Source organism: Pannonibacter phragmitetus DSM 14782 (genome assembly GCF_000382365.1).
Classification (GTDB): Bacteria; Pseudomonadota; Alphaproteobacteria; order Rhizobiales; family Stappiaceae; genus Pannonibacter; species Pannonibacter phragmitetus.
In genome coordinates this window covers 56,696-108,679 of sequence record NZ_KB908230.1, presented here as the reverse complement: position 1 = coordinate 108,679, position 51,984 = coordinate 56,696, and the positions used below count along the sequence as shown (strand labels likewise).

Sequence of the window (51,984 nt, the reverse complement as noted above, 5' to 3'; positions counted from 1 at the left end):
TTACTCACCCGTCTGCCACTCCCCTTGCGGGGCGTTCGACTTGCATGTGTTAAGCCTGCCGCCAGCGTTCGTTCTGAGCCAGGATCAAACTCTCAGGTTAAACAAAAGTTCAATCACAGGCACCAATTCTCAATCGCTGCATAAAGCACTCAAAGTTCTCACACACTTCTCAGCGCATGAAACTCGACAGAGACCATTTCAATCTCACGACCAAAATGTGTCTTCCTTGCTTCTTTCCGAAAAAGAAACGTACCTGTCCGTAACCCTTGCTTCTTAGCAAATCCGTCTCCAGATCCGCCGAAGCGCAAAGTCAACGCCGGCCGCGTTTCCCTTCCTTCAATTCCAAATTGTCAAAGAACTGAACGATCAAACGTTCACCCCGTTACCGGGAACCGGAGACAACAGAACCTTTTCGCTCTTGCGAGCTCCAAGCGGCTCAGTCGTTTTCGGCTGACCCGACAGCGTCTGGCGCCGTGTTTCCGTGGCGCCGCCGTCGATGGAGCGGTTTATAGCCAGACCCCTCAGAGGAGTCAACACAGATTGTCAAAAAAGATTCACAAGGTTGGAACCCCGCAGAAACGCTGGGGTTTGCGTGCCCTCCCCCTGTGATTTCTGCCTCTTTACACACAAGCCGGCTTAAAAAAATTCACACCAGGCCGAAAAAGGCCTTCACATCCGGCGGCACCCCTCGCTGCTGCTCATGAAAAGAGACGCAACAAAGACCTGCACACAGGCACTGCCGCCCATCCTATATATGGGCCAGCCATATTCATGCCTGAAACCGCGCTTATCGACCGCTTCATTCTCCGGCAGGGGAACAACGTTTCCTGGCAGAGTGCCTGCGCCGTTGACCTTTGCGGCGGCAGGCTGCATTTTCCGTCAGGTTCCGGATCGTTCCGGCAGGCGGAGGTTTCCGTGCAATGCATGGCCTTGCCAGAACAAGGCAGGGCAGGACGGCATGAACAGACAAGGCAACTGATGCATCTGGGCCCCTTTCAGTCTCACGCTCTTCCGGCGGTCGAACTTGGCACCATGCCGCCGCTCGTTGTCTATGACGAGCGGAACGCATTGCCGGACCGCCGCAAGGTGAGCCTGCGCTGGCTGACCGGAACTGTTCTGACGGGCGTGACGTCGATCGTCCTGATGGGCGGCGCATTGATTGCCGCACTTGACGGGCAGTACCGTGTCGCCGCTGCGACGGCTCACACGCCGAATCCGGAAGTGCTCAGCACGGCTGGCGCCAGCACCAAAGGAGACCGGGTCAGCAAGGCCGCTGCCCAGTTCACCAGCAAACGCGTCATCCCTTTGAATGTCGTGACACGCAGCGGTGATCAGGAACACATCAAGGCCAAACCTTATACGTTTGTGAACACGACCCTGACGACACGGCGCCTCACCGATGTTGAGGGCCGCATTCCGGCCTTCAATCCGCTGCAGATGTTCGCCGATCAGAAGCCGCTGGATGAGCGCACTGTCAGCGATGCGGTCTATTCCGCCAAGTCAGAGGGTGAGTTCACGCTGGCGCAGAGTGATTTTCCGGTCAACAGCCCCTTGATCGACACGGCCCTGACGCCTTCCGAGACGGAAGTGGAGCGGCAGGTCCGGGCTTCAGCCCAGTTTCTGAGCGAGAGCGGCGTTCAGATTGCCTCACGGACTATCGTTGATCCGGACCGTTTCGACTTTGACCTTGCCCGTCAGCCCGACTTCGCCCGGCTCTCCGTCCGTATCACCCAGGAAAACGTCTCCTTTGTTTCCAAGCAGGCGGGCACGGCGCCTGTCGCCGGCTTTGACGAGCGGATCATTCCCGTCGAGCAGGATATGGCCTTCAAGGACATTCTCCTCGACAATCAGGCGTCGGACCCGGAAGCCGAAGCGATCCTGGCTGCCTTCCGCTTTGGCGCCGGCATTCTTGATGTCGCCCCCGGTGACCGGCTGCGCATTGCCCTTGGCGCAGATCCCGCCGATCCGACCATTCCCCGGGTCGAGCGGGTCAGCATCTACACAGAAACCCAGCACAAGGCGACTGTCGCCCGCTCCGACAACGGCATTTACGTGACCGCCAATGAGCCGGCCGGGGACCTGCTGGATGCCTTTGCCGAGGCGGACCGCGACACCTTTGGCAGCAGCGCCGGCGGCCCCTCCGTTTCGCTTTATGAGAGCGTCTATCAGACGGCGCTTGAACAACAGATCCCGGAGGACCTGATCAAGGAACTGATCGGTGCCTTCTCCTATGACGTGGATTTCAACGGCCGCGTCCAGCCGGGAGATTCGCTGGAAGTGTTCTATGGCGGCGGTGAAGACGAGAATGGCGGAGACGGCGAGATTCTCTATGCATCGCTGCACACGGGCTCTGCCGAGCGGCGGCTCTACCGCTTCCGCGCCCCGGACGACGGCTCGGTCGATTACTATGACGAGGAAGGCCGCAGCGCGAAGAAATTCCTGATGCGCAAGCCGCTCTCCGGCGGCACCTTCCGTTCGGGCTTCGGCGTGCGGCAGCATCCGATCTATGGCTTTGGCAAGATGCACACGGGCGTTGACTGGTCCGCCCCCCGCGGCACGCCGATCATGGCCTCGGGCAACGGCACCATCATCAAGGCCGGGTGGGAATCCGGCTATGGCAAGCGCGTGGAGCTGCGCCACGCCAATGGCTATGTCACCACCTACAATCACATGAACGACTTCGGCCCCGGCATCAAGGAAGGCGGGCGCGTCACACAGGGCCAGATCATCGGCTATGTGGGCTCCACCGGCCTCTCGACCGGACCGCACCTTCACTATGAGGTGCTGGTGAACAACAACTTCGTCGATCCGATGCGTATCCGCCTGCCGCGCGGCCGGGTGCTGGATGGCGGCATGCTGGCGAATTTCGAGCAGGAGCGCACCCGGATCGACGCCCTGCTGGAGCGCGGACAGAAGCCCTCGCGCTTTGCTGCTGCGTCCGCTTCAGAAACGGTGCGCTGACGCGGCGGCCTGCCAAAGCCAGACACTCATCAAGACACAAAAACCCGCCGGATCGCTCCGGCGGGTTTTTTCATGACCTGGCGTTTTCAAGACTGGTGGCGAATCAGGCCGCTGCAGATTCGCCAGCGGCCGGGCCAGTCGTGAAGATCAGCCGGTCCGTTCCGGCGCTGACCGCCACGTGGTCGCCGTCCTTCACCGTGCCGGAGAGGATCTTCTCTGCCAGCGGGTCCTGCACATCCTTCTGGATCACCCGCTTCAGCGGCCGGGCGCCATAGGCGGCGTCATAGCCCTTCTGCGACAGCCAGCCGATGGCGCTCTCGTCCAGATCCAGCGTGATCTTGCGGTCGGCAAGCAAGGCGCGCAGCCGCGCCAGCTGGATCGAAACGATGGAAGCCATCTGGTTGCGCTGCAGCCGGTGGAAGAGCACGATCTCGTCCAGACGGTTGAGGAATTCGGGCCGGAAGTGGCCGCGCACCACACCCATCACCTCATCGCGCACCTTGTCCGTATCCTCGCCTTCCGGCTGGTTGACCAGATATTCGGCGCCCAGATTCGAAGTCATGATGATCAGCGTGTTGCGGAAGTCGACGGTGCGGCCCTGACCATCGGTCAGACGGCCATCATCGAGCACCTGCAACAGCACGTTGAACACATCCGTATGAGCCTTCTCGATCTCGTCGAAGAGCACGACCTGATAGGGACGGCGGCGCACCGCCTCCGTCAGGGCCCCGCCCTCCTCGTAGCCGACATAACCCGGAGGCGCGCCGATGAGACGGGAAACCGAATGCTTCTCCATGTATTCCGACATGTCGAGGCGGACCATCGCCGTATCGTCATCGAAGAGGAACGAGGCCAGTGCCTTGGTCAGCTCCGTCTTGCCCACGCCCGTGGGCCCGAGGAACATGAAGGAGCCAATCGGCCGGTTCGGATCCTGCAGCCCGGCGCGGGCGCGGCGGACGGCAGTGGAAACCGCATGGATCGCCTCGGCCTGGCCGATCACCTGGCCTGCCAGCACGTCTTCCATGCGCAAGAGCTTGTCACGCTCGCCTTCCAGCATCTTGTCGACCGGAATGCCCGTCCACTTGGAGACGACCTGCGCGATGTGGCTGGAGGTCACCGCCTCATCCAGCATCGCGCCCTTGGCGCTGGCTCCGGCCATATCGGCGAGCTTGCGCTCCAGCTCCGGAATGACGCCATAGGCCAGCTCGCCGGCCCGGGCAAGATTGCCCTGCCGCTGTGCCTTTTCCAGCTCGCTGCGGGCGCCGTCCAGCTGTTCCTTCAGCTTCTGCTCAAGGTTCAGCTTGTCCTTCTCGCCCTGCCAGCGCTGGGTCAGCGCATCGGATTCCTCCTCAAGCGCGGTAAGCTCCTTCTCGAGCCGGACCAGACGGTCCTGCGCTGCCGGATCGCTCTCCTTCTTCAGCGCCTCACGCTCGATCTTGAGCTGGATGATGCGCCGGTCGAGCTCGTCAAGCTCCTCGGGCTTGGAGTCCACCTGCATCCTGAGGCGGCTGGCCGCTTCGTCCATCAGGTCGATGGCCTTGTCCGGCAGGAACCGGTCGGTGATGTAGCGGTTCGACAGGGTCGCGGCGGAGACGATGGCCGAATCGGTGATTCGCACCCCGTGATGCAGCTCGTATTTCTCCTTGATGCCGCGCAGGATGGAGATGGTGTCCTCCACCGTCGGCTCGCTGACAAACACAGGCTGGAACCGGCGGGCCAGTGCCGCATCCTTTTCCACGTGCTTGCGGTATTCGTCGAGCGTGGTTGCGCCGATGCAGTGCAGCTCGCCACGGGCAAGGGCCGGCTTCAGCAGGTTGGAGGCGTCCATCGCCCCGTCCGCCTTGCCTGCGCCGACCAGCGTGTGCATTTCGTCGATGAACAGAATGATGCCGCCCGCTGCCGTCTCGACTTCGGAGAGAATCGCCTTCAGGCGCTCCTCGAACTCGCCGCGGTATTTGGCACCGGCAATCAGCGCGCCCATGTCGAGAGCCAGAAGCTGCTTGTCCTTGAGGCTTTCCGGCACATCGCCGTTGACGATGCGCAGGGCGAGGCCCTCGGCAATCGCCGTCTTGCCGACGCCCGGCTCACCGATCAGAACCGGATTGTTCTTGGTTCGGCGGGAGAGAACCTGAATGGTGCGGCGGATTTCCTCGTCGCGGCCGATCACCGGATCAAGCTTGCCGTCCCGGGCCACCTGCGTCAGATCACGGGCATATTTCTTCAGCGCATCATACTGGTTTTCGGCACTGGCAGAGGTAGCCGTGCGGCCCTTGCGCAAGGCATTGATCGCCTGGTTGAGATTGGCCGGGGACACGCCCGCCTTGGCCAGCAGCTTGCCGGCCTCGCTGTCATTGTCCATGGCCAGAGCCAGCAGCATGCGCTCGACGGTGACGAAGCTGTCGCCCGCCTTGTCGGCCACCTTCTCGGCCTGCTCGAAGAAGCGCGCCATGGCGGGAGACAGATAAAGCTGCCCAGAGCCGCCGGAGACTTTCGGCAACCGGGCGATAGCCTGTTCGACGGCGATGCGGACATCCTGAGACGAGCCGCCAGCCCGGTCGATCAGCCCGGCAGCCATGCCCTCCGGATCATCGATCAGCACCTTGAGAAGATGTTCGGGGAGGAACTGCTGATGCCCCTGCCCCAGCGCAAAGGTCTGCGCAGACTGGATGAAGCCGCGCGCCCGTTCGGTGTATTTTTCCATATTCATTCGCAAGACTCCTTTCCGCCTGACCACCCGTAGCATGGCCGGCGTGCTGGACTGCAGGCCCCATTCGGCAGGCAGCCCCGGCCTAGCGGCCGCAAACTGCCCCGGCGGGCACCCGCGCCATCACCCGGATGGCAAGGCTCATATAGTGTTGCAAATTGACAACAAAAGGGGGTGTCCGGCAACTCCGGAAGGATCCTGATCCCCGGAGCTTTCGCGGGGCTCACCCTGCGCTGCCAGGCGCAAAAAGAAGATGGGCCGGCAGGCGCAAGGAGAAGATGGGCGCCAGCAGGCGCAAAGAGAAAGGGCGCCCCGCAGACCGGAGCGCCCTTTCGTATCTTTCTGTACCCTGCGGCCTGATCAGGCGTCGCTGGAGGTGGTTTCTTCCACATCCTTGGTGCGGCGCGGACGCGGTGTGCGGCGGGCGCGGGGCTTGGGCTCCTCACCAGCTTCCACCGGAGCAGCAGCCTCGGCCGGAGCCGGGGCGGGAGCGGCTGCGGCTTCCTCAGCCGGAGCATCTTCGCCCTCACGGCGCTGGCCACGGCCACGGGTGCCGCGCAGGCGGCGGCGCGGGCGGCCATCCTCACCGTCTTCACCTTCGGCTCCGGGATAGACCGCAGCTTCCGTCTGAACCGGCTCTTCGTGAACCGGACGGCTGATATGCACCGCGTTCAGGCCCGGAACAGGCATGTGCTCGATGAAGGGCTGCGGCTCGTCGGCCGCAACATATTCAACCGGGCGCGGTGCGCGTTCCTGGCGGTCGTCGCGGTCGCGGCGCTCATACCGGTCCTGCCGGTTGTTGCGCTCGGAACGCTCCTGACGCATCGGGCGGTCACCGCGTTCGGGGCGCTCACCACGCTCCTGACGCTCGCCCCTGTCCTGGCGCGCGGGACGGTCCTGCCGCTCCATGCGTTCAGACCGTTCGGGGCGTTCAGACCGCTCGGGGCGTTCAAAACGTTCGGGCCGCTCCGGCTGGTCCTGACGGTCAGAACGCTCGTTGATCTCGGCACCTTCGGCACCCTGATCCTCGCCATCCTCGTCGTCATAGCCGTTGTCGAACCGAAGGCCGCCGCTTGCCACCATGTTGGGCTGCGCCGCGGCAACGATGCGGTAATAGTGCTCGGCATGCTGGAAATAGTTTTCCGACATGATCCGGTCACCGGCTGCCTGTGCGTCGCGGGCCAGCTGCTGGTACTTCTCGGCGATGTGCAGAGCCGTACCCCTGATCTTCACGTCCGGGCCGTTCGATTCAAACGTCCGGGTCAGCGGATTCGGTCCCTTACGGCCCCGGTTGTTCCGCATACGCTGCTTATTTTGATTTCCTGGTCTCATCCTGCCGTTAACTCTTAAGGAACGGCGGCCGGCAAGGCCGGCCAATCAAAAGCGCGTCTGTATTCCCTGCGCTGGGGTTCCGGCTTTACCCGGCTCCAGTGAAGGGAGCATGACCGGCTGTGAACAATGAACCGCCACGACAGCTTCACCCCGCGAAGGGCAACGCAATCGTCATATTCTGCGACAGACCGACAGTCCGATTAATCAGAAAATGTTCGGTTTCCAAAACGCGTTGCGATCGTTCGGCCCATAATCCCTGCGTGGGCTGGATCGCCGATATGGCGAGAAACTCGCCCCGACCGCGTTATCCCGGCTTCGGCAAAGTGAAACTAGCCGGTTCGCGTCAGATTTCCAAGCCTTTTTTAAAGGCTGTCCGCAGTCAGCCCGAGACCGGTTTTATGCCCGTTACCACACGATCATTTCCGCCGAGATCCTGAATGATTTCAATATCCTTAAATCCGGCCTCGGCCATCAGGCCGCAAACGGCCCCGCCCTGGTCAAAGCCAATCTCGAGGCCGAGCCGCCCGCCGGGACGCAGCGCAGGCAGCGCTTGCGGCACGATTGCACGATAAGCAACAAGCCCGTCGTGCCCGCCATCAAGCGCCAGAACCGGGTCATGCTTGCGCACATCTTCATCGAGCCCGGCGATCACATCCGAGACGATATAGGGCGGATTGCTGACGATCCAGTCGAAGGTAGGCGCAAGACTTCCGGCATAACTTGCCTGAGCGAAGCAAAGCCTGTCTTCCAGCCCGTGGCGCCTTGCATTGGCCCGCGCCGTCTCCAATGCACCGCGTGACAGATCAATCGCCAGACCACGTGCCTGCGGCAGCTCACTAAGCAGGGCCAGAATGATGGCGCCCGTCCCCGTGCCGATGTCGGCAATCAGCGGACTGGAGAAGCCGCCCGCCCGCGCCAGCATCACCTCCACCAAAGTTTCCGTGTCGGGACGCGGCTCCAGAGTGTCCGGGGAGAGGGCCAGATCCAGGCCGAAGAACTGCCGCTCGCCCAGAATGCGGCCCACAGGCTCCCGCGCCTCGCGCCGCTGTGCATGGCGGCGGGCCAGCGCAGCCACGGCCCCGCTCACCGGATCATCCGTGCGCAGCACCACATCACCGGGAGACAGGACGGCAGCAGCGGCCACAAGCAGCCGGGCATCCAGCTCCGGCGAGGCAAGGCCTGCCTTGCGGAACCTGTCGCGCAGCTCGCGGTAAAGCGCCCCGAGAGTTGGCACCTCCCCTGCCTCAGACATGGGCTCAGCCCTCCTCGGCTGCCATCAGCGTTGCCTGATGATCCACGGTCAGCGCTTCCACCAGTTCGTTCAGCGCTTCGCCCGCCAGCACCTGCTCCAGCTTGTAGAGCGTCAGGCCGATTCTGTGGTCGGTGACCCGGCCTTGCGGGAAATTATAGGTGCGGATGCGCTCCGACCGGTCGCCGGAGCCCACCTGCAGGCGCCGCGCCTCGGAGCGCTCGTTCGCTGCCTTGTCGCGCTGCGCATCATAGATGCGGGCGCGCAGCAGCTGCAGGGCTCTCGCCCGGTTCTTGTGCTGGGAGCGTTCATCCTGCACCGCCACGACGATACCGGTGGGCAGATGGGTGATGCGCACAGCCGAATCGGTGGTGTTGACGTGCTGGCCGCCCGCGCCCGAGGCCCGGTAGGTGTCGATCTTCAGGTCTGATTCCTGCACATCCACATCCACCTCTTCGGCCTGTGGCAGCACGGCAACCGTGGCGGCAGAGGTGTGGATGCGCCCGCCCGATTCGGTTTCAGGCACGCGCTGCACCCGGTGCACGCCTGATTCGAACTTGAGCCGGGCGAACACATTCTCGCCCGTGACGGAGGCGATCACTTCCTTGAAGCCGCCCGCCTCGCCTTCGCTGGCCGAAAGCACTTCCACCTTCCAGCCCTGCAGTGCGGCATAGCGCTGATACATGCGGAAAAGGTCACCGGCAAAAAGCGCCGCTTCATCCCCGCCCGTGCCGGCCCGCACTTCCAGAATGGCGTCATTCTTGTCGGCGCTGTCCTTGGGCAGGAGGCCGATCCGCACGGCCTGCGTCAGCTCCTCCACCTTCTGCGTCAGCTCATCGCGCTCCAGCTCGGCGAGGTCCCGCATCTCCCGGTCGCTGCCCGCCTCCGCAATCAGCGCCTCTGCACCAGCGAGATCCTCTTCCGCCTTGCGCAGAGCCTGCACGGCGCGCACCAGCGGCTCCAGATCGGCATATTCACGCGAAAGACGCACATATTCCCCAGCATCCGGACCGGAGGACATGCGGTGTTCGAGTTCGGCAAAGCGGTTCAGCAGTGTGTCGAGTTTTGCTTGCGCCAGCATGAGCGCATGTCTCCAAAGCCACGGGAGAAAAATGCCTCCCGGCAGTAAACGGGATGAACGGCAGGCGCTGCGCTAGAGCGCCACGTCCTGCTCTTCGGCAAAGCGCCGCAGGAAGGCACGGATCTCGTGATCCGGGTGCCCGTGATCAAGGCGCGGCAGCAGGCGTGCCGACAGGCGCCCCGCATCAAGGCTGCGCAGCATTGCCTTCACCGGGCCCAGCGAGGCCGGCGACATGGACAGAGACCGGTAGCCGATCCCGATCAGAGCCATGGCCTCCAGAGGCTTGCCGGCGATTTCCCCGCAGAGCGTCACAGGCACATGGTGGCGCCCGGCCACATCCACGATCAGCTTCAGCGCCCGCAGGAAGCCGGGGCCGAGCGTGTCATAGCGGTCGGCAACACGGGTGTTGCCCCGGTCCACGGCGCAGAAGAACTGGAACAGGTCATTGGAGCCAATGGAGGCAAAGTCCACCACCTGGAACAGCTCTTCCAGCTGGAACAGCAGGGAGGGCACCTCGATCATCACGCCGAGGCGGATGGAATCGGGCACGTCATGGCCATGGCGGCGGGCATGTTTCAGCTCGCGCTCCACCAGTTCCTTCGCCCGGTGGAACTCGGAGACTTCCGAGACCATCGGGAACATGAGCTTGAGTTCGCGCCCGGCAGCCGCGCGCAGCAGCGCACGCACCTGGGTGCGCAGCAGGCCCGGCCGGTCCAGGCCAAGGCGCAGGGCGCGCCAGCCCATGGCCGGGTTTTCTTCCTGGATCGAGCGCAGATAGGGCAGCACCTTGTCGCCGCCGATATCCAGCGAGCGGAAGGTCACGGGCTTGCCATCCGCCGCATCCAGCACCTGAGTGTACTGAGCCTGCTGATCGGACAGGCGCGGGAAGGACGAAGCCACCATGAACTGCAGTTCGGTGCGGAACAGGCCAACGCCCACGGCCCCCGATTCGCTCAGATGCGGCAAATCCACCAGGAGGCCTGCATTCATCTGCAGCGCGATTTCCACCCCATCCTTGGTGACGGAGGGCTTGTTGCGCAACCGGCGGAACTGGGCCTGACGGCGGGCGCGGAAGCGCACCTTTTCCGCATAGGCATCCTGCACGTCAGAAGCGGGGCGCAGATGCACCTCACCCGTGCCGCCATCGACGATGATGGCATCACCCGCATCCGCGAGGCTGACGATATCCTGCACCTGCCCCACGGCGGGAATGCCGAGGGCCCTCGCCACGATGGTGACGTGGCTGGTCGGACCGCCCTCCTCCAGCACCAGGCCGCGAATCCGGTCGCGGTCATAGTCGAGAAGTTCGGCGGCGCCCATGTTGCGGGCAACGATGATGGCATCCTGCGGCAGGTTGCCGGCGCCACCGCTGTGCTGGCGGCCCATGAGTTCGCGGATCAGCCGGTGCGCCAGATCGTCGAGATCATGCAGGCGCTCGCGCAGGTAAGGGTCCGTCTGGCGCAGCATGCGGGCGCGCATGTCGCTCTGCACCTTTTCCACGGCGGCTTCCGCCGTCAGGCCGTTGCGGATCGCCTCTTCGATCTTGCGGATCCAGCCCCGGTCATAGGCGAACATGCGATAGGCTTCGAGCACATCCCTGTGCTCGCCCGACTGAGCAAAGTCACCGGAGGCCAGCAGGCTGTCGATGGACAGGCGCAGACGGTCGATCGCGCCTTCAAGGCGGCTCGTCTCGTGGTCGGTATCCTCGGCAATGAGGTTGGTGACGACGACGCGCGGCTCATGCAGAACCACGTGGCCCAGACCCACGCCCTCGGCCAGCCCGACGGCCGAGAAGCGGAAGGGACGGGAGAGATCCAGCCCCGTGCCCGGCTTGGCGATGGCTTCCAGTTCGCCGGCGGCGACCATTTCCGCGATGACCATCGCAGTGGTCTGCAGCGCCTCGACCTCGTCCTCGTAATAGGTGCGGTGCGACTTGTTCTGCACCACCAGAACGCCGAGCGTGCGCCCGGCGCGCAGGACCGGCACGCCCAGGAAGGAGTTATAAGCCTCTTCACCGGTTTCCGGCAGATAGGCGAAGGCGGGATGTGCCCGCGCATTGGGAAGATTGAGCGGCCGTGCTTCGGCGGCAATCAGGCCGACGAGGCCCTGCCCGACGCGCAGCGACGCCTGGTGCACGGCTTCGCGGTTGAGGCCTTCGGTGGCATAAAGCTCCAGAACGCCGTCAGCACGCAGAATATAGACGGAGCAGACCTCGGCGACCACATTCGCCGCGATCAGGACCACGATCTTGTCGAGCCGCTCCTGCGCGTTGATCGGCTCCGCCATGACTTCGCGAAGCCTGCGGAGCAACAGGCGCGGACCGGCCAGGTTGCTGCGCATGGGTCAGCTCCGTTCCGTCGGCGCGGGCTGGCAGGGGCGGTGTTCCACCTCTGCCCGGCCCAGGCTGGTTATTACCCGTCCAAACCGTATAGCGAATGGAGAGTCCGGACCGCAAGTTCCGTGTAGGCGGAATCGATCAGCACCGAGATCTTGATTTCGGAGGTGGTGATCGCACGGATGTTGATACCCTTCTCCGCAAGGCCGCGGAAACACTGGGCTGCAACGCCTGCGTGCGAGCGCATGCCGATGCCGATCACCGACACCTTCACCACATCGCGGGCGCCTTCCAGAGCACCGAAACCGAGATCGGCGCGCTTGGCTTCCAGCGTCTTCATGGCCCGGTCGTATTCTGATTCGGGCACCGTGAAGGTGATGTCCGTCGTCTTGCCGTCCGGCGAGATGTTCTGGACGATCATGTCCACGTTGATGTTGGCGTCGGCCAGCGGGCCGAACACGGCACCGGCAACACCCGGCTTGTCGGGCACGTTGCGGATGGAGATCTGGGCTTCGTCCTTGGCAAAGGCGATGCCGGTCACGACTTGCTGTTCCACGAGTTCGTCCTCGTCGCAGATGAGAGTTCCGGGGGGAAGACCGTCGTTGCCCTCCTGCGGGGCATCGGGATCGTCAAAGCTTGAACGCACGAAGGTGCGCACGCCATGCACCATGGCCATTTCGACCGAGCGCACCTGCAGCACCTTGGCGCCGAGCGAAGCCATTTCGAGCATTTCCTCGAAGGCGACGCGGTCAAGGCGCCGGGCTTTCGGCACGATGCGCGGATCGGTGGTGTAGACCCCGTCCACGTCCGTGTAGATGTCGCAGCGGTCGGCCTGAATGGCAGCGGCAATGGCCACGGCCGAAGTGTCGGAGCCGCCACGGCCGAGCGTTGAGATGCGGTTGTCCGGGGCAATGCCCTGGAAACCGGCAACCACGGCCACCTGGCCCTGTTTCAGCCGCTCCACCATGAAGGCGCCATCAATGCCCGCAATGCGGGCTGCGCCATGCGAGCCATCGGTCCGGATCGGGATCTGCCAGCCCTGCCAGGAACGGGCATTGACGCCCATTTCCTGCAGCACGATGGCCAGAAGCCCCGAGGTAACCTGCTCGCCGGAGGCGACAACGGCATCATATTCGCGCGCGTCATGCATGGGAGCGGCTTCACGGCACCAGGCGACCAGCTGATTGGTCTGCCCGGCCATGGCCGATACGACGACGGCAACTTCATGGCCGGCGTCAACTTCCCGTTTCACATGGCGGGCAACATTGCGAATGCGTTCGATATTCGCGACGGACGTGCCGCCGAACTTCATAACCAGTCGGGCCATCGTGGTTTTTGTCTTCCCGTCGAGAGCCATATGGGCGCGAGCGCGCCCGGCGGATCGGCCGCAATCCATACAGCCACAACGCCGCATCTGCAACAGGGAGCCTTGACAAAGCCGCCCTGACGCGAAAGGTCACACCTCAGAGCGCAAGCCCCGCGCAAGACCTCATCCGGGAAGGACAGTCATGAGCACCGAGACCACGAGGGACCAGGCCGCAACCGGCAGCACCGTCGATGAGCGGGAAGTGGCCCGTTTTTCCGCCATGGCCGCCGAATGGTGGGACCCGGCCGGCAAGTTCAAGCCGCTGCACAAGTTCAACCCGGTGCGCCTCGCCTACATCAAGGAACAGGTCTGCGCCCGCTTCGTCCGCGATCCCAAGGCCAGTGATGCCTTCAAGGGGCTGCGCTTCCTCGACATCGGCTGCGGCGGCGGGCTCTTGAGCGAGCCCATGGCCCGTCTTGGCGCCGAAGTGGTGGGCGCCGACCCCTCGACGGTCAATATCGAGATTGCGAAGCTCCACGCGGCCCAGTCCGGTCTTGCCATCGACTACCGCGCGACCACAGCCGAAGATCTGGCGGCAGCAGGCGAAACCTTTGACGTGGTGCTGAACATGGAAGTGGTGGAGCACGTAGCCGATGTGCCGCTGTTCCTCACCGAAGTGTCGCGCATGGTCCGCCCCGGCGGGCTGATGTTCGTGGCCACGATCAACCGCACCCTCAAGGCCTATGCGCTGGCCATCGTCGGCGCCGAATATGTGCTGCGCTGGCTGCCGAAGGGCACGCACAGCTTTGAAAAGCTGGTCCGCCCGGAGGAAATCGAGCGCCCGGTGACGGCCGCAGGCCTCACGGTAATCGACCGCAGCGGTGTCAGCTTCAATCCGCTCACCGACCGCTGGAACCGCTCGCGCGACATGGACGTGAACTACATGCTGCTCGCCAGCCGCTGAAGCAGCATCCCGGGGCAGAGAAACGGTAAGATCAGGAAACGGAATAGTGTCACGTGACGCTATTCCGTTTTCACCAAAAGCGTCACGCCTCTATTCTGCAGGCCAGCCAGACACTTACCCGAGCACAGCCTGTCATGACGCCCGACCTGATCGCCGCCTTTGTTCTTTACGCCTTCGTCTCCTCCATCACGCCGGGGCCGAACAACACCATGCTGCTGGCCTCGGGGGTGAACTTCGGCATCAAGGCCTCCCTGCCGCATATGCTGGGCATCAGCATCGGCTTCTCGATTCTGGTGCTCTCCTGCGGGCTGGGCATAGGCGCACTCTTCGAGCTGTGGCCCGCCCTGCATGACGTGCTGAAATATGCCGGGGCGCTTTACATGGCCTGGCTCGCCTGGAAAATTGCCCGCTCCGGTGCGCCGCAGACCGCAGGCGCCAAGCCGAAGCCTTTCACATTCCTGCAGGCAGCCGCCTTCCAGTGGGTCAACCCGAAGGCCTGGATCATGGCCATCGGCGCCATCGCCGCCTACACACCCGCAGACGGCTTTTTCACAAACGTGCTGATCATCACCCTGCTCTATGGTCTGACGGGTGCTCCCTGCTGCTTTTCCTGGGTGGCCGCAGGCAGGCTGTTGCGCGGCTTCCTGGCCAGCCCGGCACGGCTGCAGGTCTTCAACATCGCCATGGCCCTGCTGCTGCTGGCATCGCTTTATCCGGTCATCATGGACGCCGCGAAAGACATCGGCCTGATGCAGCACTGACATCCCGCGTGTTTCCGAAACAGGCTTCCCAAGCAGGAATTTTTCCGGCACGAGAAAGCCTTACGTTTCAGGAACACAGGGATACGCACGCATGACCGAGGCTGTCGTCTTCATTCCGGGCCTGCTCTGCACCGAGCTGCTGTTTGCCGCACAGATCGCCGCCTTTTCGGACCGGCCGATCCTCATCGGCAATCACCGGGATGCGGACAGCATCAGCGCCATCGCAGAAGGCATTCTGGCAGCGGCACCCGGGCGTTTTGCCCTCGCCGGGCTGTCCATGGGCGGCTACATCGCCATGGAGATCATGCGCAAGGCGCCGGAAAAGGTGACGCGGCTGGCCCTGCTGGACACCAGCGCCCGGCCCGACATGCCGGAGCAGGGCGAGCGCCGCCGCGTGCTGATGCAGATGGCGCAATCGGGCAAATTCGCCAAGGTGCCGCACTTGCTCTATCCCGGACTGGTGGATACTTCGCGGGCAGAGGACGAAACTCTCAAGGCCGTGGTGGTGGAAATGGCGGAAGAAACGGGGCCCGAGGCTTTCGTGCGCCAGCAGACCGCCATCATGGCCCGGATCGACTCCCGCCCCTTCCTCGGCCAGATCACCTGCCCCACGCTGGTGCTGGCAGGGGAAGGCGACACGCTGACGCCGCCTGCCATTGCCCGTGAGATCCACGAAGCCATCCCCGGCAGCCGCCTCAGCCTGATTGCCGGGGCCGGGCACCTCTCCACGCTGGAGGCCCCGGGCGCCGTGACCGCAGAGCTGCAGGCCTGGATGCGCGCCTGAGACCTTCCGGACTTCCGCGTCACACTGCCGCAGGATTTGAGGGCTAATGCCGCAATCCTGCCGCAGACCGCGCGCTCTCTCGTGAGGCAGATCAAAACGGTTGTCACATTCCCTTGCTAACCTAGCGGCACGTGTGCATGCTGAGGCCTTACCCGCGGTAATTGCCAGCAGCATGCAGGCCACGGCCTGACAGACCGCAAGCAGCGGCAAGGCAGGCGTCTCTCCTTCTGAAGACGCGCAATCGACATCTGTGGGAGGTCGACATGACAAAGAACCGGATTGAACATGACACCGCCGTTCACGGCGCCATGGGGCTCACCGCGCCGTGGATGAATGTGGCATCCAGCAAATGGGCCGATAACTGGGCATGGGCAGAACGCTCTGACAAGCTCGGTGAACACACGCTCAGCGCCCTGGAAACCGCCAGCCGCCAGATGCTGGAAGGCAGCGAGAGGGCTTTCACCGGCCACATGGACTTCGTGAACCAGCGGCTCAAGGCAGATCTCGCCTGCTTCCGCACGCTCGTGGCCTGCAAGGAACCGGCAGAAACCGCCAAGACCCTGCAGGGCTTCTTCCGCGACATGTGGCACGACTACGAGGCCCAGGCGCAGAAAACGCTGGAACTGCTCCAGACCAGCATCACGGAAACCTCGAAGGCCGGGGATCTGGTCGTCGATACTGCGGCTGAAGTGGTCGAGGATCTCGCCCAGCAGACACTGGAAGCTGCATCCAAAGCCATAGAACCGGCTGCCAATAGCAACGGCAGTGGCGAAACGGCAGCCCGCAAGGCCGCCCCGCGCGCAAAACCGGCTGCCAGCGCCTGATCAGGCTCCATCCAACAACAGCCGGGCCACCCGTTCAAGTTGGCCCGGCTGCTGGCGTGGACTGAGCGAAGGCAGAAATCAGTTGCGGTCTTCCGGCAGCACCGGAAGCGGAAGGATGCTGATGCCCTCTTCCAGCAGGGCCTGGGCATCATCCGGGCTGGTTTCGCCATAGATGCTGCGATGGTCCGCCTCGCCATAGTGCATCTTGCGCGCCTCATCGGCAAAGGACTGACCGACGTAATCCGCGTTGGAGACAATCTGCTGACGCAGCTCCCGGATCTTCTCAAGAAGCTCGGCGTGGCGCGAGTCCGAGGCGATCATGGCCGATGTTGCCGCTGCACCAGCGGCCGGAGCAGGCGCTTCAACGGGTCCGGCAGCTGCCGCATCAGCACCGGCTGGCGCAAGGCTCTCCCTGCGCTCCGAAGTGCTGACGGCAGGCGCCATCAAAGCCTTGGTGACGTCATCAGACCCGCAGGCCGGACAGCTCATCAGTCCCTGCGCCGTCTGGCGCTCGAAATCTCCGGAATTGCGGAACCAGCCCTCGAACTCATGGGCATTGTCGCAGCGGAGCGTGTAACGGATCACGCCTCAATCTCCTTGCCGGTCTGCGTCAGGGTGAAATCCCGCTCGTTGGCGATGGCGGGAATGCGCTGACGCGCCTTCAGCGTTTCTTCTGTGTCAATACGGGCGGTCACGAAGCCCGGTTCATCATGGTCAAGTTCCGCGATCACCGCACCCCAGGGGTTGACGATCAGGCTGTGGCCATAGGTCTCGCGCCCGTCCTCATGCTTGCCGCCCTGCGCGCTGGAGATGACGAAGGCGCCATTTTCGATCGCCCGCGCCCGCTGCAGCACATGCCAGTGCGCTTCGCCCGTCTGGCGGGTGAAGGCCGCCGGCATGGTCAGCACCTCGGCCCCGGCGCGCGCCTGTTCCCGGAACAGGGCTGGAAAGCGCACGTCATAGCACACAGCCATGCCAAGCCGTGCAAAGGGCAGGTCCGCCACAAGGCTCTCGCAGCCGGGCCGGTAGGTCGCAGACTCCCGCCAGCTTTCGCCGTTGGGCAGATCCACGTCAAACATGTGGATCTTGTCGTATCTCGCCTTCAGGCTGCCGTCGGGGCCGATGAGAAAGCCGCGGTTTGCCGCCTTGCCCGGCTCCAGCAGAATGGCGAGCGAGCCAATATGCAGCCAGATGCCAAGCTCTGCGGCCAGCGCCCGGAAACGGGTAAGCGAAGGGTCTTCCGCCTCCACCCGGATCTTGGCCATCAGATCCTCGCGGCTGCGCTCCAGCAGATTGGTCATCTCCGGCGTTTGCACATAGTCCGCCCCCGCTGCGGCCGCCTCCCGGATCAGCGCTTCGGCAGCGGCACTATTGGCAGCAACGTCCCGGCTGGAGCGAAGCTGCACGCAGGCGGCGGTGAAGATGGCCATGTGTCACAAGCTCCGGATCAGGCGGCGAGCATGGGATCGAGCTTGCCCGCGCGGTCAAGGTCATGCAGGTCATCGCAGCCACCTACATGCACGCCGCCGATGAAAATCTGCGGGAAGGTGCTGCGGCCATTGGCCTTGGCAATCATCTCGGACCGCAGACCAGGATCGAAGGTTGCGTCATGCTCGGTATAGGCAACGCCCTTGCTGTCCAGAAGGCGCTTGGCCGCAGAACAGTAGCCGCACATCTGCCGGGTGTAGATGATGACTTCAACCACGTTTCAACTCCTTATGGGCAGATCACCGCCCCTCACCGGCTTATATCTGCCGGAACTTGCGCCGGACAAGCCCCGAAAATGGCCGCGGCCGAAGGGAAACCACTCAGTCTGCAGTGAGCGAGGGATCGGCGATGGCGAAGGTGAGCACGTCCACCTGCCGCGCGCCGGCCCGCAGCAGCACCCGCGTGCAGGCCTCAACCGTTGATCCCGTTGTCAGAACATCATCCACGAGCACCACAGGCCGCCCGCTGATCTGCATCGCCGCCTCCGGCCGGAGAGCAAAGGCGCCGCGCACATTGCGGCCGCGCTCATCTGCATGCAGGCCCACCTGCTGGCGGGTGCGGCGGCGGCGCTCCAGCATCAGCGGTTCAAAGCCGGCGCCCTTGATGCGCGCCACCTCCTGCCCCAGCAGGGCCGCCTGATTGAACCGCCGCTGCCACAGGCGCGTGCGGTGCAGGGGCACAGGCAGAACGAGGGTATCAGGCTGGAACAATTCCCGCCCGGCTGCCGCCATCAGCCGCCCCATGGGGGCTGCCACCTCACGCCGCCCGCCGAATTTGAGCGCCAGCACCAGATCCCGCGCCGGGCCGCCATAGAGGGTGGCTGCACGGGCCCGGTTGAAGAGGGGCGGAGAGGCGATGGCGCGGGCACTCAGGCCTTCAGGCCCCAGATCAAACGAGAGCGGCGTGCCATAACGGGCGCACCAGGGCGCCTCGATGAAGGGCATCTGCCCCCAGCAGGAGGGGCAGACTGCATCGGGCTCGGCAGAAGGGGCATCGCAGGTCAGGCAGCGCGGCGGCAGCAGGAAGTCCAGCCCCGCGCGCCAGATCCGGCGCAATCCGCCGAGGGAGCGGCGGCGCCAGTCAAGGCTGTGAAGACCTGCATCCGGTTCCTGAAGCATCCGCCGCCTCTTGCAACCCGTGGTTCACGTCACCCTAGCAGCTTTTGACGGAAGCGGAAGGCTGGGCCTATAAGGCAGCATGCCCGGCACCCGGAAGGCACCCACATGACCCGCATCGACCTCATCGACCGTTCCCTCTTCGCCCAGCGGCGCAGCCGTGCCCTTGAGCGCCGTACGGAAGGTGCCGACTTCCTGCTGGCCGCTGTCGCCGAAGATCTGGCGGACAGGATTGCGGCGGTGACGCGCGAATTCGGCACGGCGGTGGATCTGGGCGGCCACACCGGGCGGATTGCTGAAATCCTGCGCCAAAGCGGCAAGGCGGAGACGGTGCTGCGTGGTGACCTGTTCCTGCGCGACCCTGCTCTGCCCGCCCCGGACTTTGTCTGCGATGACGCACTGTTGCCCTTGAGGGATGCGTCCGTGGGGCTGATCGTCTCGGCGCTCAGCCTGCAGCTTGTCAACGACCTGCCGGGCGCGCTGATCCAGATCCGCCGGGCATTGCGCCCGGACGGGCTGTTTCTGGGGGCCCTGCTAGGCGGGGATACCTTGAGCGAGCTGCGCGATTGCCTGATGCGGGCGGAGCTGGAAGTGACCGGCGGCGCCGCCCCCCGCGTCGTGCCCTTTGCCGATACGCGGGATCTTGGCGCCCTGCTTCAGCGCGCCGGTTTTGCCCTGCCGGTCACGGACACGGACAAGCTAACCGTGCGCTATGACAGCATCTTTGCGCTGATGCGGGATCTGAAGATGATGGGCGCCACATCGGCACTGAACGAGCGCAGCCGCAAACCCTTGTCACGGGCTGTGTTCCTGAAGGCTGCGGAACTCTATGCAGCGGATTACAGAGATCCGGATGGACGCATCCGTGCCACGTTTCAGGTCATGTATCTCTCCGGCTGGGCACCGCATGAGAGCCAGCAGAAGCCTCTGAAACCGGGTTCCGCCAAGGCAAGACTGGCCGATGCGCTGAAAGTGCCGGAGGATCGCGGGGGCGTTTGATCAGGAGCCCTTGAGGGCATCACTGATGATGGTGAAGGCTGTGCCAATGTCATGACCAATGGACAGCAGAGTCGCAGCAATGGCCAGTGAGATGAACCCGACCATCAGGCCATATTCAACGGCCGTCGCGCCTTTCACGTCTTCCTGGAAGCGGGCCGCCAGATCAAGGCCGATCTGAACGCGCTTCCTGGCGGGGGCACCAAACATGCCTGCCGGATTTTCGTCCAGTCGCATTGCAACTCCTAACCAGCCAGATACACGGCTGTTTGCCTGTCGGTCTACATCAGGCGCCGACCAACCCGATCAGATGGGGGATCAGCGGCTCATCGGCCGGTGGCATGGGGAAGTCCCTGAGCTTGCCTGCCCTGACCCATTTCAGGGTCTGCCCTTCCTGGGCTGCAGGAGTTCCTTGCCATCGCCGACAGACATACAATGGCATGAGGAGGTGAAAATCTTCATAAGCGTGGCTGGCGAAGGTCAGAGGGGCTAGGCACTCTTCCTTAACGCTGATTCCAAGTTCCTCGGAAAGCTCACGGATCAGGCAGGCTTCCGGCCGCTCTCCAGCTTCCACCTTGCCTCCAGGGAATTCCCAGAGCCCTGCCATGGACTTTCCCTCGGGCCGCTGCGCGATCAGGATACGCCCGTCCGCGTCAATGAGAGCACAGGCAACGACAAGAACCATCCGCATGGCATGTTCCAATTTTAGACAGTTTTGAGCGGGCTCTTAAAAAATCTCAGAGCCCGCCCTGAAGAAAGTTTGACGGTTCAGCTGCGGTAATCGCCGTTGATCTCGACATAGGCCTTGGTCAGATCGCAAGTCCAGACTGTCGCAGTCCCCTCGCCCAGACCAATCTCTGTGCGGATGACGATATGCTCGCGCTCCATCACGGCGGAAGCGGCCGCCTCCGAGTAATCCGGATCCCGTTCGCCATTGACGGCCACACGCACATCACCGAACCAGATGGCCAGACGGTCACGGTCCGCCGGCTCTCCGGCCTTGCCGACAGCCATGACGACACGGCCCCAGTTGGCATCCTCACCGGCAATGGCGGTCTTCACCAGCGGCGAGTTGGCGATGGACAGGGCAATGCGCTTGGCCGACGCATCGGACGAGGCACCCTCGACGCGCACTTCCACGAACTTGCGGGCGCCTTCGCCATCCCGGACGATCTGGTGGGCCAGATCCTGCATCACCTCGCCCAGCGCCTGACGGAAAGGCTCCAGACGCGGATCAGAGGCTTCGGTGACACGTACAGCACCGCGTTCGGCCGCCTTGCCGGTGGCAAACAGCAGGGCCGTGTCGGAGGTGGAGGTGTCGCTGTCCACGGTGATGGCATTGAAGCTGCCGCCAACGGCGCCGGAGATCAGCTCCTGCAGCACGGAAGCTGCAACCGGGGCATCGGTGAAGAGGAAGGACAGCATGGTCGCCATATCCGGGGCAATCATGCCCGCACCCTTGGCAATGCCGTTCAGCGTCACCGGCACACCGCCAAGATCCACCGTGCGGGTAGACACCTTCGGATAGGTGTCGGTGGTCATGATCGCCTTGGCCGTATCGAGCCAGGAACCGGCAACGGCATCAGACACCAGTCCGTCAACGACACCGGAGAACTTGTCCGCAGGCAGCGGTTCGCCGATCACGCCGGTGGAGGCGAGATAGATCTCGCCCTGAGCACAGCCGACCGCCTTGCTGACGATGTCCGCCGAAAGCTCGACCGCTTCCTTGCCCTTCTTGCCGGTGAAGGCATTGGCATTGCCGGAGTTGACCAGCAGCGCCCGGGCCTTGCCGGAAGGCAGATTGGCGCGGCACCAGTCCACCGGGGCGGAGGGGCAGAGCGAGCGGGTGAAGACACCGGCCACTTCCGTGCCCTCATCCATCAGCACAAGGAGCACATCCGTGCGGCCCTTGTACTTGATGCCGGCAGCCGCCGTGGCAAAACGCACGCCTTCGATGACGGGCATCTCAGGGTAGGACTTGGGGGCAAGCGGGGAAACTTCTGTCGACATGACGGCCTCTGGCACTCAAATGCAATGAGCCGCAGCCTTGCCCGATGGAAGGGGGGTGCGCAAGACCCATGACACCCCCTGAAACAGGAAATCCCCCGGCGGGGTGCCGGGGGATCCCTGTCAGATTGGAAGCGCTGTGCCTTCCGGACCTTCTGCCTTACTGCGCAGCAGGCTTTGCAGCCTCGCCAGCCGGGGCATCGGCAGCAGCATCCTGCTTGATGATTTCCACCGGATTTGCGGCCTTCAGCTCTTCGATCAGCGTTGCATAACGCTCACGCATCAGCATCTGGCGCAGGCCGTCGGAGACCTCTTCCAGCGACGGAGCACTCTGGATGCGCTTGTCTTCGGATTTGATGATGTGCCAGCCAAACTGGGTCTCAACCGGCTCCTTGGTGTATTCGCCCGGCTGCAGGGCAAAGGCAGCCGCCTCGAACTCCGGCACCATGCGGCCCTTGGTGAAGTAATCAAGGTCACCGCCATTGGCGGCCGAGCCGTCGCTGGAGTTGGCCTTGGCGAGCTCCGCAAAGTCGGCGCCGCCGTCCAGCTCCTTGATCAGCTTCTCGGCGTCTTCCTTGGAGGAGACAAGGATATGGCGGGCGCGGACTTCTTCTTCGCCCTGGAAGTCCTTGAACTCCTTGTCATAGGCCGCCTTGACGTCATCCTCGCTGATGGCCGCATCCAGCTTCTGCGCCACATAGGCATTGCGCAGGGCCTGCGTGGTCATGAAGCGGACCTGGCGCTGGAAGTCCTCGTCCTTCTCAAGGCCTTCCTTCTTCGCCGCATCGGACAGAAGCGTCATGTCGATCATCACATCCGTGAGAATCTGGCGCCACTGGGCCGGCGGGAAGCGCTGCAGCTGCGGGCCAAGGTCACGGGCGGCAAAGGCGATATCGGCTTCGGTGATTTCCGTGCTGCCGACCTTGGCAACAACGTCACCCGGTTCGGCCGCAGACAGGGCCGTGGCACCGAGGCTGATCGCCGTTGCGGCGATCAGGACTGAGCGCAGGGAGCGGCTCATGAAAGAACGGAACATGTGGAGTCCTTAGGGTCAGAATTTGAACAGCTCTGCACCGCATGAGCGCGAGCTGCCGCAACCTTGCTGAAAGCGGCGGCGTTGACAAGCATCCTACCCCCTCTTATCTGTCGAACGTCCCGTGCCACCTTCAAGGGCGGGGCATCCATGGAACGGCAGCTTCGCAGCCCGCGCGCGGGCAGGCAGGTGAACCGTGTACCGGAAATGAGATTTTTTTGAGGGCCGGCGACAGGGGCCTTGCACCTGATGCCGCCCGTCACTTGGAAGGACCGCCACATGGCCGGCCTTGGCGCATTAGCACGTAAGATTTTTGGCTCCCCGAGCGACCGCAAGATCAAGGCCATGAAGGCGAAAGTTGCGGCCATCAATGCTCTCGAAGCCGAAGTACAGGCATTGTCGGATGACGCGCTGCGCGCGCGCACCCAGACCTTCCGCGAGCAGCTGGCCAAAGGCGCCACGCTGGACGACATTCTGGCCCCTGCCTTCGCCACCGTGCGCGAGGCGGCCCGCCGCGCCCTCGGGCAGCGGCACTATGACGTCCAGCTGATCGGCGGCCTTGTCCTCAACTCCGGACAGATCTCCGAGATGCGCACCGGTGAAGGCAAGACGCTTGTCGCCACCGCGCCGGTCTACCTCAACGCCCTCGCAGGCAAGGGCGTCCACGTGGTCACCGTGAACGACTATCTGGCCCAGCGCGACGCCCAGATGATGGGCAAGGTCTACGGCTTCCTTGGCCTCAGCACCGGCGTCATCGTGCATGGCCTGTCCGACGAGGAGCGCCGCGCCGCCTATGCCGCCGACGTGACCTACGGCACCAACAACGAATTCGGCTTCGACTATCTGCGCGACAACATGAAGTATGAGCGCGCTTCGATGGTTCAGCGCGGCCACAACTTCGCCATCGTCGATGAAGTGGACTCGATCCTCATCGACGAGGCGCGCACGCCGCTGATCATCTCCGGCCCGCTGGAAGACCGCTCGGACTTCTACAACACGGTCGATGCCTTCATTCCGGCCCTGACGCCGGAAGACTACGAGATCGACGAGAAGCAGCGCTCGGCCACCTTCACCGAAAGCGGCAACGAAAAGCTGGAGAGCCTGCTGGGTGCAGCCAACCTGCTGCGCAGCGAGTCGCTTTATGACGTGGAAAACGTCAGCGCCGTGCACCACCTGCAGCAGGCGCTGAAGGCCCACAAGCTGTTCCAGCGCGACAAGGACTACATCGTCCGTAACGGCGAAGTGGTGATCATCGACGAGTTCACCGGCCGCATGATGCCGGGCCGCCGCTATTCGGAAGGCCTGCACCAGGCGCTGGAAGCGAAGGAAAAGGTCCGCATCCAGCCGGAGAACCAGACCCTCGCCTCGATCACCTTCCAGAACTATTTCCGCATGTACGGCAAGCTGGCCGGCATGACCGGTACGGCTGCGACGGAAGCGGACGAGTTCCAGGACATCTACGGCCTCGAAGTGGTCGAAATCCCGACCAACATGCCGGTCAAGCGCGTCGATGATGACGACGAGGTCTACCGGACTGCGGACGAAAAGTTCAACGCCATCGTGGCGCTGATCGACGACTGCAAGTCCCGCCAGCAGCCGGTTCTGGTCGGCACCACCTCGATCGAAAAGTCGGAAATGCTGGCCGAGCGCCTGCGCAAGCACGGCTACCGTCAGGTGGACGTGACCGACCCCAACGCCTTTGCCCCGTTGCAGAACGGTGATCAGGGCGGCAAGGAAGACAAGGTCTTCGCGGTGCTGAACGCCCGCTACCACGAGCAGGAAGCCTTCATCATCTCCCAGGCCGGTCTGCCCGGTGCCGTGACCATCGCCACCAACATGGCCGGCCGCGGCACGGACATCCAGCTGGGCGGCAACCCGGACATGCGCATCGAGCGCGAACTGGCGGATATGGAAGCAGGCCCCGAGCGTGATGCACGCGTGGCCGCGATCCGTGCCGAAATCGAGGCGCTGAAGCAGAAGGCCCTGACGGCCGGCGGTCTTTACGTGATCGGCACCGAGCGCCACGAGAGCCGGCGCATCGACAACCAGCTGCGCGGCCGTTCGGGCCGTCAGGGCGATCCCGGCCATTCCAAGTTCTTCCTGTCGCTGCAGGACGACCTGATGCGCATCTTCGGTTCCGACCGGATGGATTCCATGCTGCAGAAGCTGGGCCTGAAGGACGGTGAAGCCATCATCCACCCCTGGATCAACCGGGCTCTGGCCAAGGCCCAGCAAAAGGTGGAAGCGCGCAACTTCGACATCCGCAAGAACCTGCTGAAGTTCGATGACGTGATGAACGACCAGCGCAAGGTGGTGTTCGAACAGCGCATCGACCTGATGGATGGCGAGGATCTCGGCCAGACCGTGACCGACATGCGTCACGAGATGATCGACAATCTCGTCTCGCGGCATATCCCCGAGCGCGCCTATCCCGAACAGTGGGATACGGAAGGCCTGGCAAAGGAAGTGCAGACCCTCCTCAACCTTGACCTGCCGATCGTCGACTGGGCAAAGGAAGAGGGCATTGCCGACGAGGAAGTGCGCGAGCGCCTCATGAAAGCCGCCGACGCCGTCATGGAAGACAAGCTCGGCCGTTTCGGCCAGCAGATCATGAGCCAGGTGGAAAAGGCGATCCTGCTGCAGACGCTGGACAATCTCTGGCGCGAGCATCTGGCGAACCTCGATCATCTGCGTTCGGTCATCGGCTTCCGCGGCTATGCCCAGCGTGACCCGCTGCAGGAATACAAGACCGAAGCCTTCAACCTGTTCGAAACCATGCTGACCCAGCTGCGCCAGATCACCACCTCCCAGCTGATGCGGGTGGAACTGGTGACCCAGCAGGCGCCGCAGATGCCGGAAGAGCCGCGTGAGATGCATCCCCATCACCTCAACCCGCTGACGGGTGAGGACGAGATGGCCGATGACCTTCCCGCTGGCGGCTTTGCGGCAACCGGCGTTGCCCGTGATCCGAACGACCCCTCGAGCTGGGGCAAGGTCGGACGCAACGAGGTCTGCCCCTGCGGCTCGGGCAAGAAGTACAAGCACTGCCACGGCGTGCTGAGCTGACAAGAAGCAAATGCCTCCGGCCCGGCCGGGGGCATTTTTCCTGAGACGGCGGCAAGACCCCGCCCGCGGCAACGCAAGACGCTCGCAGTCCTCCGGCCTCGATTGCCACGGAAGGGACAGAGCGCAAAGTCCGGAACCGGAGCACGGCATGAAGCTGAGCAGCAAACAGCAGCGGCTTGTGCGGGAGTTCGCCACCATTGCCCGTTTCGGCATCGTCGGCGTGTCGGCCGCCGTTGTTCATGCCTCCGTGGCCGTCGGCCTTCTGGAACTCGCCCATGTGCCGCCCATGCTCTCCAATATCGGCGGATTTCTGGTGGCCTTCATAGTCTCGTTCACCGGCCATCATGTCTGGAGCTTCCGCTCTGCGGATGACGTTCAGACCGGTCAGCGCATGCGCCGCTTCTTCGTGCTGGCTGCCGCCGGTTTCGTGCTGAACAACGGCGCCCTGGCGGCCCTGCTGAAGTTCACCCAGCTGCCCGGCGCGGTGGGCATCATCATTGCGATCTTCGTGGTTCCGCCGCTCACCTTCCTCGGCGCCCGGCTCTGGGCCTTTGCCGAACCGTCAAATCCTGCCTCCCGATGACCGGACGACCGATGATGTCAGCCGCCCGCGCAACCCTTTTCTACTGCCTTGCCATCTGCCTGCTCTGGGCCCTGGTGCCAAGTGTGCTGTTTCCCAATCCGCCGCTGGATGTGGTGGAGGGCTTTGCCTGGGGCCGGGATCTGGCGCTTGGCTACACCAAGCACCCGCCGCTGCAGGCCTGGCTGCTGGAGGCCAGCTATCATCTGACCGGCGGCCATGCTTTTGGCGCCTACTGGCTGAGCCAGATCTGCTATGCCCTCACCTATCTGGCGATCTGGCTGCTGGGGCGGGATATGGGCCTCGCACCCTGGCAGCGGTTCTGGGCCATTGCGGCCACCAGCTGCGCCTTCTACTTCACCCTGCCCGCGCCGGAGTTCAATCCGAACATCCTGCAGATCCCCGTCTGGGCCGGAATGCTGCTGTTCTTCCACCGGGGCCTTGCCCATGGCCGGCTGGCTGACTGGCTGCTGCTCGGCCTGACTGCGGCGCTCGGGCTCTATGCCAAATATTTCGCAGGCCTGCTCATCGGCTGCATCGGCCTCTATGCGCTGACCTTCCGCGATGCGCGCCGCTGCCTTGCAACGCCCGGCCCCTATCTGGCCATGGTGCTGGCGCTGGCGCTTTTTGTCTCGCATGTCTGGTGGCTGAAGGAAACAGACTTTCTGACCTTCACCTATGCCGCGAGCCGCAGCGTTCCGGCGGAAGGCATCGCAGACCACATTCTCAACCCGGTCAATTTCCTGCTCGGCCAGTTTGGCAGCATGGCGCCGGTGCTGATCCCCATTTTCGCCGGGATCGGTCTGGCGGGCCTGCGCGGCACGGCACCACAAGGTGAGCCGCCCCGCGCCAGTTCGGCGGATCTGCGGTTCCTGCTGTGGTTCACCCTGCTGCCCGCCCTTGTCGTGATGCTGGTCTCCGGCATCACCGGCAATGCCTTCAAACAGATGTGGGGCGCGTCCATGTTCACGCTGGCGGGGCTTCTGCTGGTGCGCTTCGCCTCGGCCCGCAACGGCAACTGGTCCATCCGCCGCGCCCTCATGGCTGCCGCAGCGGTGCAGATGATCTTCCTCAGCGTGGCCGCCGGGCAGGCACTGGTGGAGCCGCTGATCAAGAAAAAGCCGACGCGCATTCACTTTCCCGGAGCGGAAGTGGCGGCACAAGCTGAAGCGGCCTGGCGCGAGGCAACCGGCACGCCGCTCACCTATGTGGCGGGCGACATGTGGCCGGCGGCCCATGTCACCCTGTTCTCTGCGGACAGGCCGCATCTCTTCACCGATCACATCCCCGCCATCGCCCCATGGATCAGCCTGGAGGACGTGAAGAAGACCGGCGTTCTGGTGATCTGGACGGGTGACAGCGAAACGCCCACAGGCTCGCTGGCCGCGCTCTATCCGGGCCGCCTGCGCGATGGCTTTGCCGACATCCCTTACGCCGCCCCCGCCAAATGGCCCCCGCTGCGCCTCAACTGGCTGATCGTCCGGCCCGGCGAGGTTGCCGGCGGGTAAGACACCGCCTGTTGTTCGCCCCGGCCATCTCCCCTCTCTCCGTCCTGCCATGACCTGATCATGGCATCCATGCCGTTTCGCCCCGGCAAGGAGAGAAGCCAGACATGGGTGCAGAGAGATGCCCAGAACGCGCGGACAGGTTACGAAGTGGATGCCATGGTCAAGCCATGGCATGACGAAACCTATTGAGTTTTCTCGTATTTTTCTCGCAAGACGCCGCCTGTTGTTTGCTCCAGCCATCTCCCCTCTCTCCGTCATGCCATGACTTGATCATGGCATCCATGCCGCTTCGGTCCTTCAAGCGGAGAAGATAAACATGGGTGCAGAGAGATGCTCCGAACGCGCGGAAAGGACACGGGGTGGATGCCATGGTCAAGCCATGGCATGACGAAACCTATTGAGTTTTCTCGTATTTTTCTCGCAAAACGCCGGGTTTTGTTTGCTCCGGCCATCTCCCTTCTCTCCGTCCTGCCATGACCTGATCATGGCATCCATGCCGCTTCGCCCCGGCAAGGAGAGAAGCCAGACATGGATGCAGAGAGATGCCCCACACCGGGAGACGACACGGGGTGGATGCCATGGTCAAAGCCATGGCATGACGAAACCTATTGAGTGTTCTCGTATTTTTCGCTCGGAAGCCTCAGCGGATCACCACCTTGGCACCCACGGAAACCTCGCTGTAGAGGTGCTCCACGTCATCGTTCCACATGCGGAAGCAGCCGGAGGAGACGGCCTGACCGATGCTCCAGTCCTCGTTGGTGCCGTGGATGCGGTAGACCGTGTTGCCCAGATAGAGCGCGCGGGCACCCATCGGGTTCTCCGGACCGCCTGCCATGAAGGCGGGCAGCTTGCGGCCCTTCTTGCGCTCGCGGGCGATCATTTCCGGCGGCGGCGTCCAGCCCGGCCACTCGGCCTTGCGGGTCACCTTTTCCTCGCCCTTCCAGGTGAAGCCGTCCCGGCCGACGCCGATACCATAGCGCATGGCCTTGCCGTTCCCCAGCACGTGGTAAAGGCGGCGCTCCGTGGTGTCGACGATGATCGTGCCGGCTGCCTCCGGGCCGTTGTAGTCCACCGTCTTGCGCTTATATTCCCGGCGGGCGATCTTCGCCGCCACTTCCGGGGTCAGCTTCATTTCCAGCCACTGGCGCGTGACCGGATCGAAATAGGTGTTGTCATAGGCCGATGCGGGCACGGCAGAAAATGCGCTCAAGGCGATGCCGGCAGCAGCAGCCATGAAAGTCAGGCGGGACAGACGGTGCATGGGAAGGCTCGCTGGAAGGTTTCGGTTGGATCAAACACAGGAACGCAACGGGAGTGCCCGCACAGTGACGGGCTGAAACTCCAGTATTTCTAGCGTTTTCGTGGTGAAGAAACCGTTACATGTCCAGGCGGAAAGCCTCAGCCTGCCTTCTCTGCCAGAAATGCTTCCACATCCGCCCGGCGCGGCAGCGGTGCGACCGCGCCATAGCCGGTGACGGAAAGCGCTGCCGCCGCATTGGCATGGGCCGCAGCCGCAAACGCATCGCCGCTGCGCAGATATTCGGCCAGGAATGCACCATCGAAGGCATCGCCTGCACCCGTCGCGTCCACGGCCTTCACCTTGTGGGCCGCCAGCGTCTCGCGGCGCTCTGCCGTGGCAATCAGCACGCCATCGCCGCCCATGGTCAGGGCAACCACCTTGGCACCCAGGGCCAGCAGCTCATCGGCAATGCCCTCGGCATCCTGCGCATGGCAGATCTGGCGGGCGTCATCGAGGCCCGGCAGAACGATATCCGTCATGCCGATGGTGGAGCGGATCACCGCACGGGCACGGGCCAGCGGCCACAGCGCAAGGCGCAGGTTGGTGTCATAGGAGATCAGACCACCCGCAGCGCGCACCTGCTCGACAGCAGCAAAGCAGGCGTCGCAAGCAGACGCCGAAATCGCCTGGCTGATCGCAGAGAAATGCAGCACACGGGTCTTGGCCAGCATGTCCTGCGGCAGATCGCGCGGCTGGTAGAGGCTGGCAGCAGATCCTGCCCGGCGGTAGGAGAAGCGGTGGCCATCGGCGCCGTGGGTGACGAAATAGATGCCCGTCGGCGCGTCCGGGTTGGCCTTGACTTCGCTGTCGTCAACACCTTCGGCCTTCCACATGGCGCGCAGGCTGTCGCCGAAGACATCGGTGCCAAGGGCGGTGGCCAGCGCCACACGGGCGCCCTGACGGGCCGCAGCCACGGCGGCGTTGGACACATCGCCGCCAAAACCGGGGTGATAGGCACCGCCGGCCTCATGCTGGTTCAGCTCTACCATGGGCTCGCCAAGGCAAACGATATCCACCGCGCTCGTCATCTGAAAATCACCCTGAAACAAAGAGGTTTGCCGCTTCTAGACCAGCCGGAGAGCGATGAGAAGCATCTTTCAATCGATTTAATGCCCCGGCAGGTGCAAAGTCCATCCCCTTGAGCGGCCATTGCCGCCCGCCATTCGGGCGGCTAGGCAGAGCGGAACCGGGACGTTATCTAGAGGCAAACGCCTCAAGATCCGGAAAGCCGCCATGTCCATCAGCCTGAAGCCCGATGTCCCCGCCCACCTGCCTTACGCCGAGCAGGGCACGGACCAGACCGGTATACCTCTGGTGCTGCTGCATGGCTTTGGCGGCGACCGGCAGGGCTGGCTGAACATCCAGACCGGTCTTTCCACCCGCCTGCGCAGTATCGCATTTGATCTGCCCGGTCACGGCACGGCCGTGGGCTGGCCGCGCATCGGCAATGCCGGCATCTCGGCCAAGGCGGTCGGCCAGTCGCTGGACGCGCTGGAACTGGAAAAGGTGCATCTGGCGGGCCATTCCATGGGCGGCGCCGTTGCGGCGCTCATCGCGCTGCGCATGCCGCAGCGGATCGCCAGCCTGACGCTGGTCGGCCCCGGCGGCTTCGGCCCGCAGATCAATGCGGATCTTTTGCGCCGATACGCATCAGCTTCGGAAGAAGAGAACCTTGCCGCCCTCCTGCCGGAGTTCTTCGCTCCCTCTTTCCGCATGCCGCGCCAGCTCGCCCGCCACGCCTCGGAAGCAAGGTCACGCCCGGGCGCTGTCGAAGCGCTCCGGGAGATCGTGGAAGAGATCCTTGACGGTGACGGGCAGAAGACCCTGCCGCTTGGAGATGTCGCCGCACTGCCCCTGCCGGTTCAGGTGATCTGGGGCCTTGAGGACGGCGTGCTGCCCGTCAGCCAGAGCGCGGGCCTGCCGGACAGCATCGCCGTGCACCGCCTCGCAGACACCGGCCATATGCCGCATCTGGAGCAGCCACGCGAGGTTATCCGTCTTCTCGCGGAGATCACCAGCGGGCGCTGACGCCCGCAGGCGGGACAAACAGAAGGCGTCTCAAGCAGGGGGCAGAAGATCTTCGCGCCAGGCTTCACCGATGGTCCGGCGGGCCATCATGTGCGAGCGGGGCGCGTTGATGCTGTCCACGGCAATCAGGCGGCCGTCCTTCAGATAGGCAACGTAGAACTTCGCCTCGGCAGGCTCGCCCACCGTGATGGTCTGGTCATAGCCTTCGGACAGACCCGCGATCTGCAGCTTGACGTGATACTGATCCGACCAGAACCAGGGCAGCGGATCATAGTCCACCGGCTGGCCCAGAATGGCCTGCGCCACCACCTTGGCCTGATCAATGGCGTTCTGCACGCTTTCCAGCCGCACATCGCGGCCATAGCGGGCGGAGCGGAAACGGGTGCAGTCGCCGCAGGCATAGACGTCCAGATCGCTGGTGCGGCCGGAAGCATCGACGAGAATGCCGCCATCCACATCCAGCCCGGCAGCTGCCGCCAGCTCCGCATTGGGCAAGGCGCCAACGGCAATCAGCACCAGATCCGCCTCCACGAGGCTGCCATCGGCAAGCCTTACGCCGGTCACCGCCGCTTCGCCCTCGATCCCGGCAACGCCTGCATTGAGGCGCAGATCGACGCCCTGCTCCCGGTGAAGCCCTTCGTAAAAGGCCGAGATGACCGGCGATACAACGCGCTTCAGCACCCGGTCCTGCGCCTCGATCACGGTCACCGCCTTGCCCATGGCGCGGGCAACGGCAGCCACTTCAAGGCCGATGTAACCGGCGCCGATGACAGCCAGACGGGAATGGGCGGAGAGCGCCTTGCGGATGTGGTCCACATCGGCGATCGACCGCAGGCTCAGGACACCCGGCAGATTGCTGCCCGGCAGCGGCACGGCGCGGGCGCGGGTGCCGGTGGCGATGATCAGCTTGCTGTAGGCCAGCTCCTCACCGCTCGACAGAACCACGGTCTTGCCTGTGCGGTCGATGGCGGTCGCCTCAACACCGGTCCTCAGGCCGATGCCCTGCGTTTCATAGAAGGCCACCGGGCGCAGCCACAGGCCCTCGGCATCGGTCTCGCCGGAGAGGAATTTCTTGGACAGCGGCGGGCGCTGATAGGGGGGATGCGGCTCCTCACCCAGAAGATGGATGGCTCCTGCAAATCCGCCCTGGCGAAGGGACTGCGCCACCTGCGCGCCAGCCTGGCCCGCACCGATGATGACGATACTCTCCTGCATGACAACTCCCGGCCCGCGGCCCGATATATTCTGTTGGGCCTATCGATAGCGGGAAAAGCCCGGCAAGGCAAAGGCCCTTGCCGGACAAGCTTCACACAAGGTTCACATGGAAAGATTTGTCCGTAAAAAGAAAAACATGGGCGGGAAACCCACCCATGTTGAAAGACCGGCTCAGCCCCATCGCTCTGGCCCCATCGCTCTGGAGCAATCAACCCGGACGCATTGTTCCGGCCACTCAGGTCAGGCCGCCCGCACGCCTTCAAGGAAGCTGCGGATTTCCTTGCGCAGAACACCGGCCTGCTCGGACAGAAGCTGCGACAGGCGGTCAACCTCGTCTCCGCTGGAACGTGCGTGCTGCGTGGCATTGACAACGGCAGACATACGCTCGGCCCCCTCTTCCGACCGGCTGGACGCATCGGCAACATTCGCCGCAATGCCGCTGACGGCCGCTTCCTGCTGCTCGACAGCAGCAGCGACAGCCACAGCCAGATTGTCCATGTCGGAAATGATATCCCGCACTTCCGAAATGGCTGTCACGGCACCGGCAGACGCATTCTGGATTGCCTCCACCTGCGCGGCGATATCCTCGGTCGCCTTGGACGTCTGGTTGGCAAGCGCCTTGACCTCAGCTGCGACAACCGCAAAGCCCTTGCCCGCCTCCCCGGCGCGGGCCGCTTCGATGGTGGCGTTGAGGGCGAGAAGATTGGTCTGGTTGGCGATGTCGCGGATCAGGCTCATCACAGCGCCGATCCGGTCCGCCGCGCTCGAAAGCGCCTGCATGGTGGAGAAGGTGGATTCGGCCCCGGCCACAGCCTGCTTGGCGACCTTCGTCGACCGGTCAGCCTGATTGGCAATCTCCTTGATGGAGGCCGCCAGCTCTTCCGTTGCCCCTGCCGCCGACGTCACGTTCTGGGCTGCGATGCGCACGCTCTGGCCGGCATTGCCTGCCTGCGCCGCGACCTCATCGGAGGCATCTTCCACAGCGGACGAAGCCTGGCCCAGATCCCTTGATGCGGCATCGAGACTGTCGAGCGCGCGCTGAACGGTCTGCTCGAAGGTGCCGATGATGGCTTCCAGCCGGCGCACACGCTCATCACGTGCCGCATTCTCTTCGGCCTGCGCGGCCTCGAGGCGGATACGCTCGGCCGCATTGTCACGGAACACCCGGACCGTGCGCACCATGGCCGCAATCTCATCGCGGGAATTGCTCTGCGGCAGCTCCACATCCGTCTGGCCACTGGCAAGACGCTCCATGGATTTCTGCAGCCGCGTCAGGGGACCGGACACCGAGCGGCCAATGGCAAAGGCAAGCGCCGGCAGCCCCAGCAGCATGGCCAGAATGATACCGTAGACCACAAGCGAGGACAGCTGACGCACATCAGCCAGTTGCGCAGCCGCCTCAGCATCCCCTTGGCGTGCTGCACTGATCAGCGCTTCGATATGCGGCGGCAGCAGCATGAAAAGGTCTTCAACCAGGGTGATCTTGTCTGAGCGCACCACCAGCGCATCCGCATAGGCATCGAACGCGGCCTTGTAGGCCGTCATGCTGGTCTCGATCTCGGCCTTCACCTCATTGGGAATATAGGCCCGGCCCAGCATCTTGGTGAACATGGCAAAGGCCGTGTCGAACTCCTCACGCGGACCACCGCCCGAAAGGGTGAACTTGCGCTCGGCAAGCTGCACTTCCATGACCGTACGGACGAGCTTTTCGAAGTCGGAAGCACCGCCGAACTTGAGCTCGTCATTGATCCGGTTCTTCGCCTTGTCAGCGAAGGCCGTCAGATCCGCCCGGAGGCCCGAACTGCCATCAAAGCCGATTTTCTCCTGAATGGCATGCAGCTCACCGAAAGCACCGCCAATGGCAGAGACCGTATCCTTCACATCCGCCGTTTCGTTGGCGAGCGGCTGAGCGGAAGGCATAGCAGAAATCGAAGAAATGCCGGCGTCTGCCTTGGCGGCCTCGGCCTTGAACCTGTCAAAGACGGCAGTGGACGGAGCAGAGAGATAGAGTTTTTCCTCGATCTGCATCCGGTTGGCAATTCCGGCAAAATCATAGGCCGCGCGTGCCAGGTTGGTGTTCGCCTCGGAAGCCCGGAAAGCGTCTTCCACCTTGGACTGACTCCACCAGAAGGCTGCGCCCACCACCAGCAGACCCACGGCCGTAATCAGACTGATGGACAAGATCCGCGCACGTACTGTAAGCCCGTTTGCGGAAGGGGCTCCGCCTCCGGTCCGCGCAGAAAGGCCCTGGTCTGGAAGGGTGTGTGTGTTCCGGGTCATTCAGACTTTTCCCATCAGGTGACAGCCAATACACGCTGGCTCAGTATTCTTAACAGCAAGAGCCGTTAATGCAGGCTGAATACACCACTAGGAATAGGCCCCTTTGCTGATTAAATTTTCACCACGCATGCTCTTATCGGCATCACACACCGCAACCCGGCAGACATATGTCTATACAAGCACAAAAACTCGCCCCAATTGCATTCATTTCACTTTGGTCGACCGGATTTATCGGCTCCAAACTTGGAGCACCGTACATTGAGCCCTTTGTTTTTCTGGCTCTGAGATACGCTTTCGCCGTTCCGTTGCTGATTGGCATTGGTGTTTTGCTGGGCTCCGGCCGGAGCCTGCCGGTGAAGACCTCGATTCACTGCATGGTCACCGGCATTCTTGTGCATGGCATCTATCTGGGCGGTGTGTTCTGGGCCATCCGGCAGGGGCTGCCCGCAGGTGCAGCGGCGCTGATGGTCGGCGTGCAGCCGGTTGTGACCGCATTGGCGGCCGGCTGGCTTTTGAAAGAACAGATCACCTGGCGCCACTGGCTGGGCTTTGCCGGTGGCTCTGCCGGCCTTCTCCTGGTGCTGCTGCCCAAGCTGGGCGAGGCTGCCTCCGGCATCACATCCATCACCGTCGCCGTCATGCTGGTATCCGTGATCGCCATCAGCCTGGGCACGGTCTACCAGAAGCGCTTCGTGCAGGGCGCAGATCACGTGACCGGCACCACCTGGCAATATGCCGGTGCATTGCTCTTCACGGTGCCGCTGACCTTCACCGAAACCTGGGAGATCACCTGGTCGCCCCAGCTCATCTTCGCCATGGCCTGGCTTGTTCTGGTGCTGTCCATCGGCGCCATCCTGTTGCTGATGTACATGATCCGCACAGGATCAGCCGCAGAAGTCGGCTCCCTGTTCTATCTGGTGCCCGCCGCTACGACGCTGGAAAGCTATTTCCTGTTTGGCGAAACGCTCACCCTTGTCCAGATCGCAGGCATGGTGCTGATCATGGCGGCGATCCTGTTCATCCGCCGGAAGCCCCGTCCGGCGTAACCTGACGTGCGGCCCTGCGCTGCGCCAGCATCCGCTGGCGCAGGATGGCAGCGTTCAGCTCTCCGCCGATCAGCAGCAGCACGGCAAGAATGTAGAGAAAGACCAGCGCCGACATGACACCGGCCAGCCCGGCATAGGTGGAGACGTAATCCGCGTAGCCCGCCAGATACCAGCCGAAGACAGTGCCGGACGCCACCCAGAGCACCAGCGTCAGCACCACGCCCGGCAAGGCATCCATCATGCTGCGGTGCCCGGCCGGAAGCAGCCAGTGAATGGCATAAAGGCCGGCAAAGCCCAGGAAACCGGCGATGACATAGCGGGTCACGTGCATTTCCTGAAAGACTTCCGCCAGCCCCGGAAGCCACTTGAGGGCCGCCGACAGCACCAGAGGTGCCAGCACCACAAGAAAGGTGAAGGCAATCAGCGCCACCGAACCCAGGATCACGATCAGGATCGCCTGCAGCCGCAGCCAGATGAAGGACCGCGTCTCCCGCACCCGGTAGGCCCGGTTGAGCGCCAGCCGAACCGCGCTGACGCCGTTGGAGGCAAACCACAGGGCTGCCACGGCGCCAAAGGTCAACAGGTCACCACGGCGGACCGTCAGTACCTTGTTGATCTCTTCGGCGACAGGGGCCGCTACCACCGGAGGCCAGGCATCGAAAATCAGCGCCGAGACCTGATCGGCCACGCCCGAGAGCCCCAGAAAACCGGTGAGCGCGGCGATGAAGATCAGGAACGGAAACAACGCCAGCAGCGTCGACAGCGCCACGTGGCTGGCCATGGCCCAGCCATCATCCGTATTGAAGTGGCTGACCGCATCCCACAGGACGCGGAAGCTGGCGGGCAGAGACTTTATCAGCTTCATATCCCCGATGTGGCCCGTTTGGCGTGCAGGCGTCAAGCCCATGTTGCCTTTGCGGCGCTGCATGCTTGGCCGAAAGGCGTAGAGCTGCGGCCTCGACAAAGCCGCAGGTGCAGCGCAACATGCTTTCCAGAATGCGACGCAACAAACAACAAATGCAAAGGGACGGACGGATGGGCATGGCTCTGGGACACAAGACAGCCAGTAGGGCAGCCGGGAAGGACAGCGCAGTGGAACATCTGTTTGCGCAAACGGGAGAGGCCGTAGCCGCGCTGGACACCCTGCTGGATGCCGCCACCCGCGCCGTGCGGGCGAAGGTGACGGACGGCAAGGGCCTGTCTGCGGAGGCCATGGACCGGCACCAGCATGCCACCCACGGTCTCGCCTGGCTCGCGACCTATGTGGAAGCCCTGCGGCAGATGGATGCCTATGGCCAGCGCCTGCTGACGGAAGGGCGCCTCGGACGCCTTGAGGAACTGACCCTGCGCCTCGGCTTCAGCGAATATCTGGCGCAGGTCCTCGGCGGCATTCCCATGAACCAGGGCGAGTTCATCCGCCTTGCCAGCCTCGGCCTTGGAGAGGCGGACACCGCTGCCCTGCAGTCCTGTTCTGCTGACCTGATGGCACAGGGCTCCAGCCCGGAGCTGCGGACAGAGCTGGCAGACCTCATCCGCCATCAGGAGGGCCATTCTGTCTTTGGCGACAGCGGCCTTGATGAAACGCTGGAGCAGATCCGTACCGAAATGCGCCGCTTTGCCGAGGACAAGGTGAGCCCCCATGCGCATCAGTGGCACCTCGACAATGACTATATCCCGCTCGACGTCATCAACCAGATGGCGGAACTCGGCGTCTTCGGCCTGACCATTCCGGAGGAATACGGCGGGATGGGCCTCGGCAAGCAGAGCATGGTTGTCGTCTCGGAAGAGCTGTCCCGCGCCTATATCGGCGTCGGTTCGCTTGGCACCCGCTCGGAAATTGCGGCAGAGCTGATCCTGTGCGGCGGCACCGAAGAGCAGAAGGCCCACTGGCTGCCGAAGATCGCCTCGGGCGAGATCCTGCCCACCGCCGTCTTCACCGAGCCCAACACCGGCTCCGACCTTGCCTCGCTGCGCACCCGTGCCGTGAAGGAAGGGGACGTGTGGAAGATTTCCGGCAACAAGACCTGGATCACCCATCCGGTGCGTGCCGACATCATGACGCTGCTGGCCCGCACCAACCCGGACGAGCCGGGCTACAAGGGCCTGTCCATGTTCATCGCCGAGAAGCCGCGCGGCACGGATGAGGAGCCCTTCCCTGCGCCCGGCATGTCCGGCGGCGAAATCGAGGTGCTCGGCTACCGGGGCATGAAGGAATACGAGATCGCCTTCGACGGCTTCGAGGTGAAGGCGGAAAACCTGCTCGGCGGCGAGACCGGTCAGGGCTTCAAGCAGCTGATGCAGACCTTCGAGGGCGCCCGCATCCAGACCGCCGCCCGCGCGCTGGGGGTTGCGCAGGCCGCGCTCGACCTCGGGCTTCGCTATGCGCAGGAGCGCATCCAGTTCGGCAAGCCACTGATCAGCTTTCCGCGCGTTTCCGACAAGCTGGCGCTGATGGCAGCAGAACTGATGCTGGCCCGCCAGCTGACCTATTTCTCAGCCGCCGAAAAGGACTCCGGCCGCCGCTGCGATCTGGAGGCGGGCATGGCCAAGCTGCTGGGCGCACGCGTGGCCTGGTCCGCGGCGGACAATGCCCTGCAGATCCACGGCGGCAATGGCTTTGCGCTGGAGTATCAGATTTCCCGCGTGCTCTGCGACGCCCGTATTCTCAACATCTTCGAGGGTGCGGCGGAAATTCAGGCTCAGGTCATCGCCCGGCGCGTGCTGGAAACCCGGGCGCTCTGACGGGCGTCCGGCGGCCATCCCTTGAGGCTGCAACGCGGCGCCACCATATTCTGTCCGTAGCCGGCAAGCACAAGAAGCACCGGCTGCGGAGAGGATGGCCATGACGCATCATACCGAAGCACCCGGCTTTGATCCGGAAATCCTTGGGCCGGAGCTGGGCACAGACGAGCAGAAGTCCCGCCGCATCCGGGAAAAACTACTGGAGACGCTGCGCAAGGCGGCCCGGCAGGTCCCCTTCATGGAAGATGTGGTGGCCGCCTATTTCTGCGCGCTTGATCCGGCAACCCCGCGCAAGGTGCGCGCCACGCTGCTGGCGGCGCTGGCCTATTTCGTACTGCCCCTGGACGTGGTGCCGGATTTCATTCTCGGCATCGGCTTTGGCGACGATGCCACGCTGCTGATGGGCGCCATCGCCATGGTACGTGCCCATATGCGCCCGGAACATACCGAGGCTGCGAAAGACGTGCTGGACGGCAAGACATCACTCTGACCCGGACGGAGGCCTCAATCAGGCCTGTCGGCCGCGCCTCTCCAGCAGCCGGATGTGCGCCCGGCAATCACCCAGTAGATGATCCCGCCGGTAAAGCCGGAGGCCAGCGCCACCGTGGTGCCCGGCAGCCACCCGCTGCGGCCATTCGCGATGATGCTGCTGTCCCCCATGATCCAGAGCCCGGCCGCGATCAGCCCCGCCAGCCCCACATGATAGACGATGCTGCGCAGCCGCAGCACTTCGGCAAGAGCGATGGCGATGAAAGAGGGTGCGAAGGCAAGAGCCCCCAGAAAGGCAGCAGAAACGAGCGACGTGCCGGTGACCGCACCGGCCATCACCGGGTCCTGCTGCGCAAACACGTCCCGGAAAAAGCCGAAGGCCAGAAAGCCCGCCGCCCCCAGCAGCCCCAGAATGAAACCGGTCACTGCCTTGACCACCTGCAGCACCAGCAAACCTCCGTCAATCATGCCTTCTGTCCCTGCCTGAAACCGGTCCCAGCCTGCCGCGCCAACTGGCCCGTTTCAAGGCAGGCCAGTTGCACACCCCTTTACGCGGCTAGCGGAAAGGCTTCTTCCACCAGATAGGGTCCGCCACCGATGCTGGCACGGGAGGAGAACAGGACAAAGCGCCCGGCAAGGAAAGTTGGCGCCTGAAAACTGCCGCGCTCCGTCAGCCAGCGGGCAACGTCAGCGTTGCTGGCCGTCTTGCAGCGGGCAATCGTGACATGCGGCATGTATTTGCGCCGCTCCGGCGGCAGCCCCAGCCGCTGCAGGATGCGCTCCTGCTCGGCCTGCAGTTCGGCCAGCTGGGCGGAAGGCTCCACCCGCGCCCAGATGGAATGCGGCTTGCCATTGCCGAAGGAGCCAAGGCCGTTGAGCCGGATGTCGATCGGGTCCCGCCGGATGCGCGACAGGGCATCAGCCACCTCGTCGGCCGTGCGGTCATCGATGTCACCGATGAAGCGCAGGGTGATGTGATAGTTTTCAGGATCAATCCAGCGGGCGCCCCGGAGGCCTCCGCGGAGCATGGACAGGTGCAGGCCGGTTTGGGCCGGAATTTCGAGACCTGTAAACAATCGCGGCATCGGGCAACCCTCCGCTGTCGCTGGTCTCTCCATCAGGGGGCATCTTGCCGCACTGCGCAAGGAAATTCGCAAAGGCCTTGAAAAGACGGGGCTTTGCTCCCCTGAAATGATGCGCGGCGCAAAACGCGCCGCACAAATTGTTGATTCGCAGGCAATCCTGCCCTTGCGGCAGCCACCACACAAATCAGGGCGACGTGTTGCCATGCATCTGGTGCAGCAGGTCGATCTTGCCGATCAGCTCCGGCGAAAGCTTCACATCCGCCGCGCCGATGGCCACCTGCAACTGCGCCATGGAGGTGGCACCGATGATCACCGAGGTCATGAAGCTGCGGGTCAGCGGGAAGGCGATGGCGAGCTGCGCCGGATCCATGCCGGCCGACCGGGCCAGTTCCACATAGGCAAGGATCGCCTCTTCCGCGCCCGGCTTCTCATAGCGCTGCAGACGGTTGTAGAGCTGCTTGCGCGATCCGGCCGGCAGCGCACCATCCAGATACTTGCCCGTCAGCGTGCCTTGTGCCAGCGGCGAATAACCGAGCAGACCGACGTCCTCGCGCAAGGAAACTTCCGCCAGCCCCGTCTCGAAGGTGCGGTTCAGCATGTTGTAGGCATTCTGGATCGACACCGGCCGGGCAAGGCCTTCGGTCTCCGCCAGCTTCAGATAGGTCATCGTGCCCCAGGCGCTTTCGTTCGACAGGCCGATGTGCCGAACCTTGCCTTCCTTGACGAGTTCAGTCAGCGCCGCCAGCGTTTCGGCAATCGGCGTCTCGTCCGCAGCAGGCGCCGGATCATTCCAGCGGGTGGGGTTGGAGCCGAAGCCGGGGACCGTGCGGTCGGGCCAGTGCACCTGATAGAGATCGACATAGTCGGTCTGCAGGTTGTTCAGGCTGCGCTCGATCGCCTCACGGATCTGCGGGCGGGTCAGGCGGACTTCCTCACCGGACTTGCGGTAGTAGGTGCTGTCCGAACGGCCCGCTACCTTGGTGGCCAGAACGATCTTGTCCCGGTTGCCGCGCGCCTTCAGCCAGGTGCCTATGATGCGCTCGGTCCGCCCCTGCGTCTCGCCGCTGGGCGGGATCGGATACATCTCGGCAGTGTCGAAGAAGTTGACGCCATGGTCCAGCGCATAGTCGAGCTGGGCGTGGCCTTCAGCTTCCGTGTTCTGCTCGCCAAAGGTCATGGTGCCAAGGCAGATTGAGCTGACCATGATATCCGTGCGGCCAAGACGGCGTTGATCCATCGGAACATCCCTCGTGTTTCGAAAGGTCTTTGTTCAAGACGTTGTTCAAGACAATGTGGCAGGCGCGGCAAGCCGCGAAAGGCGGGACCCGGCGGGGCAGAAGGTTATTTCTGCCGGGCGCGGGCAACGAGATCCTGCACGAGAGGTAGCACATTGGCAACGATGACCGAAACCCCCTCCCCCGTAGGGTGCATGCCGTCAGCCAGATTGAGTTCCGGCTTCATCGCCACGCCTTCGAGGAAAAACGGATAGAGCAGCGCATCATGCGCCCCGGCCACATCCGCGAAGATCGGGTCGAAGGCGGCGGCATAGTCCTCGCCCAGATTGCGCGGCGCCATCATGCCGGCCACCAGCACCTCGACACCCCGCTCCCGCAGGCGGGAGACGATGGCCTCGATATTCTTGCGGGTGGCGGCCGGATCAATGCCGCGCAGGGCATCATTGGCGCCCAGTTCCACGATCACCGCATCCGCATCCGGCGGCACCGACCAGTCGAGCCGCGACAGGCCGCCGGAGGAGGTGTCACCGGAGACACCCGCGTTGATCACGGTGACGTTCTCACCCTTTTCCTTCAGCGCCTTTTCCAGCTGCACCGGAAAGGCCTCATCGGGAGCGAGCTGATAGCCGGCCGACAGGCTGTCCCCGAGGACAACAATCTTCACAGCTGCGTCATTGGCAAGCGCATGGCCGGAAGAAAGGCTTGCAGACACCGCAATTGCGACAAACAGATACACAAACTTGAACATGGCGGTCTGGATCACTCCGTGACAGGGCCCCATATGCACCGGAAACCCGCAGGCTGCGGGACCATACTTTTTGTTGCCCGATGGGCTGGCACCGCAGTGAAACGGCAGCGGCACCGCTCAGATCCCATCCAGGCACCCAACCTATATAGGGTCACACATGACGACTGGACCAGCCATTGCGCTCAAGGGAGTTCACCTCAGCCTCGGAGACGGCGCAGGCCGGGTTCACATTCTCAAAGGTGTCGATCTGGAAATCGAGGCCGGCAGCTCCACGGGTCTGGTTGGCCCATCGGGCTCCGGCAAGTCCACCCTGCTGATGGTGATGGCCGGGCTGGAGCGGGCCGACAAGGGCTCGGTCATCGTTGCAGGCTCCGAGCTGACGCCGCTGAGCGAGGATCAGCTTGCGCGCTTCCGCGGCCGCAATGTCGGCATCATCTTCCAGTCCTTCCATCTCGTGCCCAACATGACGGCGCTGGAAAATGTCGCCGTGCCGCTGGAGCTTGCCGGCGACCCCAAGGCCTTCGACAAGGCCCGCGCGGAACTTGAAGCCGTGGGCCTCGGCCACCGCCTCTCCCACTATCCGGCGCAGATGTCCGGCGGCGAGCAGCAGCGCGTGGCCGTCGCACGGGCGCTGGTGGTGGAGCCGGAAATCCTCATCGCCGACGAGCCGACCGGCAACCTCGATGCTGCAACCGGCGAGCAGATCGTCGAGCTGATGTTCTCGGCCATTGCCCGCCGCCGCACCACGCTGGTGCTGGTGACCCATGACCCGGCGCTGGCCGAACGCTGCGACCGGGTGGTGCGCATGCGCTCCGGCCAGGTGGAGGAGGAGCATCACGCCTCTCCGGCGGAGGCCCGCGCATGACGGCCTTTGCCCCGGCCCCGTCAGGCGGCAACAGTTCGCTCGCCCTCGCCTTCCGCTTTGCCCTGCGCGAGCTGCGCGGCGGTTTGAAGGGCTTTTACATCTTCATCGCCTGCATCGCCCTTGGCGTTGCCGCCATCGCGGGCGTTGCCTCGGTATCGCGGGCGCTGACGGAAGGCATTTCCAACGAGGGACAGGCGATCCTCGGCGGCGACATGTCCTTCCGCCTCGTCCACCGCGAGGCCGATGCCGCCGAATATGCCTATGTGCAGAGCCTTGGCGAAGTCACCCGCACCGCGACCCTGCGCGCCATGGCCCGCAAGACCGACGGCAGCGATCAGGCGCTTGTCGAGCTGAAATCCGTCGATGGCGCGTATCCCCTCTACGGTACTCTTTCACTTGCAGGCGGCATCAATCCTGCCGAGGCCATGGGCCGCCAGCCGGATGGCAGCTTCGGCGCCGTCGCCGATGCCTCGCTGCTCGCCCGCCTCGGGCTTGAAACCGGCGACAAGCTCTCCATCGGCCGCGCCACCGTCACCCTCACCGGCGTCATCGCCACCGAACCGGACAAGCTCTCCGGCGGGCTGGAATTCGGCCCGCGCCTGATGCTGAGCGAAGCGGCACTGCCTGAGACGGCGCTCGTCCAGCCCGGCAGCCTCGTCACCTGGTCCTACATGGTGAAGCTGCCATCCAGCACGACGGATGAAGGCATCATCCGCCTCATCGAGCAATCGCGTGAGAAATTCCCGCAGGCAGGCTGGCGCATCCAGTCCCGCGCCAGTGCCTCACCGGGGCTGGAGCGCAACATAGAGCGTTTCACCCAGTTTCTGACGCTGGTGGGCCTCACCGCGCTGGTCGTCGGCGGCGTCGGCGTTGCCAATGCGGTGAGGGCATTCCTTGAAAGCAAGCGCGAGGTGATCGCCAGCTTCAAGTGCCTTGGCGCCAGCAATGATCTCGTCTTCCGCATCTATCTGATCCAGATGATGATCATTGCCGCCATCGGCATCGCCATCGGCCTTGTGGCGGGTGCCATCATCCCCTTCGCGGCAGCCGGGGCCATTTCCGGCCTTCTGCCTGTAAAACTGGCGGTGTCCGTCTACCCGGCGGAGCTTGGGCTCGGCCTGGTCTATGGCATGCTGACGGCGCTGGCCTTTGCCATCTGGCCGCTGGGCCGCGCCCATGACGTGCCGCCGACAGCCCTGTTCCGCGATCAGGTGACGGGCGCCAAGGTCTGGCCGCGCAAGCGCTATCTGGCCGCAACGCTGATCGCCGCCCTGTCGCTGGCCGCAATCGCCATCTTCCTCGCCGAAGACCGGCGCATTGCCTCGATCTATGTGGTTGCGTCCACCGCTTCCTTCCTGCTGCTGGGCGGGGTGGCGCGGCTGATGATGCTTGCCGCCCGCAAGGCGCCGCAGGTGCGCTCCACCGGCCTCAGGCTCGCCATTGCCAACATCCACCGGCCGGGCGCGCTCACCTCTTCTGTGGTGCTGTCGCTCGGCCTTGGCCTCACCCTGCTGGTGTCGCTGGCCCTCATCGACGGCAACCTGCGCCGGGAGCTGACGGCGACGATTGCCGAGAAGGCCCCGAGCTTCTTCTTCATCGACATCCAGAGCACCGAACGCGACGCCTTCGCCACCCTGCTGCAGCAGGACGCCGGGGACGCGAAGATCCAGAGCGTACCCATGCTGCGCGGGCGGCTCGTCAGCCTCAAGGATGTGCCGGTCAACCAGATCACCCCGCCGGCCAGTGCCGCCTGGGTGCTGCGCGGCGACCGGGGCATCACCTATCAGGACAGCCTCCCGGCCAATTCCACGCTGATGAAAGGGGAGTGGTGGCCGGAGGGCTACAGCGGCGAGCCGCTGGTCTCCTTCGATGATGAACTGGCAACCGAGTTGGGGCTGGCCGTCGGCGACCGGATCACCGTCAATGTGCTGGGCCGGGAAATCACCGCGAAGATCGCCAACACCCGCAAGGTGGAATGGGAATCGCTCGCCATCAATTTCGTCATGGTGTTCTCTTCCAACACCTTCGCCGGCGCCCCGCACGCCTTCCTGATGACCGTAACCTGGGACCCGGATGCGCCGGCCGAGCGGGAGTTGTCTCTGCTGAAATCGGTTTCCTCCGCCTTCCCCACCGTGACGGCCATCCGCGTCAAGGATGCACTGGCGCAGATCAATGATCTTGTCGCCCAGCTCGCCGTCGCCATCCGGGCCGCCTCCGCCATCACGCTCATCTCCAGCATTCTGGTGCTGGCCGGAGCGCTGGCGGCCGGAAACCGCAGCCGCATCTATGACGCGGTGATCCTCAAGACGCTGGGCGCCACCCGCGCCCGGCTGACCGGCGCCTATGCGATGGAATATGCGATGCTCGGCCTCGGCACGGCGGTCTTTGCAGTGTTGGCCGGGTCCATTGCCGCCTGGTTCGTGATCACGCAGGTGATGAACGGGTCCTTCACACTGCTGCCAGGCACCGCTGTTACGGCCGCCCTTGCTGCGCTGGTGCTGACCGTCGGCTTCGGCCTCATCGGCACATGGCGCGTGCTGGGCAAGAAACCTGCCCCCGTGCTGCGCAATCTGTGACCGGAAAAGACGCAATGCTGGCGCCCTCTGACGGGCGCCAGCGGCACAAGGTGGAGATTTTGTAATCTTCGCAGCAGCATTTTTTGGACCATTTGCCCTTGTGCGATGGCGGAACCCCGCCCATATTCTTCTGCAAACGGACTAGTCCGTCGAGGCGGTTTGGGAGTGTCCCTCCCGCGTAACCATGAAGGGGAAACAATACATGTCGACGTTCGACCGGAAAAATGAAGCACCGTACGCGGTCGCCGGCCGCTACGCCGATGCCGGCATTGACCAGGGCCTGCGCTCTTATATGCTGGGCGTCTACAACTACATGACCATCGGTCTTGCCATCACTGGATTCATCGCCCTGGGCCTTGCCCAGTTTGCGACGACCACTGATCCGGCAGCCGCCGCTGCCGTTCTCGGCAATGGCACGATGCTCTCGCAGCTTGGCTATGCGCTCTATGCCTCGCCGCTGAAGTGGCTGATTATGCTGGCTCCGATAGGCATGGTGCTCTTCCTCTCCATGCGCATCCAGTCCATGAGCGCCTCGACCGCGCAGGTCAGCTTCTGGGTCTATGCCGCCCTCATGGGTGCGTCCCTGTCCTCGATCTTCCTTGTCTACACGGGCGGATCGATCGCACGCGTGTTCTTCATCACCGCAGCTTCCTTCGGTGCGCTGAGCCTCTACGGCTACACCACCAAGAAGGACCTGTCGGGCTGGGGCTCGTTCCTGGTGATGGGCCTGATCGGCATCATCATCGCCTCGGTGGTCAACATCTTCCTGGCGTCCTCCGCCCTGCAGTTCGCTGTCTCGGTGATCGGCGTGCTGGTGTTCGCAGGCCTCACCGCCTATGACACCCAGCAGATCAAGGAAATGTACTACGAGGGTGACACTGGCGAAGTGGCCACCAAGAAGTCGATCATGGGTGCCCTGCGCCTCTACCTTGACTTCATCAACCTCTTCGTCATGCTGCTGCAGCTGTTCGGCAACCGCGAATAAGCGCAAGGCAGACAAGATACAGCAAGGGCGCGGATCACCTCCGCGCCCTTTTTGTTTTCAGATCAACCCAAAAACTACCATCACCGGACGTTGATTGCACGATGTTCAATCTTGAGAGATACAAAGACAGTTTAAGCGGTTTTCAGGGCTGACATGCGTACACACTTACATTTTCTGCGTGCCGCACTTCTCGGTGCCACGGCAGCATCCACCCTCTTCTTTGGCGCGGCAGCTTTGCAGGCGGCACCACTTGTGCCGGTCAACGAATATGATGCCCAGTGGGGGCTGCTGATGACCGGCGCCCCGATCGCGCATTCCCGTGGCTACACCGGGGCCGGCGTCACGGTTGGCGTCCTTGATACGGGCATTCTCGCCAGCCATCCGGACCTGATCGCCAACCTCAGTGGCCTGAACTTCAATGGCTTTGAAGAAATGGCGACCTTCACCGATGCCGACGGCCACGGCACCCATGTGGCCGGGATCATCGGTGCATCAGCCAACGGTTTCGGCATGATGGGCGTTGCACCGGGGGCCAAGCTCGTGAACCTCGCCATCATGGATGACGATGGCAAGATCGAGAACGAATACGCCGCCCGGGTGCTCGAATATGGCCTCAACAACGGCATCCGGATCTTCAACAATTCCTGGGGCAGCTACGTCTATGTGCCCTCAGGCGATCTGGCAGCCGACCGGGCGTCCTTCGAAGAGGACGATGCCGAACTTCTGGCAGCGGCACGTGAAGCTGCGCGCCGGGGCGCAGTGCTTGTCTGGGCAACCGGCAATGACGGGGCAACCGATGCCGGTGTTCAGGCCGCCATGCCCTATCTCTACCCGGAACTGACACCCAACTGGATTGCAGTGACCTCCGTGGGCCGCGATGGCACCTCGCCTGCCTATTCCAATCACTGCGGCGTCACGATGATGTGGTGTCTGGCAGCGCCCGGCGGCGGTGACGATCAGGACAATGACGGCATCTACTCCACGGCCAACACCGGTGGTTATGTGCGCTTCTCCGGGACATCGATGGCCACGCCGCACGTCACGGGTGCGCTGGCTATCGCCCAGCAGATGTACCCCAACGCCACGCCGGAGCAGCTGGCCCGTCTCGTGCTGCTGACCGCCTCGGATATCGGCGCAGCCGGTATCGACAGGCAATACGGCTGGGGTCTGCTCAACCTCGACCGGCTGACGAGCACGAATGACGTCAGAAAGGTGTCATCCTTCTCACAGACCGCACAGGTGCAGACGCAGGCCGTCAACCAGGTCATGGGCATCACCGAGCAGCGTGCCAGCGCACTGCTGGATCCGGCGGGGCCTGCTGTTGCCGTTTCTACCAATGGGGCAGCGCCCAGCGAAGCGAGCCGCCGCTTCTGGGTGCAGTCGCTGGCGGGCGTCAGCCTGATGGACGGCACCTCCACCTCCGCCTCCTCCACCAGCCGCAGCGCGGGCCTTCTGGTGGGCGGTGAGTTCATCGCAACCGAGAACCTGCGTCTTGGTGCAGCCGGCGGCTTCAGCACCTCGTCCATGCATGGCGGCGGTGACCGGGCCCGTATCAGCGGCCTCCATGCCCTGATCTATGGCGGCTATACCTATGACCGCTATTTCCTCGAAGCCGCGTCCAGCTTCTCGCGCTTCGAGAATACGCTCGACCGCAACAACATCACCGGTTCAGGCACCAGCCTGGCCGTCAATGGCCAGACGAAGACCACGGATCTCGGCCTGTCTGCCTCTGCACGTATCGGCATGACCTTCGAGACCGAGGGCCTTCTGGCACGCCCCTATGTGCACGGCCGCGTCCGCCATCAGTGGCTCGGATCGGGCAACGAAACAGGCGCCGACGTGTTCAACGTCAGCCTGCGCAGCACCACCTCAACGGGCTCGGAAACCGGCGTTGGCCTGCGCCTGTCGGCCACGCCCATCGCACTGGGCAGCTACAGCGTGACGCCGATGATGGACATCGCCTATGCCCGCGCCCTGGGCCCTGTGGCCGCCGGCCGGAATGTTCAGATGCTGGGCCGCTCCATCAACAGCGCAGCTCCCGATCTCGGCCGCGATATCGGGCGGCTCAACCTTGGTGTTGCCGCCACCAATGCCAGCCAGAAGCTGACCGGCAAGCTGTCCTACGGCGGCGAACTGCGCCGCAACGCCCAGTCCCATTCGGTCAACGCCGAACTGAGCCTGCGCTTCTAAGACTTCAGAAAAGCTGGAAGAAAGGCCTCCGGACGAGACCGTCCGGAGGCCTTTCTGCGTTGCTGGAATACGGTCTGCCTCGGCTCAGGCATCCACCAGCCGCAGATGGCGCTTCTTTTCAAAGACCTTGAGAACAGATGCCAGCTCGGGCCCGCGCTTGAGCACCATGCCGCCCGTCGCCACCACGCTGTAGGCGCCCTGGCGGCGGGCAAGCTTCGGGTCCTTCTCGATCCGGTAAAGCGGCATTTCGCTGCTGCGGCGGAAGACGGAGAAGACGGCCCGGTCCTTCATCAGGTCGATGGCATAGTCCCGCCACTCTCCATCCGCGACCATGCGGCCATAGATGCGCAGGATCTGGTCGAGCTCTCTCCGGTCAAAGGCAACGACGGGTTTCGCCGGGATCTGCGGAACGGCCGACTGGGCACTGGAACCGGGCGGACTGTCCGGCCGGACAGACATTTCATGAGGAACGCCCTGCGGCTGTCCGGCTGCGTCTGCTTCGCTCTCGCTCATGCCACCTCCCGTCAACCTTGCAGCGGAATCAGACCTGCTGATGCCTGCCGGCGAGGATATGTCATTGAGTTGTCATGATGCCCCTTGCGGGGCGCACTGGCAAGCCTGCGGATGACAGGGTTCCGGGGCCGCAGGAATGCTGAAAAGATACCTTGCTTTTGCCTCAATTGAGCCCTTCACAAGCCACGTTGACCCACCATCTTATGATCATACCCGTTCGGCCTGAACGGTTCTGGTTCCGGTACGCATTAGCCCCCCAGCCCCCCGGAACGGAGCTGATCAGGTTGAGTGCTGAAGTACATTCGAACGGGCACCTGAAGGGCCAGCACTCGTGCTGGCCCTTTTCATTTGCCGCAACGGCAGATCAGCCGGTCCCCTTTCATTGCCCGCTTCCCGTTTACCTTCCGTCCGGCTATCATCTGCCCATGACGACGAGCCTCGTGGAACTGCGCCCCGCAAGACATGATGACACGGCCAGCCTTGCGGCCGTGCATGCGCAGGCGTGGCGCCTTGCCTACCGGGGCATGCTCGACGGGCTGGACCTGGAGCGCTTTGTCGCCCGCCGCAGCGGCGGCTGGTGGCATGATGCCATCGACAAGGGTGTCGAGATCGAAGTCCTGGAAGTCGCGGGCGAGGTGGCAGGCTATGCCAGCTATGGCCCCTGCCGCATGCGGGGCACCGGCTGCGCCGGAGAGCTCTACGAGCTTTATCTCAAGCCGGAGTATCAGGGCCTCGGCTTTGGCCGCAGATTGTTTGCCAGCGTCAGAACCTGTCTGGAGCGGCGCGGTCTCAAGGGCCTTGCGGTGCGCGTCCTGACGGACAATGAACCGGCCTGCGGCTTCTATGCCGCCCTTGGCGGTGTGCTGACCGGCCGCTCCTGGCACCAGACGGGCGGCAAGCGGCTGGAGCTGTCCATCTATTGCTGGCACGAGACGGAGCGCTGAAACGCGCCCGCCGGATCTGTCACCCAGCGGCACCGGAAAGCCCGGATTTCAACGCTCTATCACACTTGCCCCTTGCTTCGCGGCGCGGTCCCTGCAATAGACCTGCGCAGCAACTCAAGGAGCAAGCTCATGCGTATTGATGCGGTGCCGATCGGCAAGAACCCGCCGGAAGACATCAACGTCATCATCGAAGTTCCGGTCGGCGGCGAGCCGATCAAATACGAGATGGACAAGGCAGCCGGTGCCATGTACGTGGACCGCTTCCTCTACACCCCGATGCGTTATCCGGGGAACTATGGCTTCGTGCCCCACACCCTGTGCGGCGATGGCGACCCCATCGACGTCGTGGTCATCAACCAGCGCCCGATCATCCCCGGCGCCATCATGAGCTGCCGTCCGATCGGCGTGCTGATGATGGAAGACGAGAGCGGCCAGGATGAGAAGATCATCGCCGTTCCCAGCACCAAGCTGACCCGCCGCTATGAGAACGTGAAGTCGGTCGACGATCTGCCGGCGATCACCATGGAGCAGGTGAAGCACTTCTTCGAGCACTACAAGGATCTGGAGCCCGGCAAGTGGGTCAAGGTCACCGGCATCGAAGGCCCGGACAGGGCGCGTCAGCTGATCGTCGAGGCGATCGAGCGCGCCAAGACCGAAGACAAGTGAGACTGTAATGCCGGGCTTCGTGCCCGGCACAGGACAAGCACAACGAGGCCGCGCGGGTCAACCCGCTGCGGCCTCGATTGCTTCCATATCCTCATCCGACAGGCCGAAGTGATGGCCGATCTCATGCACCAGAACATGGGTCACCACATCACCCAGCTGTTCCTCGTGCTCGGCCCAGTAATCGAGAATGGGACGGCGGAACAGCCAGACCCGGTTCGGATGCTGGCCGGTGTGGAAGAAGTCGCCGCCCTGCGCAAGACCAATGCCCTGAAACAAGCCCATCAGTTCAAACGGGTCCTCGAGGCCGACGCTCTCCAGCATTTCCTCATCGGCGAAATCGGCGACCGTGATCAGCACGCCCTCGCAAAGCGCCTGAAACTCTTCGGGAAGCTGCGCATAGGCCTGACGGGCGATGATTTCGAAAGCATCCAGCCCCGGAGCCACCATGGCCGCGATGGCTGCAATCTGCGGGTCTGGCGCCCCTGTCCGGTCACTCATCAAATCGCCCCTTGTGAACTTGCAGTTCACATCAGATAGGCGCTGACCAGATAGATGACCAGCCCAACCGCAAACAGCAGGCCGGCCATGCGGCCGATGCGCGTGCCCCAGACCTCGATCCGGTCGTTCTGGTTCTTGTCGGCGGCGCCGAAATGACGCTGGGCATGGCTGGCCATGCGGCTGGTGGCGGAGCCCAGGATGGTTTCGCTCTCGGCCTGGACGCGCGACAGGGCCCGTCTGGCTTCGTCTTCCCTGGCTTTTGCCCGCCGTTCCCGCTCACCCATGGCCGTGTCCCCTCTCAGCCCTTGCGGGCCTGATAGCCTGCAAAGAGCGCCAGAACGGCAACACCTGCGGAGGCCACCATGTTCCAGCCCGCAAAGGACAGGCCGAGCATGCGCCAGCTGGCTTCCGTGCAGGAGACAACGCGGGTGTTCTGCAGCGCCTGCAGCATGTTGGCCGCAGACTTGGGCGTGGCACCGCCACCG

The 51,984-nt window shown here is 63.7% G+C and carries 46 protein-coding genes and 1 rRNA gene (1 of these 47 running past the window's edge); 19 read left to right on the top strand and 28 right to left on the bottom strand.

Annotated features, from left to right (window positions below; translation table 11 throughout):
- Nucleotides 1-100, bottom strand: a 16S ribosomal RNA gene (locus tag H163_RS0118350); the annotation flags it as partial.
- 878 nt (nucleotides 101-978) lie between these two features.
- On the opposite strand from H163_RS0118350, the gene H163_RS0118340 reads away from it, so the two are divergent.
- Nucleotides 979-2,961: a M23 family metallopeptidase gene (locus H163_RS0118340; protein WP_019966079.1), complete on the top strand. Its 1,983-nt coding sequence runs from the start codon at nucleotides 979-981 to the stop codon at nucleotides 2,959-2,961.
- Between the two features lie 103 nt (nucleotides 2,962-3,064).
- On the opposite strand, the gene clpB is transcribed toward H163_RS0118340, so the two are convergent.
- The 6 genes from clpB to H163_RS0118310 all read right to left on the bottom strand — a co-directional run bounded on the left by clpB (nucleotide 3,065) and on the right by H163_RS0118310 (nucleotide 12,989).
- Nucleotides 3,065-5,668: an ATP-dependent chaperone ClpB gene (clpB, locus tag H163_RS0118335; protein WP_019966078.1), complete on the bottom strand. Its 2,604-nt coding sequence runs from the start codon at nucleotides 5,666-5,668 to the stop codon at nucleotides 3,065-3,067.
- 357 nt (nucleotides 5,669-6,025) lie between these two features.
- Nucleotides 6,026-6,967 carry a DUF4167 domain-containing protein gene (locus H163_RS23180; RefSeq protein WP_019966077.1) on the bottom strand — a complete coding sequence of 314 codons (942 nt, stop codon included), beginning with the start codon at nucleotides 6,965-6,967 and terminating at the stop codon, nucleotides 6,026-6,028.
- A 409-nt stretch (nucleotides 6,968-7,376) separates the two neighbouring features.
- Nucleotides 7,377-8,249 carry a peptide chain release factor N(5)-glutamine methyltransferase gene (gene prmC / locus H163_RS0118325; protein WP_019966076.1) on the bottom strand — a complete coding sequence of 291 codons (873 nt, stop codon included), beginning with the start codon at nucleotides 8,247-8,249 and terminating at the stop codon, nucleotides 7,377-7,379.
- Nucleotides 8,250-8,253: 4 nt separating this feature from the next.
- Nucleotides 8,254-9,327: a peptide chain release factor 1 gene (prfA, locus tag H163_RS0118320; RefSeq protein WP_019966075.1), complete on the bottom strand. Its 1,074-nt coding sequence runs from the start codon at nucleotides 9,325-9,327 to the stop codon at nucleotides 8,254-8,256.
- Between the two features lie 72 nt (nucleotides 9,328-9,399).
- Nucleotides 9,400-11,667, bottom strand: a complete 2,268-nt coding sequence (gene ptsP / locus H163_RS0118315; protein ID WP_019966074.1) for a phosphoenolpyruvate--protein phosphotransferase — start codon at nucleotides 11,665-11,667, stop codon at nucleotides 9,400-9,402.
- Between the two features lie 71 nt (nucleotides 11,668-11,738).
- A complete protein-coding gene (locus tag H163_RS0118310; RefSeq protein ID WP_026356030.1) occupies nucleotides 11,739-12,989 on the bottom strand; it encodes an aspartate kinase in 1,251 nt (416 codons plus the stop codon).
- A 181-nt stretch (nucleotides 12,990-13,170) separates the two neighbouring features.
- Between H163_RS0118310 and ubiG the strand changes: the two genes are divergently transcribed.
- The 4 genes from ubiG (at nucleotide 13,171) to H163_RS0118290 (ending at nucleotide 16,301) form a co-directional block, all read left to right on the top strand.
- A complete protein-coding gene (ubiG, locus tag H163_RS0118305) occupies nucleotides 13,171-13,932 on the top strand; it encodes a bifunctional 2-polyprenyl-6-hydroxyphenol methylase/3-demethylubiquinol 3-O-methyltransferase UbiG (RefSeq protein ID WP_019966072.1) in 762 nt (253 codons plus the stop codon).
- A 134-nt stretch (nucleotides 13,933-14,066) separates the two neighbouring features.
- Nucleotides 14,067-14,693, top strand: coding sequence for a LysE family translocator (locus H163_RS0118300; protein ID WP_019966071.1), 627 nt, complete (start codon nucleotides 14,067-14,069; stop codon nucleotides 14,691-14,693).
- A 91-nt stretch (nucleotides 14,694-14,784) separates the two neighbouring features.
- Entirely contained in the window at nucleotides 14,785-15,477 is a 693-nt protein-coding gene (locus H163_RS0118295; RefSeq protein WP_019966070.1) for an alpha/beta fold hydrolase, read from the top strand.
- Between the two features lie 263 nt (nucleotides 15,478-15,740).
- Nucleotides 15,741-16,301, top strand: coding sequence for a phasin family protein (locus tag H163_RS0118290; protein WP_019966069.1), 561 nt, complete (start codon nucleotides 15,741-15,743; stop codon nucleotides 16,299-16,301).
- 78 nt (nucleotides 16,302-16,379) lie between these two features.
- Here H163_RS0118290 and H163_RS0118285 read toward each other — a convergent pair whose 3' ends face one another.
- From H163_RS0118285 to H163_RS0118270, 4 genes are all read right to left on the bottom strand, one after another.
- Complete coding sequence (locus H163_RS0118285; RefSeq protein WP_019966068.1) at nucleotides 16,380-16,886, bottom strand: DUF1178 family protein; 507 nt, start codon at nucleotides 16,884-16,886, stop codon at nucleotides 16,380-16,382.
- A complete protein-coding gene (locus tag H163_RS0118280; protein ID WP_019966067.1) occupies nucleotides 16,883-17,731 on the bottom strand; it encodes a carbon-nitrogen hydrolase family protein in 849 nt (282 codons plus the stop codon). The genes H163_RS0118285 and H163_RS0118280 overlap by 4 nt, the downstream gene beginning before the upstream one ends.
- 17 nt (nucleotides 17,732-17,748) lie before the next feature.
- Nucleotides 17,749-18,006, bottom strand: a complete 258-nt coding sequence (grxC, locus tag H163_RS0118275) for a glutaredoxin 3 (protein ID WP_019966066.1) — start codon at nucleotides 18,004-18,006, stop codon at nucleotides 17,749-17,751.
- Nucleotides 18,007-18,109: 103 nt separating this feature from the next.
- Nucleotides 18,110-18,907 (bottom strand): ComF family protein, encoded by a 798-nt coding sequence (locus tag H163_RS0118270; protein WP_019966065.1) that lies wholly within the window; start codon nucleotides 18,905-18,907, stop codon nucleotides 18,110-18,112.
- Between the two features lie 105 nt (nucleotides 18,908-19,012).
- Between H163_RS0118270 and H163_RS0118265 the strand changes: the two genes are divergently transcribed.
- Nucleotides 19,013-19,903, top strand: coding sequence for a methyltransferase domain-containing protein (locus H163_RS0118265; RefSeq protein WP_019966064.1), 891 nt, complete (start codon nucleotides 19,013-19,015; stop codon nucleotides 19,901-19,903).
- Here H163_RS0118265 and H163_RS23175 read toward each other — a convergent pair whose 3' ends face one another.
- The 4 genes from H163_RS23175 to H163_RS0118245 form a co-directional block, all read right to left on the bottom strand.
- Entirely contained in the window at nucleotides 19,904-20,137 is a 234-nt protein-coding gene (locus H163_RS23175; protein ID WP_019966063.1) for a Flp family type IVb pilin, read from the bottom strand.
- A 49-nt stretch (nucleotides 20,138-20,186) separates the two neighbouring features.
- Entirely contained in the window at nucleotides 20,187-20,591 is a 405-nt protein-coding gene (gene mutT, locus H163_RS0118255; RefSeq protein ID WP_019966062.1) for an 8-oxo-dGTP diphosphatase MutT, read from the bottom strand.
- 77 nt (nucleotides 20,592-20,668) lie between these two features.
- Entirely contained in the window at nucleotides 20,669-21,910 is a 1,242-nt protein-coding gene (gene argJ / locus H163_RS0118250; RefSeq protein ID WP_019966061.1) for a bifunctional glutamate N-acetyltransferase/amino-acid acetyltransferase ArgJ, read from the bottom strand.
- A gap of 157 nt (nucleotides 21,911-22,067) precedes the next feature.
- Complete coding sequence (locus tag H163_RS0118245; protein WP_019966060.1) at nucleotides 22,068-22,943, bottom strand: peptidylprolyl isomerase; 876 nt, start codon at nucleotides 22,941-22,943, stop codon at nucleotides 22,068-22,070.
- Nucleotides 22,944-23,219: 276 nt separating this feature from the next.
- Here H163_RS0118245 and secA point away from each other — a divergent pair, with 276 nt between their 5' ends.
- From secA to H163_RS0118230, 3 genes are all read left to right on the top strand, one after another.
- Nucleotides 23,220-26,006 (top strand): preprotein translocase subunit SecA, encoded by a 2,787-nt coding sequence (gene secA, locus H163_RS0118240; protein WP_026356029.1) that lies wholly within the window; start codon nucleotides 23,220-23,222, stop codon nucleotides 26,004-26,006.
- Nucleotides 26,007-26,154: 148 nt separating this feature from the next.
- Complete coding sequence (locus H163_RS0118235) at nucleotides 26,155-26,589, top strand: GtrA family protein (protein WP_019966058.1); 435 nt, start codon at nucleotides 26,155-26,157, stop codon at nucleotides 26,587-26,589.
- 14 nt (nucleotides 26,590-26,603) lie between these two features.
- Nucleotides 26,604-28,094 (top strand): glycosyltransferase family 39 protein, encoded by a 1,491-nt coding sequence (locus H163_RS0118230; RefSeq protein ID WP_115336636.1) that lies wholly within the window; start codon nucleotides 26,604-26,606, stop codon nucleotides 28,092-28,094.
- Between the two features lie 640 nt (nucleotides 28,095-28,734).
- On the opposite strand, the gene H163_RS0118225 is transcribed toward H163_RS0118230, so the two are convergent.
- Nucleotides 28,735-29,355 carry a L,D-transpeptidase gene (locus H163_RS0118225; protein ID WP_019966056.1) on the bottom strand — a complete coding sequence of 207 codons (621 nt, stop codon included), beginning with the start codon at nucleotides 29,353-29,355 and terminating at the stop codon, nucleotides 28,735-28,737.
- Between the two features lie 137 nt (nucleotides 29,356-29,492).
- On the bottom strand, nucleotides 29,493-30,422 hold the full coding sequence (locus H163_RS0118220) for a sugar kinase (protein WP_019966055.1): 930 nt from the start codon (nucleotides 30,420-30,422) through the stop codon (nucleotides 29,493-29,495).
- 205 nt (nucleotides 30,423-30,627) lie between these two features.
- Between H163_RS0118220 and H163_RS0118215 the strand changes: the two genes are divergently transcribed.
- Entirely contained in the window at nucleotides 30,628-31,422 is a 795-nt protein-coding gene (locus H163_RS0118215) for an alpha/beta fold hydrolase (protein WP_019966054.1), read from the top strand.
- Nucleotides 31,423-31,452: 30 nt separating this feature from the next.
- Here the strand turns inward: H163_RS0118215 and H163_RS0118210 are convergent, their stop codons facing one another.
- Both H163_RS0118210 and H163_RS0118205 read right to left on the bottom strand, forming a co-directional pair.
- On the bottom strand, nucleotides 31,453-32,637 hold the full coding sequence (locus H163_RS0118210; RefSeq protein ID WP_019966053.1) for an NAD(P)/FAD-dependent oxidoreductase: 1,185 nt from the start codon (nucleotides 32,635-32,637) through the stop codon (nucleotides 31,453-31,455).
- 240 nt (nucleotides 32,638-32,877) lie between these two features.
- Nucleotides 32,878-34,818, bottom strand: a complete 1,941-nt coding sequence (locus H163_RS0118205) for a methyl-accepting chemotaxis protein (protein ID WP_019966052.1) — start codon at nucleotides 34,816-34,818, stop codon at nucleotides 32,878-32,880.
- A 266-nt stretch (nucleotides 34,819-35,084) separates the two neighbouring features.
- Between H163_RS0118205 and H163_RS0118200 the strand changes: the two genes are divergently transcribed.
- Nucleotides 35,085-35,963 carry a DMT family transporter gene (locus tag H163_RS0118200; protein WP_026356028.1) on the top strand — a complete coding sequence of 293 codons (879 nt, stop codon included), beginning with the start codon at nucleotides 35,085-35,087 and terminating at the stop codon, nucleotides 35,961-35,963.
- Here H163_RS0118200 and H163_RS0118195 read toward each other — a convergent pair.
- Complete coding sequence (locus tag H163_RS0118195) at nucleotides 35,935-36,828, bottom strand: YihY/virulence factor BrkB family protein (RefSeq protein ID WP_040679211.1); 894 nt, start codon at nucleotides 36,826-36,828, stop codon at nucleotides 35,935-35,937. The genes H163_RS0118200 and H163_RS0118195 overlap by 29 nt on opposite strands.
- A gap of 170 nt (nucleotides 36,829-36,998) precedes the next feature.
- On the opposite strand from H163_RS0118195, the gene H163_RS0118190 reads away from it, so the two are divergent.
- Nucleotides 36,999-38,705 (top strand): acyl-CoA dehydrogenase family protein, encoded by a 1,707-nt coding sequence (locus H163_RS0118190; RefSeq protein ID WP_019966049.1) that lies wholly within the window; start codon nucleotides 36,999-37,001, stop codon nucleotides 38,703-38,705.
- Nucleotides 38,706-38,799: 94 nt separating this feature from the next.
- Complete coding sequence (locus H163_RS0118185; RefSeq protein ID WP_019966048.1) at nucleotides 38,800-39,195, top strand: YkvA family protein; 396 nt, start codon at nucleotides 38,800-38,802, stop codon at nucleotides 39,193-39,195.
- A gap of 14 nt (nucleotides 39,196-39,209) precedes the next feature.
- Here H163_RS0118185 and H163_RS0118180 read toward each other — a convergent pair whose 3' ends face one another.
- The 4 genes from H163_RS0118180 to H163_RS0118165 form a co-directional block, all read right to left on the bottom strand.
- Complete coding sequence (locus tag H163_RS0118180) at nucleotides 39,210-39,662, bottom strand: hypothetical protein (protein WP_019966047.1); 453 nt, start codon at nucleotides 39,660-39,662, stop codon at nucleotides 39,210-39,212.
- A gap of 80 nt (nucleotides 39,663-39,742) precedes the next feature.
- The gene (thpR, locus tag H163_RS0118175) at nucleotides 39,743-40,279 is read right to left on the bottom strand and encodes an RNA 2',3'-cyclic phosphodiesterase (protein ID WP_026356026.1); all 537 of its coding nucleotides are present in this window, start codon (nucleotides 40,277-40,279) and stop codon (nucleotides 39,743-39,745) included.
- 184 nt (nucleotides 40,280-40,463) lie between these two features.
- Complete coding sequence (locus H163_RS0118170; protein WP_019966045.1) at nucleotides 40,464-41,516, bottom strand: aldo/keto reductase; 1,053 nt, start codon at nucleotides 41,514-41,516, stop codon at nucleotides 40,464-40,466.
- A 104-nt stretch (nucleotides 41,517-41,620) separates the two neighbouring features.
- Nucleotides 41,621-42,262 (bottom strand): arylesterase, encoded by a 642-nt coding sequence (locus H163_RS0118165; RefSeq protein WP_081626056.1) that lies wholly within the window; start codon nucleotides 42,260-42,262, stop codon nucleotides 41,621-41,623.
- A 157-nt stretch (nucleotides 42,263-42,419) separates the two neighbouring features.
- Between H163_RS0118165 and H163_RS0118160 the strand changes: the two genes are divergently transcribed.
- The 4 genes from H163_RS0118160 (at nucleotide 42,420) to H163_RS0118145 (ending at nucleotide 48,878) form a co-directional block, all read left to right on the top strand.
- Nucleotides 42,420-43,127: an ABC transporter ATP-binding protein gene (locus H163_RS0118160; RefSeq protein ID WP_019966043.1), complete on the top strand. Its 708-nt coding sequence runs from the start codon at nucleotides 42,420-42,422 to the stop codon at nucleotides 43,125-43,127.
- Entirely contained in the window at nucleotides 43,124-45,703 is a 2,580-nt protein-coding gene (locus H163_RS0118155; protein WP_019966042.1) for an ABC transporter permease, read from the top strand. The genes H163_RS0118160 and H163_RS0118155 overlap by 4 nt, the downstream gene beginning before the upstream one ends.
- Nucleotides 45,704-45,905: 202 nt before the next feature.
- A complete protein-coding gene (locus H163_RS0118150) occupies nucleotides 45,906-46,688 on the top strand; it encodes a Bax inhibitor-1/YccA family protein (protein WP_019966041.1) in 783 nt (260 codons plus the stop codon).
- Between the two features lie 153 nt (nucleotides 46,689-46,841).
- Nucleotides 46,842-48,878 (top strand): S8 family peptidase, encoded by a 2,037-nt coding sequence (locus tag H163_RS0118145; protein WP_019966040.1) that lies wholly within the window; start codon nucleotides 46,842-46,844, stop codon nucleotides 48,876-48,878.
- A gap of 84 nt (nucleotides 48,879-48,962) precedes the next feature.
- Here the strand turns inward: H163_RS0118145 and H163_RS0118140 are convergent, their stop codons facing one another.
- Complete coding sequence (locus tag H163_RS0118140) at nucleotides 48,963-49,391, bottom strand: DUF2794 domain-containing protein (protein ID WP_019966039.1); 429 nt, start codon at nucleotides 49,389-49,391, stop codon at nucleotides 48,963-48,965.
- A gap of 425 nt (nucleotides 49,392-49,816) precedes the next feature.
- On the opposite strand from H163_RS0118140, the gene H163_RS0118135 reads away from it, so the two are divergent.
- Together H163_RS0118135 and ppa are read left to right on the top strand one after the other, a co-directional pair.
- Complete coding sequence (locus H163_RS0118135; protein WP_019966038.1) at nucleotides 49,817-50,335, top strand: GNAT family N-acetyltransferase; 519 nt, start codon at nucleotides 49,817-49,819, stop codon at nucleotides 50,333-50,335.
- Between the two features lie 129 nt (nucleotides 50,336-50,464).
- Complete coding sequence (gene ppa, locus H163_RS0118130) at nucleotides 50,465-51,001, top strand: inorganic diphosphatase (protein WP_019966037.1); 537 nt, start codon at nucleotides 50,465-50,467, stop codon at nucleotides 50,999-51,001.
- A 57-nt stretch (nucleotides 51,002-51,058) separates the two neighbouring features.
- Here ppa and H163_RS0118125 read toward each other — a convergent pair whose 3' ends face one another.
- The 3 genes in view from H163_RS0118125 to H163_RS0118115 are tightly spaced (at most 26 nt apart) and all read right to left on the bottom strand, a layout consistent with a single transcriptional unit that may run on beyond the window.
- On the bottom strand, nucleotides 51,059-51,499 hold the full coding sequence (locus H163_RS0118125; protein WP_019966036.1) for a metallopeptidase family protein: 441 nt from the start codon (nucleotides 51,497-51,499) through the stop codon (nucleotides 51,059-51,061).
- A gap of 26 nt (nucleotides 51,500-51,525) precedes the next feature.
- Nucleotides 51,526-51,783: a hypothetical protein gene (locus H163_RS0118120; RefSeq protein ID WP_019966035.1), complete on the bottom strand. Its 258-nt coding sequence runs from the start codon at nucleotides 51,781-51,783 to the stop codon at nucleotides 51,526-51,528.
- A gap of 14 nt (nucleotides 51,784-51,797) precedes the next feature.
- Nucleotides 51,798-51,984, bottom strand: the 3' portion of a protein-coding gene (locus H163_RS0118115; protein ID WP_019966034.1) for a disulfide bond formation protein B. The gene runs 314 nt beyond the window's last position; the window shows 187 of its 501 coding nt (coding positions 315-501); the start codon falls outside the window, past its right edge — the gene reads right to left on this strand; its stop codon occupies nucleotides 51,798-51,800.

Excerpts from the sequence above, each read along its gene's own strand:
- H163_RS0118340 (WP_019966079.1), top strand. The coding sequence starts at position 979 with ATGCATCTGGGCCCCTTTCAGTCTCACGCTCTTCCGGCGGTCGAACTT.
- clpB (WP_019966078.1), bottom strand. The coding sequence starts at position 5,668 with ATGAATATGGAAAAATACACCGAACGGGCGCGCGGCTTCATCCAGTCT.
- H163_RS23180 (WP_019966077.1), bottom strand. The coding sequence starts at position 6,967 with ATGCGGAACAACCGGGGCCGTAAGGGACCGAATCCGCTGACCCGGACG.
- prmC (WP_019966076.1), bottom strand. The coding sequence starts at position 8,249 with ATGTCTGAGGCAGGGGAGGTGCCAACTCTCGGGGCGCTTTACCGCGAG.
- prfA (WP_019966075.1), bottom strand. The coding sequence starts at position 9,327 with ATGCTGGCGCAAGCAAAACTCGACACACTGCTGAACCGCTTTGCCGAA.
- ptsP (WP_019966074.1), bottom strand. The coding sequence starts at position 11,667 with ATGCGCAGCAACCTGGCCGGTCCGCGCCTGTTGCTCCGCAGGCTTCGC.
- H163_RS0118310 (WP_026356030.1), bottom strand. The coding sequence starts at position 12,989 with ATGGCCCGACTGGTTATGAAGTTCGGCGGCACGTCCGTCGCGAATATC.
- ubiG (WP_019966072.1), top strand. The coding sequence starts at position 13,171 with ATGAGCACCGAGACCACGAGGGACCAGGCCGCAACCGGCAGCACCGTC.
- H163_RS0118300 (WP_019966071.1), top strand. The coding sequence starts at position 14,067 with ATGACGCCCGACCTGATCGCCGCCTTTGTTCTTTACGCCTTCGTCTCC.
- H163_RS0118295 (WP_019966070.1), top strand. The coding sequence starts at position 14,785 with ATGACCGAGGCTGTCGTCTTCATTCCGGGCCTGCTCTGCACCGAGCTG.
- H163_RS0118290 (WP_019966069.1), top strand. The coding sequence starts at position 15,741 with ATGACAAAGAACCGGATTGAACATGACACCGCCGTTCACGGCGCCATG.
- H163_RS0118280 (WP_019966067.1), bottom strand. The coding sequence starts at position 17,731 with ATGGCCATCTTCACCGCCGCCTGCGTGCAGCTTCGCTCCAGCCGGGAC.
- H163_RS0118270 (WP_019966065.1), bottom strand. The coding sequence starts at position 18,907 with ATGCTTCAGGAACCGGATGCAGGTCTTCACAGCCTTGACTGGCGCCGC.
- H163_RS0118265 (WP_019966064.1), top strand. The coding sequence starts at position 19,013 with ATGACCCGCATCGACCTCATCGACCGTTCCCTCTTCGCCCAGCGGCGC.
- H163_RS23175 (WP_019966063.1), bottom strand. The coding sequence starts at position 20,137 with ATGCGACTGGACGAAAATCCGGCAGGCATGTTTGGTGCCCCCGCCAGG.
- mutT (WP_019966062.1), bottom strand. The coding sequence starts at position 20,591 with ATGCGGATGGTTCTTGTCGTTGCCTGTGCTCTCATTGACGCGGACGGG.
- argJ (WP_019966061.1), bottom strand. The coding sequence starts at position 21,910 with ATGTCGACAGAAGTTTCCCCGCTTGCCCCCAAGTCCTACCCTGAGATG.
- H163_RS0118245 (WP_019966060.1), bottom strand. The coding sequence starts at position 22,943 with ATGTTCCGTTCTTTCATGAGCCGCTCCCTGCGCTCAGTCCTGATCGCC.
- secA (WP_026356029.1), top strand. The coding sequence starts at position 23,220 with ATGGCCGGCCTTGGCGCATTAGCACGTAAGATTTTTGGCTCCCCGAGC.
- H163_RS0118235 (WP_019966058.1), top strand. The coding sequence starts at position 26,155 with ATGAAGCTGAGCAGCAAACAGCAGCGGCTTGTGCGGGAGTTCGCCACC.
- H163_RS0118230 (WP_115336636.1), top strand. The coding sequence starts at position 26,604 with ATGTCAGCCGCCCGCGCAACCCTTTTCTACTGCCTTGCCATCTGCCTG.
- H163_RS0118225 (WP_019966056.1), bottom strand. The coding sequence starts at position 29,355 with ATGCACCGTCTGTCCCGCCTGACTTTCATGGCTGCTGCTGCCGGCATC.
- H163_RS0118220 (WP_019966055.1), bottom strand. The coding sequence starts at position 30,422 with ATGACGAGCGCGGTGGATATCGTTTGCCTTGGCGAGCCCATGGTAGAG.
- H163_RS0118215 (WP_019966054.1), top strand. The coding sequence starts at position 30,628 with ATGTCCATCAGCCTGAAGCCCGATGTCCCCGCCCACCTGCCTTACGCC.
- H163_RS0118210 (WP_019966053.1), bottom strand. The coding sequence starts at position 32,637 with ATGCAGGAGAGTATCGTCATCATCGGTGCGGGCCAGGCTGGCGCGCAG.
- H163_RS0118200 (WP_026356028.1), top strand. The coding sequence starts at position 35,085 with ATGTCTATACAAGCACAAAAACTCGCCCCAATTGCATTCATTTCACTT.
- H163_RS0118195 (WP_040679211.1), bottom strand. The coding sequence starts at position 36,828 with ATGAAGCTGATAAAGTCTCTGCCCGCCAGCTTCCGCGTCCTGTGGGAT.
- H163_RS0118190 (WP_019966049.1), top strand. The coding sequence starts at position 36,999 with ATGGGCATGGCTCTGGGACACAAGACAGCCAGTAGGGCAGCCGGGAAG.
- H163_RS0118185 (WP_019966048.1), top strand. The coding sequence starts at position 38,800 with ATGGCCATGACGCATCATACCGAAGCACCCGGCTTTGATCCGGAAATC.
- H163_RS0118180 (WP_019966047.1), bottom strand. The coding sequence starts at position 39,662 with ATGATTGACGGAGGTTTGCTGGTGCTGCAGGTGGTCAAGGCAGTGACC.
- thpR (WP_026356026.1), bottom strand. The coding sequence starts at position 40,279 with ATGCCGCGATTGTTTACAGGTCTCGAAATTCCGGCCCAAACCGGCCTG.
- H163_RS0118170 (WP_019966045.1), bottom strand. The coding sequence starts at position 41,516 with ATGGATCAACGCCGTCTTGGCCGCACGGATATCATGGTCAGCTCAATC.
- H163_RS0118165 (WP_081626056.1), bottom strand. The coding sequence starts at position 42,262 with ATGTTCAAGTTTGTGTATCTGTTTGTCGCAATTGCGGTGTCTGCAAGC.
- H163_RS0118160 (WP_019966043.1), top strand. The coding sequence starts at position 42,420 with ATGACGACTGGACCAGCCATTGCGCTCAAGGGAGTTCACCTCAGCCTC.
- H163_RS0118155 (WP_019966042.1), top strand. The coding sequence starts at position 43,124 with ATGACGGCCTTTGCCCCGGCCCCGTCAGGCGGCAACAGTTCGCTCGCC.
- H163_RS0118150 (WP_019966041.1), top strand. The coding sequence starts at position 45,906 with ATGTCGACGTTCGACCGGAAAAATGAAGCACCGTACGCGGTCGCCGGC.
- H163_RS0118145 (WP_019966040.1), top strand. The coding sequence starts at position 46,842 with ATGCGTACACACTTACATTTTCTGCGTGCCGCACTTCTCGGTGCCACG.
- H163_RS0118140 (WP_019966039.1), bottom strand. The coding sequence starts at position 49,391 with ATGAGCGAGAGCGAAGCAGACGCAGCCGGACAGCCGCAGGGCGTTCCT.
- H163_RS0118135 (WP_019966038.1), top strand. The coding sequence starts at position 49,817 with ATGACGACGAGCCTCGTGGAACTGCGCCCCGCAAGACATGATGACACG.
- ppa (WP_019966037.1), top strand. The coding sequence starts at position 50,465 with ATGCGTATTGATGCGGTGCCGATCGGCAAGAACCCGCCGGAAGACATC.
- H163_RS0118125 (WP_019966036.1), bottom strand. The coding sequence starts at position 51,499 with ATGAGTGACCGGACAGGGGCGCCAGACCCGCAGATTGCAGCCATCGCG.
- H163_RS0118120 (WP_019966035.1), bottom strand. The coding sequence starts at position 51,783 with ATGGGTGAGCGGGAACGGCGGGCAAAAGCCAGGGAAGACGAAGCCAGA.